49 protein-coding genes and 4 pseudogenes (2 of these 53 running past the window's edge) are annotated in these 57,518 nt (G+C 71.8%); 33 read left to right on the top strand and 20 right to left on the bottom strand.

The window, feature by feature from the left end; genetic code table 11:
* On the bottom strand, nt 1-536 hold the 5' portion of the coding sequence (hrpB, locus tag D6270_RS06945; RefSeq protein ID WP_109166237.1) for an ATP-dependent helicase HrpB. Its footprint begins 2,017 nt before the window's first position; the window shows 536 of its 2,553 coding nt (coding positions 1-536); the start codon lies at nt 534-536; its stop codon lies beyond the left edge, outside the window.
* 61 nt (nt 537-597) lie between these two features.
* Nucleotides 598-1,428, bottom strand: a complete 831-nt coding sequence (locus D6270_RS06940) for a class I SAM-dependent methyltransferase (protein WP_109166238.1) — start codon at nt 1,426-1,428, stop codon at nt 598-600.
* Between the two features lie 437 nt (nt 1,429-1,865).
* Between D6270_RS06940 and rpsA the strand changes: the two genes are divergently transcribed.
* On the top strand, nt 1,866-3,377 hold the full coding sequence (gene rpsA / locus D6270_RS06935; protein WP_018512105.1) for a 30S ribosomal protein S1: 1,512 nt from the start codon (nt 1,866-1,868) through the stop codon (nt 3,375-3,377).
* 131 nt (nt 3,378-3,508) lie between these two features.
* Here rpsA and D6270_RS06930 read toward each other — a convergent pair whose 3' ends face one another.
* Entirely contained in the window at nt 3,509-4,468 is a 960-nt protein-coding gene (locus D6270_RS06930; RefSeq protein ID WP_109166239.1) for a right-handed parallel beta-helix repeat-containing protein, read from the bottom strand.
* Nucleotides 4,469-4,706: 238 nt separating this feature from the next.
* Here D6270_RS06930 and D6270_RS06925 point away from each other — a divergent pair, with 238 nt between their 5' ends.
* The 3 genes from D6270_RS06925 to D6270_RS06915 all read left to right on the top strand — a co-directional run bounded on the left by D6270_RS06925 (nt 4,707) and on the right by D6270_RS06915 (nt 6,744).
* Nucleotides 4,707-5,645, top strand: a complete 939-nt coding sequence (locus tag D6270_RS06925; RefSeq protein WP_109166240.1) for a PAC2 family protein — start codon at nt 4,707-4,709, stop codon at nt 5,643-5,645.
* Between the two features lie 58 nt (nt 5,646-5,703).
* Nucleotides 5,704-6,309: a dephospho-CoA kinase gene (gene coaE / locus D6270_RS06920; protein WP_109166241.1), complete on the top strand. Its 606-nt coding sequence runs from the start codon at nt 5,704-5,706 to the stop codon at nt 6,307-6,309.
* A gap of 66 nt (nt 6,310-6,375) precedes the next feature.
* A complete protein-coding gene (locus D6270_RS06915; RefSeq protein WP_109167563.1) occupies nt 6,376-6,744 on the top strand; it encodes a tetratricopeptide repeat protein in 369 nt (122 codons plus the stop codon).
* Between the two features lie 21 nt (nt 6,745-6,765).
* On the opposite strand, the gene D6270_RS06910 is transcribed toward D6270_RS06915, so the two are convergent.
* Nucleotides 6,766-7,098 carry a DUF6343 family protein gene (locus D6270_RS06910; RefSeq protein ID WP_109166242.1) on the bottom strand — a complete coding sequence of 111 codons (333 nt, stop codon included), beginning with the start codon at nt 7,096-7,098 and terminating at the stop codon, nt 6,766-6,768.
* A gap of 56 nt (nt 7,099-7,154) precedes the next feature.
* Here D6270_RS06910 and D6270_RS06905 point away from each other — a divergent pair.
* Nucleotides 7,155-7,851, top strand: a pseudogene (locus D6270_RS06905) (class I SAM-dependent methyltransferase).
* Nucleotides 7,852-7,883: 32 nt separating this feature from the next.
* On the opposite strand, the gene D6270_RS06900 reads toward D6270_RS06905, so the two are convergent.
* On the bottom strand, nt 7,884-8,240 hold the full coding sequence (locus D6270_RS06900; protein ID WP_109166243.1) for a hypothetical protein: 357 nt from the start codon (nt 8,238-8,240) through the stop codon (nt 7,884-7,886).
* Between the two features lie 348 nt (nt 8,241-8,588).
* Between D6270_RS06900 and D6270_RS06895 the strand changes: the two genes are divergently transcribed.
* The 3 genes from D6270_RS06895 to D6270_RS06885 all read left to right on the top strand — a co-directional run bounded on the left by D6270_RS06895 (nt 8,589) and on the right by D6270_RS06885 (nt 13,775).
* The gene (locus D6270_RS06895) at nt 8,589-11,612 is read left to right on the top strand and encodes an SCO1167/SCO6262 family helicase (RefSeq protein ID WP_204117150.1); all 3,024 of its coding nucleotides are present in this window, start codon (nt 8,589-8,591) and stop codon (nt 11,610-11,612) included.
* Entirely contained in the window at nt 11,609-12,964 is a 1,356-nt protein-coding gene (locus D6270_RS06890) for an SWIM zinc finger family protein (RefSeq protein ID WP_109166244.1), read from the top strand. The genes D6270_RS06895 and D6270_RS06890 overlap by 4 nt, the downstream gene beginning before the upstream one ends.
* Nucleotides 12,965-13,043: 79 nt before the next feature.
* A complete protein-coding gene (locus D6270_RS06885; protein WP_109166245.1) occupies nt 13,044-13,775 on the top strand; it encodes a DUF7873 family protein in 732 nt (243 codons plus the stop codon).
* Nucleotides 13,776-14,299: 524 nt separating this feature from the next.
* Here D6270_RS06885 and D6270_RS06875 read toward each other — a convergent pair.
* The gene (locus D6270_RS06875) at nt 14,300-15,511 is read right to left on the bottom strand and encodes a pyridoxal phosphate-dependent aminotransferase (protein ID WP_109166246.1); all 1,212 of its coding nucleotides are present in this window, start codon (nt 15,509-15,511) and stop codon (nt 14,300-14,302) included.
* Between the two features lie 86 nt (nt 15,512-15,597).
* Here D6270_RS06875 and D6270_RS06870 point away from each other — a divergent pair, with 86 nt between their 5' ends.
* A complete protein-coding gene (locus tag D6270_RS06870; protein WP_225976782.1) occupies nt 15,598-16,275 on the top strand; it encodes a winged helix-turn-helix transcriptional regulator in 678 nt (225 codons plus the stop codon).
* Between the two features lie 39 nt (nt 16,276-16,314).
* Nucleotides 16,315-17,004: a nucleoside/nucleotide kinase family protein gene (locus D6270_RS06865; protein WP_109166248.1), complete on the top strand. Its 690-nt coding sequence runs from the start codon at nt 16,315-16,317 to the stop codon at nt 17,002-17,004.
* Here D6270_RS06865 and D6270_RS06860 read toward each other — a convergent pair.
* Both D6270_RS06860 and D6270_RS06855 read right to left on the bottom strand, forming a co-directional pair.
* Complete coding sequence (locus D6270_RS06860) at nt 17,001-17,918, bottom strand: carbohydrate kinase family protein (RefSeq protein WP_109166249.1); 918 nt, start codon at nt 17,916-17,918, stop codon at nt 17,001-17,003. The genes D6270_RS06865 and D6270_RS06860 overlap by 4 nt on opposite strands.
* A complete protein-coding gene (locus D6270_RS06855) occupies nt 17,915-18,847 on the bottom strand; it encodes a pseudouridine-5'-phosphate glycosidase (RefSeq protein WP_109166250.1) in 933 nt (310 codons plus the stop codon). Before D6270_RS06855 ends, D6270_RS06860 begins: the two co-directional genes overlap by 4 nt.
* Before the next feature lie 105 nt (nt 18,848-18,952).
* On the opposite strand from D6270_RS06855, the gene D6270_RS06850 reads away from it, so the two are divergent.
* The gene (locus D6270_RS06850) at nt 18,953-19,315 is read left to right on the top strand and encodes a cupin domain-containing protein (protein ID WP_109166251.1); all 363 of its coding nucleotides are present in this window, start codon (nt 18,953-18,955) and stop codon (nt 19,313-19,315) included.
* Between the two features lie 48 nt (nt 19,316-19,363).
* Here D6270_RS06850 and D6270_RS06845 read toward each other — a convergent pair whose 3' ends face one another.
* From D6270_RS06845 to D6270_RS06835, 3 genes are all read right to left on the bottom strand, one after another.
* Entirely contained in the window at nt 19,364-20,644 is a 1,281-nt protein-coding gene (locus tag D6270_RS06845) for an MFS transporter (protein ID WP_109166252.1), read from the bottom strand.
* Nucleotides 20,645-20,764: 120 nt separating this feature from the next.
* The gene (locus D6270_RS06840; RefSeq protein WP_109167565.1) at nt 20,765-21,322 is read right to left on the bottom strand and encodes a methylated-DNA--[protein]-cysteine S-methyltransferase; all 558 of its coding nucleotides are present in this window, start codon (nt 21,320-21,322) and stop codon (nt 20,765-20,767) included.
* A gap of 84 nt (nt 21,323-21,406) precedes the next feature.
* Entirely contained in the window at nt 21,407-22,297 is an 891-nt protein-coding gene (locus D6270_RS06835) for a glycerophosphodiester phosphodiesterase family protein (RefSeq protein ID WP_109166253.1), read from the bottom strand.
* A 236-nt stretch (nt 22,298-22,533) separates the two neighbouring features.
* On the opposite strand from D6270_RS06835, the pseudogene D6270_RS06830 reads away from it, so the two are divergent.
* The 5 genes and pseudogenes from D6270_RS06830 to D6270_RS06810 form a co-directional block, all read left to right on the top strand.
* Nucleotides 22,534-23,178, top strand: a pseudogene (locus D6270_RS06830) (MHYT domain-containing protein); the annotation flags it as partial.
* Between the two features lie 91 nt (nt 23,179-23,269).
* The gene (gene uvrB / locus D6270_RS06825) at nt 23,270-25,399 is read left to right on the top strand and encodes an excinuclease ABC subunit UvrB (RefSeq protein WP_109166255.1); all 2,130 of its coding nucleotides are present in this window, start codon (nt 23,270-23,272) and stop codon (nt 25,397-25,399) included.
* A 168-nt stretch (nt 25,400-25,567) separates the two neighbouring features.
* Nucleotides 25,568-26,146, top strand: a complete 579-nt coding sequence (locus D6270_RS06820; RefSeq protein ID WP_109166256.1) for a TerD family protein — start codon at nt 25,568-25,570, stop codon at nt 26,144-26,146.
* 119 nt (nt 26,147-26,265) lie between these two features.
* Nucleotides 26,266-28,308, top strand: coding sequence for a TerD family protein (locus D6270_RS06815; protein ID WP_109166257.1), 2,043 nt, complete (start codon nt 26,266-26,268; stop codon nt 28,306-28,308).
* Between the two features lie 242 nt (nt 28,309-28,550).
* On the top strand, nt 28,551-29,570 hold the full coding sequence (locus D6270_RS06810) for a TerC family protein (RefSeq protein ID WP_109166258.1): 1,020 nt from the start codon (nt 28,551-28,553) through the stop codon (nt 29,568-29,570).
* Nucleotides 29,571-29,780: 210 nt separating this feature from the next.
* Here D6270_RS06810 and D6270_RS06805 read toward each other — a convergent pair.
* Both D6270_RS06805 and D6270_RS06800 read right to left on the bottom strand, forming a co-directional pair.
* Nucleotides 29,781-30,436, bottom strand: a pseudogene (locus tag D6270_RS06805) (MBL fold metallo-hydrolase).
* Nucleotides 30,437-30,513: 77 nt separating this feature from the next.
* Nucleotides 30,514-31,199 (bottom strand): annotated as a pseudogene (locus tag D6270_RS06800) (maleylpyruvate isomerase family mycothiol-dependent enzyme).
* Between the two features lie 182 nt (nt 31,200-31,381).
* Between D6270_RS06800 and uvrA the strand changes: the two are divergent.
* On the top strand, nt 31,382-34,453 hold the full coding sequence (gene uvrA, locus D6270_RS06795; protein ID WP_109166261.1) for an excinuclease ABC subunit UvrA: 3,072 nt from the start codon (nt 31,382-31,384) through the stop codon (nt 34,451-34,453).
* Nucleotides 34,454-34,643: 190 nt separating this feature from the next.
* Nucleotides 34,644-35,072, top strand: coding sequence for a Rieske (2Fe-2S) protein (locus D6270_RS06790; protein WP_109166262.1), 429 nt, complete (start codon nt 34,644-34,646; stop codon nt 35,070-35,072).
* A gap of 60 nt (nt 35,073-35,132) precedes the next feature.
* On the opposite strand, the gene D6270_RS06785 is transcribed toward D6270_RS06790, so the two are convergent.
* Nucleotides 35,133-36,062: a hypothetical protein gene (locus D6270_RS06785; RefSeq protein ID WP_109166263.1), complete on the bottom strand. Its 930-nt coding sequence runs from the start codon at nt 36,060-36,062 to the stop codon at nt 35,133-35,135.
* Between the two features lie 228 nt (nt 36,063-36,290).
* Here D6270_RS06785 and D6270_RS06780 point away from each other — a divergent pair, with 228 nt between their 5' ends.
* The 15 genes from D6270_RS06780 (at nt 36,291) to D6270_RS06710 (ending at nt 52,113) form a co-directional block, all read left to right on the top strand.
* A complete protein-coding gene (locus D6270_RS06780) occupies nt 36,291-36,905 on the top strand; it encodes a papain-like cysteine protease family protein (protein WP_109166264.1) in 615 nt (204 codons plus the stop codon).
* A gap of 4 nt (nt 36,906-36,909) precedes the next feature.
* Complete coding sequence (locus tag D6270_RS06775) at nt 36,910-37,776, top strand: hypothetical protein (RefSeq protein WP_109166265.1); 867 nt, start codon at nt 36,910-36,912, stop codon at nt 37,774-37,776.
* Nucleotides 37,777-37,875: 99 nt separating this feature from the next.
* Nucleotides 37,876-40,011 carry an excinuclease ABC subunit UvrC gene (gene uvrC / locus D6270_RS06770; RefSeq protein WP_109166266.1) on the top strand — a complete coding sequence of 712 codons (2,136 nt, stop codon included), beginning with the start codon at nt 37,876-37,878 and terminating at the stop codon, nt 40,009-40,011.
* Complete coding sequence (rapZ, locus tag D6270_RS06765) at nt 40,008-41,009, top strand: RNase adapter RapZ (protein ID WP_225976781.1); 1,002 nt, start codon at nt 40,008-40,010, stop codon at nt 41,007-41,009. Before uvrC ends, rapZ begins: the two co-directional genes overlap by 4 nt.
* Nucleotides 41,006-42,040, top strand: coding sequence for a gluconeogenesis factor YvcK family protein (locus D6270_RS06760; protein WP_109166267.1), 1,035 nt, complete (start codon nt 41,006-41,008; stop codon nt 42,038-42,040). Before rapZ ends, D6270_RS06760 begins: the two co-directional genes overlap by 4 nt.
* The gene (whiA, locus tag D6270_RS06755; RefSeq protein WP_109166268.1) at nt 42,031-43,020 is read left to right on the top strand and encodes a DNA-binding protein WhiA; all 990 of its coding nucleotides are present in this window, start codon (nt 42,031-42,033) and stop codon (nt 43,018-43,020) included. Before D6270_RS06760 ends, whiA begins: the two co-directional genes overlap by 10 nt.
* 257 nt (nt 43,021-43,277) lie before the next feature.
* Complete coding sequence (gene gap, locus D6270_RS06750; RefSeq protein ID WP_015607849.1) at nt 43,278-44,288, top strand: type I glyceraldehyde-3-phosphate dehydrogenase; 1,011 nt, start codon at nt 43,278-43,280, stop codon at nt 44,286-44,288.
* Nucleotides 44,289-44,401: 113 nt separating this feature from the next.
* A complete protein-coding gene (locus D6270_RS06745; RefSeq protein ID WP_109166269.1) occupies nt 44,402-45,613 on the top strand; it encodes a phosphoglycerate kinase in 1,212 nt (403 codons plus the stop codon).
* 6 nt (nt 45,614-45,619) lie between these two features.
* Nucleotides 45,620-46,396 (top strand): triose-phosphate isomerase, encoded by a 777-nt coding sequence (gene tpiA / locus D6270_RS06740; RefSeq protein WP_109166270.1) that lies wholly within the window; start codon nt 45,620-45,622, stop codon nt 46,394-46,396.
* 120 nt (nt 46,397-46,516) lie between these two features.
* Complete coding sequence (gene secG / locus D6270_RS06735) at nt 46,517-46,747, top strand: preprotein translocase subunit SecG (RefSeq protein WP_018512146.1); 231 nt, start codon at nt 46,517-46,519, stop codon at nt 46,745-46,747.
* Between the two features lie 109 nt (nt 46,748-46,856).
* Nucleotides 46,857-47,192, top strand: a complete 336-nt coding sequence (locus tag D6270_RS06730) for an RNA polymerase-binding protein RbpA (protein ID WP_073217477.1) — start codon at nt 46,857-46,859, stop codon at nt 47,190-47,192.
* A gap of 211 nt (nt 47,193-47,403) precedes the next feature.
* Nucleotides 47,404-49,056 (top strand): glucose-6-phosphate isomerase, encoded by a 1,653-nt coding sequence (gene pgi / locus D6270_RS06725; RefSeq protein WP_109166271.1) that lies wholly within the window; start codon nt 47,404-47,406, stop codon nt 49,054-49,056.
* Nucleotides 49,057-49,060: 4 nt separating this feature from the next.
* Nucleotides 49,061-49,570, top strand: a complete 510-nt coding sequence (locus tag D6270_RS06720) for a PH domain-containing protein (protein ID WP_109166272.1) — start codon at nt 49,061-49,063, stop codon at nt 49,568-49,570.
* Nucleotides 49,567-51,087, top strand: a complete 1,521-nt coding sequence (locus D6270_RS06715) for a PH domain-containing protein (protein WP_151414659.1) — start codon at nt 49,567-49,569, stop codon at nt 51,085-51,087. Before D6270_RS06720 ends, D6270_RS06715 begins: the two co-directional genes overlap by 4 nt.
* A 180-nt stretch (nt 51,088-51,267) precedes the next feature.
* On the top strand, nt 51,268-52,113 hold the full coding sequence (locus D6270_RS06710) for a poly-gamma-glutamate hydrolase family protein (RefSeq protein ID WP_109166273.1): 846 nt from the start codon (nt 51,268-51,270) through the stop codon (nt 52,111-52,113).
* Nucleotides 52,114-52,125: 12 nt separating this feature from the next.
* On the opposite strand, the gene D6270_RS06705 is transcribed toward D6270_RS06710, so the two are convergent.
* The 6 genes from D6270_RS06705 to tkt form a co-directional block, all read right to left on the bottom strand.
* Nucleotides 52,126-52,488, bottom strand: a complete 363-nt coding sequence (locus D6270_RS06705) for a VOC family protein (RefSeq protein WP_109166274.1) — start codon at nt 52,486-52,488, stop codon at nt 52,126-52,128.
* Between the two features lie 69 nt (nt 52,489-52,557).
* Nucleotides 52,558-53,340 (bottom strand): 6-phosphogluconolactonase, encoded by a 783-nt coding sequence (gene pgl / locus D6270_RS06700; protein ID WP_109166275.1) that lies wholly within the window; start codon nt 53,338-53,340, stop codon nt 52,558-52,560.
* Nucleotides 53,337-54,362 carry a glucose-6-phosphate dehydrogenase assembly protein OpcA gene (opcA, locus tag D6270_RS06695; protein WP_109166276.1) on the bottom strand — a complete coding sequence of 342 codons (1,026 nt, stop codon included), beginning with the start codon at nt 54,360-54,362 and terminating at the stop codon, nt 53,337-53,339. Before opcA ends, pgl begins: the two co-directional genes overlap by 4 nt.
* Entirely contained in the window at nt 54,359-55,891 is a 1,533-nt protein-coding gene (gene zwf, locus D6270_RS06690; protein ID WP_109166277.1) for a glucose-6-phosphate dehydrogenase, read from the bottom strand. The genes opcA and zwf overlap by 4 nt, the downstream gene beginning before the upstream one ends.
* Nucleotides 55,892-55,896: 5 nt before the next feature.
* The gene (gene tal / locus D6270_RS06685; protein WP_109166278.1) at nt 55,897-57,015 is read right to left on the bottom strand and encodes a transaldolase; all 1,119 of its coding nucleotides are present in this window, start codon (nt 57,013-57,015) and stop codon (nt 55,897-55,899) included.
* Between the two features lie 34 nt (nt 57,016-57,049).
* Nucleotides 57,050-57,518, bottom strand: partial view of a transketolase gene (tkt, locus tag D6270_RS06680; protein ID WP_109166279.1) — the final stretch only. It continues 1,619 nt past the right edge of the window; 469 of the gene's 2,088 nt are visible here — the last part of the coding sequence; the start codon falls outside the window, past its right edge — the gene reads right to left on this strand; its stop codon occupies nt 57,050-57,052.

The raw sequence follows: 57,518 nt of genomic DNA, 5'->3' as shown, positions 1-57,518 counted from the left end.
GCGTCGCCCAGCAGCCGAGCCCACCCCTCCGCGTCCGTCGTCGCGGACGCGGCCACCAGCCGCAGATCGGGCCGGATCGCCTCGCGTACGTCCAGGAGGAAGGCGGCCACCGTGTCCGCGTCCAGGTGACGTTCGTGGCACTCGTCGATGATCACCACATCGACCCCGGCCAGCTCCTGGTCGCGCTGGAGCCGCTGGAGCAGCACCCCGGTGGTCACGACCTCCACCGCCGTGTCCCGCCCGACCACGCGCTCCCCGCGCACGGTGAAGCCGACCCGGCCGCCCGGCCGCTCGCCCAGCAGCCAGGCCATCCGCCGCGCCGCCGCCCGTGCGGCGATCCGGCGCGGCTCGGCCACCACGACCCGGCGCACCGGCCCGTCCCCGGTCAGCCCGGCCAGGACGAGCGGCACGAGGGTCGTCTTGCCGGTGCCGGGCGGGGCGCAGAGGACGGCGACGCCACGGTCGTCCAGCGCGCGCCGGAGCGCGGGGACGGCGGTGCGGACGGGCAGACGGTCCAGGGCTTCGGTGCGGATCACGGTCCCAGTGTCGTACGCGGTCGGCCTTCGGGAAGACGTCAGCTCCGACCCCAGGAAGCCGTCAGCCCCGCTCGCACACGAAGATCGCCGTCCCCGGGATCAGGTTGCCGCGCAGCGGGGACCAGCCGCCCCACTCCTGGTCGTTCCAGGCGGGCCATTCCGGTTCGACGAGGTCGACCAGCCGGAACCCGCCTGCCACCACGTCCCGCACCCGGTCGCCGAGGGTGCGGTGGTGTTCCACATAGACGGCGTTGCCCCGCTCGTCCTGTTCCACATAGGGGACGCGGTCGAAGTAGGAGGCGGCGACGGAGAGGCCCTCGGGCCCAGGCTCGTCCGGGAACGCCCAGCGGATCGGGTGCGTCACGGAGAAGACCCAGCGCCCGCCCGGCCGCAGCACCCGGCGCACCTCGCGGAAGACCTGTACGGGGTCGGCGACGAAGGGCACCGCCCCGTACGCGGAACAGGCCAGGTCGAAGGAGCCGTCCCGGAACGGCAGCCGGCCCGCGTCCGCCTCGACGAGCGGGATCCCCTCGCCGATGCGCAGGGCGTGCTGGAGCTGGCGGTGGGAGAGGTCGAGGGCCACCGGGCGGGCGCCCTGCCCGGCCAGCCAGCGCGAGCACTGCGCTGCCCCGGCGCCGATCTCCAGGACGTCGAGGCCCTTGAGGGAGGCGGCGGGCCCCAGCAGCGCGGCCTCCGCCTCGTCCAGCCCTTCCGGACCCCAGACGAAGCGGTCGTCCCCCAGGAAGGAGCCGTGGTCGCTCTGGTACTCGTCGGCGTTCCGGTCCCACCATCCGCGGTTGGCCCGGCTGCTCTCGGCCTCGTCCGCCACCCGGCGGGTGGCTTCGGGTTCTGCGGGTTCCTCTGTGTAGGTCCCGTGGATCTCTTGGCTCATCGTGCCCGTCGTTGTAGTTTGCCTTCACTCGCCGCGCGCGGTACGTACCAGGGGTAGGTGCCGGGAGACGGACGCGTGTGTGCGACGCCTTGCCGCACTGCCGTATTGTGTCCGGGTCGAATCGGCCCGAACGCGCCTCGGAGAACAGGAGTTGCTCCGGTACAGGGCCGTTGAGGGGCCGTCGCGTCCCCGGTCCGTGCCTGCGCGCATTGACCCTGTCGGGCTGCCCCCGTATGCTACAAGTTGCGCTGCGAGCCTGCGCGCCTCAGACCTAGCAGGCCGCGCTCGCGTCTGTTGCATGTCCCCTCGGTTGTCGAGAGCGTCTCTCCGGAAACGGATTGCGTGCTTTCCAGGCTGTCCGGCTTCTGCAGAGGCGATACGGGCTTTCGGCGTAGCAGTACCTACGACTCTCTGTCCGTACCGGAGCCCTTTCCCACATGACGAGCAGCACCGAGACCACCGCCACCACGCCGCAGGTTGCGGTCAACGACATCGGCGACGCGGACGCGTTCCTCGCGGCGATCGACGAGACGATCAAGTACTTCAACGACGGCGACATCGTTGACGGTGTCATCGTCAAGGTCGACCGCGACGAGGTTCTCCTCGACATCGGTTACAAGACCGAAGGTGTCATCCCGAGCCGCGAGCTCTCGATCAAGCACGACGTCGACCCCAACGAGGTCGTCAAGGTCGGCGACGAGATCGAGGCCCTGGTTCTCCAGAAGGAGGACAAGGAAGGCCGCCTGATCCTCTCGAAGAAGCGCGCTCAGTACGAGCGTGCCTGGGGCACCATCGAGAAGATCAAGGAAGAGGACGGCATCGTCACCGGTACCGTCATCGAGGTCGTCAAGGGTGGTCTCATCCTCGACATCGGCCTCCGTGGCTTCCTCCCGGCGTCGCTCGTCGAGATGCGTCGTGTCCGCGACCTCCAGCCCTACGTCGGCAAGGAGCTCGAGGCGAAGATCATCGAGCTGGACAAGAACCGCAACAACGTGGTCCTGTCCCGCCGTGCCTGGCTCGAGCAGACCCAGTCCGAGGTTCGCCAGACGTTCCTCACCACCCTCCAGAAGGGTCAGGTCCGCTCCGGCGTCGTCTCCTCGATCGTCAACTTCGGTGCCTTCGTGGACCTGGGTGGCGTCGACGGTCTCGTGCACGTCTCCGAGCTCTCCTGGAAGCACATCGACCACCCCTCCGAGGTTGTCGAGGTCGGCCAGGAAGTCACCGTCGAGGTCCTCGACGTCGACATGGACCGCGAGCGCGTCTCCCTGTCGCTCAAGGCGACGCAGGAAGACCCGTGGCAGCAGTTCGCCCGGACGCACCAGATCGGTCAGGTCGTCCCGGGTAAGGTCACGAAGCTCGTTCCGTTCGGTGCGTTCGTCCGCGTCGACGAGGGCATCGAGGGTCTGGTCCACATCTCCGAGCTGGCCGAGCGCCACGTGGAGATCCCGGAGCAGGTCGTCCAGGTCAACGACGAGATCTTCGTCAAGGTCATCGACATCGACCTCGAGCGCCGCCGCATCAGCCTCTCGCTGAAGCAGGCCAACGAGTCCTTCGGTGGCGACCCGGCCTCGGTCGAGTTCGACCCGACGCTGTACGGCATGGCCGCGTCGTACGACGACCAGGGCAACTACATCTACCCCGAGGGCTTCGACCCCGAGACCAACGACTGGCTCGAGGGCTTCGAGGCGCAGCGCGAGGTCTGGGAGACCCAGTACGCCGAGGCGCAGCAGCGCTTCGAGCAGCACCAGGCCCAGGTCATCAAGTCCCGCGAGGCCGACGAGGCCGCCGCTGCCGAGGGTGCTGCCGCCCCGGCCGGCGCCGCTCCGGCCGCCTCGGGTGGCTCCGGTGGCGGTTCGTACTCCTCGGAGTCGGCGGACAACTCCGGCGCCCTGGCGTCGGACGAGGCCCTCGCCGCCCTGCGCGAGAAGCTGGCGGGTGGCCAGAGCTGACGCTCCGGACCCCGACGGCTCATCGGCTGCGGTGAAGCTGTAGAGCACTGAGTGAGGCCCGTCCCCTTCGGGGGGCGGGCCTCACGCGCGTAGCCGGGCGCTGATCAGGGCGTCACGTGTCCGGGTACGGATCAGGGCGTCACGGTGATGTTGGTCAGCCCTCTCCCTCCGGTGACGGTGTTGCTCGCGTACACCGTGGTGCGGCAGGTGGTGCTGTTGTTGGTGACGTTGACGGCGAGTTGCCGGTCGCCGGTGGCGCCGGACAGGTTCGAGGTGTTGTTCCGGAAGACCGTGCCGCAGCCCCAGCCGCTCTGCTGGGTGTGGGTCTCGTAGCCGTTGTTGGTGGTGCGGGAGCCTCGGTTGCCCTCCACCAGAACGTCGTTGCCCTTCACGTCGACCCAGGAGTCGTCGTAGTTGGCGCCGGTGAGCCCGTTGCCGTCGAAGGTGTTGCCGATGATCCTGGCGCCGGTGGTGCCTTCCTTGATGTCGACGTTCTCGCCGCGCACATCGGGGCCGATCGTGTTGTTGAGGATCTGCGCGTTGTCGCTGCGGTCGGAGAGGTCGTTCGCCGTGCCGACGTACACGCCCTCGCCCATGCCGCGCCCGTTCTGCCCGGTGTCGTAGATGCGGGAGTTCTTCAGTACGCCGTCGCGCGAGGACGTGCGGAAGTGGACGCCCTCCATGTCGAGGTTGTGGACGGTCACCGAGTCGATGACGACGCCGTTCGCCGTGTCGGCCACGATGCCCTTCTGGCCGCCCTTGACCGTGACGCCCTGAACGGTCCAGTACGAGGCGCCGTTCAGGTGCAGCCCGTACCCGCCACCCGCCGTCAGGACGGCTCTGCTGGAGCCGGTGAGGGTGATCCGGGCGCCGGAGGTGCCGGGCCGGGTCGCCTTGAAGTTCCCGGTGTACGTCCCGTCGGCGAGCCGGATCGTGTCGCCGGGGGAGACCGTGGTCAGCGCCGACTTCAGCTGGGCGGCGGTGGACACGTCGATCACGGCCGCCGCGTTGGCGGGAGCCGCGGTCAGGGCGAGACCGCCGGTGGCGAGGACGGCGGCGAACAGGGCGGTGAGGGGCGTGCGGGGACGCATGGGGGGAGGCCTTCCCGTCGGAGGGGGCAGGGGCGCTCCCCGCACATTCCCGTACGTGAATGGGGGATGCATCCCTGAACGTGTTGCCCAGTGACGGTAGGGACGGCCGTCGGGCACGTCAAGGTCTGGACCAATAACTGGCCTGCCGTGAGGCCCCGTTGCCGGAAAGTGCGGTCGCGGGGAATGCTCATGGAGCCGGCCGCGTTCTTGCCAGGGAACACGAGGAGGAGCGGTAACCGTGCCTGATCCGCAGAGTTTGTACGAATGGGAGCCGAAGGGGCTGGCCGTCGTCGACATGGCGCTGGCCCAGGAGTCGGCCGGCCTGGTCATGCTCTACCACTTCGACGGATACATCGACGCGGGCGAGACCGGCGAGCAGATCGTCGACGGCCTGCTCGAAACGCTGCCCCACCAGGTCGTCGCCCGCTTCGACCACGACCGGCTCGTCGACTACCGCGCCCGGCGCCCCCTGCTGACCTTCCGGCGTGACCGCTGGACGTCCTTCGAGGCCCCGACCCTGGAGGTCCGGGTCGTCCAGGACGCCACCGGAGCGCCCTTCCTGCTGCTGTCGGGCCCGGAGCCGGACGTGGAGTGGGAGCGGTTCGCCGCCGCCGTGGAGCAGATCGTCGAGCGCCTCGGCGTCCGCCTCACGGTCAACTTCCACGGCATCCCCATGGGCGTCCCGCACACCCGCCCCGTCGGCATCACCCCGCACGGCAACCGCACCGACCTGATGCCGGGCCACCGCAGCCCCTTCGACGAGGCCCAGGTCCCCGGCTCGGCGGAGTCCCTCGTCGAGTACCGGCTGATGGAGTCCGGCCACGACGTCCTCGGGGTCGCCACCCACGTCCCGCACTACGTCGCCCGGTCCGCCTACCCGGACGCGGCCCTCACCGCGCTGGAGGCGATCACCGCCGCGACCGGCCTGGTCCTGCCCGCCCTCGCGCACTCCCTGCGCACCGAGGCGCACCGCACCCAGACCGAGATCGACCGGCAGATCGGCCAGGGCGACGAGGAGCTGGTCTCGCTCGTCGAGGGCCTTGAGCACCAGTACGACGCGGTCGCCGGCTCCGAGACCCGGGGCAACCTCGTCGCCGAACCGGCCGACCTGCCGTCCGCCGACGAGATCGGCCGCGAGTTCGAGCGCTTCCTCGCCGAGCGGGAGGGCGACGGCTGAGCCGCTGACCGGGAGGGTGACCGCCGGGCCCCCCGGCCCGCCCCGTAGGCTGCCGCCCATGCTGAAAGTAGGCCTGACCGGCGGGATCGGCGCCGGCAAGAGCGAAGTGTCGCGGCGACTCGTCGCGTACGGTGCCGTGCTGATCGACTCCGACCGGATCGCGCGCGAAGTCGTGGAGCCCGGCACCCCCGGGCTGGCCGCCGTCGTCGAGGAGTTCGGGCGGGACGTCCTCGCGGCCGACGGCACCCTGGACCGCCCGGCGCTCGGCGCGATCGTCTTCGCCGACCCGGACCGCCGTGCCGCGCTCAACGCGATCGTCCACCCTCTGGTCGGCGCCCGCGCCGCCGAGCTGGAGCGGGAGGCGGGTGCGGACGCCGTCGTCGTCCACGACGTACCGCTGCTGGCCGAGAACGCTCTCGCCCCCTTCTACGACCTGGTCGTCGTCGTGGACGCGTCCCCCCGCACCCAGCTCCACCGGCTGGTGAACGCCCGTGGCATGACCGAGGCCGACGCCCGCGCCAGGATGGCCGCCCAGGCCACCCGCGAGGAGCGCCTCGCCGTCGCCGATCTGACCGTGGACAACGACGGGCCGCTGGAGGCGCTGGAACCGCAGGTCCGCGGGGTGTGGGAGGAGCTGCTGCGCAGGGCGGCGGCCACCCGCTGAACCGCGCCGGAATACCCGTCCGGAGGTGGACGTTGGAAACGCGGGACCGAAGGGAAGGATGTGACCGTGCCCGAGAGCAACCCGGAAACCCATGTCATCGACTTCCGTGCGGCCGAGCAACTGCTGGACGCCCGGGACCCCCGGGGCGCGGTCAAACTCCTCGACTCGGTGATCGCCGCCCACCCGGAGAACACCGCCGCCCGGCTGCTGCGGGCCCGCGCCTTCTTCGCCTCCGCCCAACTGCGCCCGGCGGAGCTGGAGTTCGAGCTGGTGCTGGAGCGTGAGCCGGACAACGCGTTCGCCCACTACGCCCTGGCCCGCACCTTCGAGCGGGCGGGCCGCCCGGAACAGGCCATGCGCCACTTCCGGCTCGCGGCGGCGCTGGACCCGAAGCCGGAGTACCTGAAGGCGGCCAAGTTCGACGCCGGGGACTGACCGCCGGAGGCCTCCGGCCCCTCACGGCGGTTTCGTACGGTCCCGCGGGTCCGGCCCGCGCCACCGGGGGCGCCCGCCCCGGCCGGGTTCGTACGGCGGCACGTCCCGGCCCGGCTGGAAGCGCGTACCCTGGCGCATCCGGTACGTGACCAGGCAGAGGTCCAGGAGCGTGAGGGCCAGGAGCACCGCGCAGGCCACCGCCCACCCCGGCCGCCCCACCAGCGAGAACACCACCAGGCCGAAGAGCGCCCAGAAGGTCCCCCACAGGCTCAGCCAGAGCCGCATCCGCAGCGGACTGCGGGCGGTCGTGGGCTCACTGCCGGTACGCATGACGATCACCTCACCCTCCAGCATGTACCCGTGAGGGCCGTCGCGGGAACTGCGACCGGAAGGCGGCTCGTTGGTCGTTCATGGGTGAATCACTGGTACGCGAGGGGTACGCGGGGACGGGCCCGGGAGCCATCACCCCGGACGGGTGCGCCGTGGAGCTCTACCGGCGGCTGTCCGTCGGCGAGGAGCCCGATGTGATCGCGTCGGTGGCCCCCGCCGGAGCGAGCATTCTCGAACTGGGCTGCGGGGCGGGCCGGGTGACGCATCCGCTCGTCGACCGGGGCTTCGCCGTGACGGCGGTGGACGAGTCGGCCGAGATGCTGGAGCGGATCGTCGGCGCGCACGGTCCGCAGCCCCATCGAGACGCTGGATCTCGGCGCCGAGCGCTTCGACATCGTGCTGCTCGGCTCGTTCCTGGTCCACGCCGGCGAGGACCGGGTGCGGGACGGCATGCTCCGGGTCTGCCGCAGACAGGTGGAGGACGACGGGATCGTCCTCATCCAGCGCGAGGGCGTCGCCCACCGCTCCGGGCTGCCGTGGGAGCGGGTCGACGCGTCGGGCTGCCGCATCCGTATCGTCTCGGCGGAGCCGGTGGGGGACGGGGTGCGCTCGGTGCGCGCGGAGTACGACTTCGGTGACGCCCGGTGGACGCAGACGTTCCGGTCGCGGGAGCTGTCCGAGGAGCGGCTCGCCGGGCACCTGGCGGCGGCGGGGCTGGCGGTGGACCGCACGCTCACCGACGACGGCACCTGGCTGCTGGCCCGCCCCGCGCCCTGACCGGCGTACGAGCCGCCGCTGTCTCGGCTCGCTCAGTGCACGAAGGTGTAGCTGCGCCACGGCGGGCCGCTCTCGGCGGCCACGTCGGTGAACCGGGTCGCGATGTAGGCCGTCCCCCGGCCGGAGCAGTCCCGGGTGGGGTAGAGGACGATGTCGACCAGCGTGCCGTTCTCGACCTCGCGGGCCCCGGCTGGGGCCAGCCGGTGGCAGCCGCGTACCGACGGGCTGTTCACCTGCACCACCGCCTCACGGTCGGTCTGGTACGTCACCGGGCCCACGGCGGTACGGCCGAGGCCGGAGCAGCCCGAGGCGGTGAGGGCGAGGAGCGAGGCGGCGGCGACGGCGCCGAGACGGCGTCGGCGGCGGGGATCGGGCGCGGTCACGGACATGGGCGGGTCCTCGTCTGCTCGTCCGGTGCTCGTCCGGCTCTCATCGGTACGTCTCCCGGCCCTCGTCGGGGCGCCGGGGGAGACGTGCTGGCGCTGGCCACCCTGCCCGCTCCCCACCGCCCCGGCACGTCGTGCGCGGCCGACCGGGCGAGGAGCGGAACGCCCAGCCGCCTGCTGCCCGTCACCGGGCGTAACCGGTGCCGGACCGGCCCCGAGCGCCCCGCATACCGCTCTGAGCTGCGGTGACGCGACCGGGGGAAGGGTTGTCAGACCTCCCGCCTAGACTCGCAGAGTCAGCATGAACCGTGCTGATCGGATCGGTGAGACAGGTGGGAGGGGGTGGCCGGAATGGCAGCACGAGCGGCACGAGCAGCCCAGGACGCACACGACCCGCGCGGTGGCGCCTCGCACACGGCTGACGTCGGCCGCCTGCTGCGCTGTGCGGCGGTCTTCCTGCCGGGCCCGGTCCCGCGCGAAGGCCGTATCGCCTTCTGGGATCCGCACGCGGGCGCCGGCGCGGCCACGGGGGACGGATCTTCCTTCACCTACGCGGACGACGGGTACGCCGACGACCGGGCCCCGGCCGGCACCGTGCCGTACAGCGCGTCCCAGCTCAGCGTCGTCCGGCGGGACGGAGCCGCGGCCCTCGGAATCCGGAGCGCCCAGGTCCCCGCCGCACTGCTCTCCCTCGCCGACGCGCTCCCCGTCCTCGTCCGCGCCCGGCACCAGGCGTCCGCCCACCCCGCCACCCGCTGCTGGGGCGTGGCCGCGCTGCACGCGCTCCACCTGGTCGCGCGCGGCAGGCTGCTGCCCGGACTCACGGCGGGCGGCCACGACGCCTGGCGGGCGGGCCCCCGGGACGCCGAGGACGTCGCGCATCTGCGGGCCACCGCCGCCGCGATGCCCTTCGAGGGGTACGCGACACCGCTCCCGGATCCGCACCCGCTCCGGCTCCCCGACCCGGAGGCGCTGATCGGGTCCTTCCTGGACGCCGTCGCCGACACCCTCCCGCGCACCCCCGCCGCCGCCTTCGCGATGGGCGCGCCCTTCGCCGCCCGGGAGCCGCAGCACCTGCCCCACGCGGCGGCGTGGGCCGTCGAGGTGGCCTCGGGACTGGACGCGGGCGTGCGGGTCTCGCTCCGCCTCGACCTCTCCGCCTACGAGCTGTTCGACACCGCCGACACCTACGCCGTCACGGCCGCCGGGGAGGACGCCGACCACGACGGTGCGGAGCGCGCGGCCCACCCGGACGACCCGGCGGTCCGCCCCGCCGCCGCGGCCGTCGTCCAGGTGCACAGCCTCGCCGACCCGACGTACGTGGTCGACGCGGCGGCCCTCTGGCACGGCACGGCGGGCGAGCCGTTCGGGCCGCGCGCCCGGGTCGACGCGGTGCTGGCGCTGCGCCGGGCCGCCCGGGTCTGGGCCCCGCTGGAACGGCTGCTGGACCAGCCCGTCCCCGATGTGCTCGCGATCACCGAGGACGAGCTGTACGAGCTGCTGAGCGACGCGGGAGCCCGGCTGGCGGGGGCCGGGGTCGACGTGCACTGGCCGCGCGAGCTGGCCCGTTCGCTCACCGCCGCCGCCGTCGTGCGGCCCGCGCCCGGATCGGCCACCGACGGCACCTCGTTCTTCGACGCCGAGCAGCTCTTCGCCTTCGACTGGCAGGTGTCGCTGGGCGACGAGCGGCTGACCGAGGCCGAGATGGACACCCTCGCCGAGGCCCACCGCCCGGTGGTGCGGCTGCGCGACCAGTGGGTGGTCGTCGACCCCGCCCTCGTACGGAAGGCGCGCAAGCGGGAGCTGGGGCTGCTGGACCCGGTGGACGCGCTGGCCGTCGCCCTCACCGGGAGCGCCGAGGTGGACGGGGAGCGGGTCGAGGCCGTCCCCGCCGGAGCCCTCGCCGCGCTCCGTACGCGGATCCTCGCCGACACCACCACCATCGCACCGCCGCCCGGCCTCGACGCCACCCTGCGCGACTACCAACTGCGCGGCCTGGCCTGGCTGGACCGGATGACCTCGCTCGGGCTCGGCGGCTGCCTCGCCGACGACATGGGACTCGGCAAGACGATCACCCTCATCGCCCTCCACCTGCACCGCGCGCAGCGGGCCCCCACGCTGGTCGTCTGCCCCGCCTCCCTTCTCGGCAACTGGCACCGGGAGATCAACCGCTTCGCCCCCGGCGTCCCGGTCCGCCGCTTCCACGGCACCGACCGGACCCTGGGCGAGCCGGACGGCGGCTTCGTCCTCACCACGTACGGCACGATGCGCTCCAGCGCACCCCGACTCGCCGCGCACACCTGGGGTCTCGTCGTCGCCGACGAGGCCCAGCACGTCAAGAACCCGCACTCCTCCACGGCGAAGGCCCTGCGCACCATCCCCGCCCCGGCCAGGGTCGCCCTGACCGGCACCCCCGTGGAGAACAACCTCTCCGAGCTCTGGGCCCTCCTCGACTGGACGACGCCCGGACTGCTCGGCCCGCTCAAGGCGTTCCGGGCCCGGCACGCCCGGATCGTGGAGAACACCGGCACGGCCGCGGGCCTGGGCAACGAGGAGGCCGTGGAGCGGCTCGCCCGGCTGGTCCGCCCCTTCCTGCTCCGCCGAAAGAAGTCCGACCCCGGCATCGCCCCCGAGCTGCCGCCCAAGACGGAGACCGACCACCCCGTCTCCCTCACCCGGGAGCAGGCGACGCTCTACGAGGCGGCCGTGCGCGAGACGATGGCGCAGATCGAGGCGGCCGAGGGCATCGCCCGCCGGGGCCTGGTCATGAAGCTGCTGGCCGCGCTCAAGCAGATCTGCAACCACCCGGCGCAGTATCTGAAGGAGGAGCCCACCCGGCTCACCGGCCGCTCCGGCAAGCTCGCCCTGCTGGACGAGCTCCTCGACACGATCCTCTCCGAGGACAGCTCGGTCCTGATCTTCACGCAGTACGTGACCCTGGCCAAGCTCCTCTCCGCGCACCTCGCCTCCCGCGCGATCCCGTCCCAACTCCTGCACGGCGGTACGCCGGTGGCCGAGCGGGAACGGATGGTGGACCGCTTCCAGTCCGCCGAGGTCCCCGTCTTCCTGCTCTCCCTCAAGGCCGCCGGGACCGGGCTCAACCTCACCCGGGCCGCCCATGTCATCCACTACGACCGCTGGTGGAACCCGGCCGTGGAGGAGCAGGCCACCGACCGGGCGTACCGCATCGGCCAGACCCAGCCCGTGCAGGTCCACCGCCTCATCGCCGAGGGCACGGTGGAGGACCGGATCGCCGAGCTGCTGGAGTCCAAGCGCGCCCTGGCCGACGCGGTTCTCTCCACCGGTGAGACCGCCCTGACCGAGCTGAGCGACCGCGATCTCGCCGACCTCGTCTCGCTGCGGAGGCCCGCATGAGCCCGCGCCCCACCACCGGACCGGCCGCCCGGAGACCGGCCCCCCGCGCCCGGCCCGGCCCCGACGACCTGCGCCGCACCTTCGAAGCGGTGCCCGCCCGCACCTCCCAGGAGGGCGAGCCGTTCGCCGACAGCTGGTGGGGCCGTGCCTGGGTGGCGGCGCTGGAGTCCCTGTCGATGGACGGGGCCCGGCTCGCCCGCGGCCGCGCGTACGCCGACGAGGGCAAGGTCGCCGCGATCACCGTCACCCCCGGCCGCGTCGTCGCCTATGTGCACGGCAGCCGCGCCCGCCCCTACCGCGCCGAACTGCGCCTGCGCACCTTCACCGACACCGGCTGGGACACCCTCCTCGACGCGGTCGCCGCCCACCCCGGCCACCTCTCCGCGCTGCTGGCCAAGGAGATGCCGCACTCCCTGGCCGACACCGCGCGGGAGGCCGACGTCCGGCTGCTGCCCGGCGGCGACGACCTGGACCCGAGCTGCACGTGCCCCGACCACGGCCGGCCCTGCAAGCATGTCGCCGCCCTCTGTTACCAGACCGCACGACTGCTGGACAGCGACCCGTTCGTCCTGCTGCTGATGCGGGGCCGGGGCGAGCGCGAGCTGCTGGACGAGCTGGGCCGCCGCAACGCCGTCCACACCGCCCGCGAGCGCCCCGCCGTCCCCGCTGTCCCCTCGGTCCCGGCGGCGGAAGCCCTGGCGGACCGGTACCTTCCGCCGCTCCCGGCCCCCCTCCCCGTACCGCCGTATCCGGGGCAGCCGCCGTCCTACCCGGACCTGCCGGGTGCGCGCGATCCGCTGGGCCTGGACCACCTCGCCGCCGACGCCGCCGCCCGCGCCCACGCCCTGCTGACGACGGGCCGCGATCCGCTCGCCGGGCTCACCCCCTGGCAGGACGCCGTCCGGATCGCCGCCTCACGCCCGACCGCCGGGCTCACCGCCACCACCCGCGCGCTCTACCGGGAGCTCGCCCATGCCACCGGCCGCAACACCACCGACCTGGCCCGCGCGGTGGCCGCCTGGCGGCAGGGCGGCGCCGAGGGGCTCACGGTCCTGGAGACGCCCTGGGACCCCCCGGCCGGACCCTTCGACCGGGCCAGGCCCCTGCTGGCCGCCGCCGACTTCCCGCGCTTCACACCCCGGCGCAACCACCTCACCCACCCGGCGGGCACGCTCCAGCTCCGCTTCGGCCACGACGCCCGCTGGTACGGCTACGAGTCCGACCCCGGCGCCGACGACTGGTGGCCCCGCGCCACCCCGGACCCGGACCCGGTCGCCGCGCTCGAAGCCCTGCTGGCCGGTGACACGGACCCGGCGGCCCCCGACGACACCGACCCTTCGTACGTCCGGTGAGATCCGGAGACGCCCGGTGACACCTGCGTACGGTAAAACCCTTGGCCACAGCGCAGTTGACGCTGTTAGCGTCCTCGACGTGGCGAAACTCAATCAGATCATCGCAGTGGAGAAAGGCGTCAAGTCCAAGGCGCACCAGGACCTGACGGCAGCACACCACGGCCTCCAGAAGGCCGGACTGCTGGCCGGTATCTCCCGGACCTACCAGCCCAAGGACGAGGAGGGCGAGCAGCTTCCGCCCGAGTCGACGCTGGTCCAGGTCAAGGCCGAGGACGTGCTGCGGGACACCGCGACCACGCTCACCCGGCTCTTCGATGTGACCGCCACGAAGGACTGGGCGAACTGCTCGGCCCGGGCCGATGTGAAGGTCGACGGCCGGGTGCTGGTGGCCGAGGTGCCGGTGTCGTACCTGCTCTTCCTGGAGAAGCAGCTGACCGACCTCAACACGTTCATCCGCAAGCTGCCGGTGCTGGACGCCGCCGAGGCCTGGGTGCAGGACCCGTCCACCGACTCCTGGAAGACCGAGCCGGTCCGCACCCTCCGTACGAAGAAGGTGCCCCGCAACCACGTGAAGGCGGAGGCCACCGAGAAGCACCCGGCGCAGGTCGAGGTGTACTACGAGGACATCCCGATCGGGTACTGGACGACGGTCAAGTTCTCCGGTGCGCTGCCCGCGCGGCGCGTCAACGAGCTGCTGGACCGGGTCGAGAAGCTCCAGCAGGCCGTGAAGTTCGCCCGCGAGGAGGCCAACGGCGCCGAGGTCACCGACCAGCGGGTGGGTGATGCGGTATTCGGTTACCTCTTCGGGTGACCGACCATGGATTCCCCGGCCGCCGATGACGGTGACCGGGGTGCGCGAGGAGCGCAGGCTGAAACTGAAGCTTGTCGTGAAGGCGCGGTTCCAGTGGAGGTTCGACTCCTCCCTCCGGCACGGGCCGGAGTAGCCCAAGCAGGCAGAGGCAGACCGCCGTCAATCTCAGACTCTTGCTCCAGACTCAGCATTCGCCGCCGATCGCCGGATCGAACGGGCCCGGGCCCGCGCGCGTCGAGATGCCGGTTCAACTCCGGCCCGCAGAGCTCCGATCTGCGGTGGTCCAAAGGCAGGACGCGACGACATCATGACTGACCCGGACCCTTAAACGTGCCGGCGTGCGAGATGGGTGGCACTCCCAGGGCCCGGAGGCCGGCTACGCCTCCGGGCCCGCTCCCGTCTCCGGGACCGGCGGGCCGGTACATCAGGCCAGCGAGACGCCCCGCCCCGCGAAGAAGCGCTCGAACTCCGTCAGTGGCAGGACGGCCGCGCGCGTCCCGGCATCCGTCCCCGACGGGTTGTGGTCACTGGCGGTATCCGTTCAGGAAGCGGCCGATGCGGCTGATCGCCGCGTCGAGGTCGTCGGCGTACGGGAGGGTCAGGATGCGGAAGTGGTCCGGGCGCGGCCAGCTGAAGCCCGTGCCCTGCACCACCTGGATCTTCTCCCGCAACAGCAGGTCGAGTACGAACTTCTCGTCGTCGACGATCGGGTGGACCTTCGGATCGATGCGCGGGAACGCGTACAGCGCGCCCTTCGGCTTCACGCACGAGACCCCGGGGATCTCGTTCAGCCGCTCCCAGGCCCGGTCCCGCTGCTCGTGCAGCCTGCCGCCCGGCGCCACCAGCTCCCGGATGGACTGCCGGCCGCCCAGCGCGGCCTGGATGGCGTACTGGGCGGGGGCGTTGGGGCACAGCCGCATGGAGGCCAGCATGGTGAGGCCCTCCAGATAGTTGCGGGCGTGCTGCCGCGGACCGGAGACCACCATCCAGCCGGAGCGGAACCCGGCCACCCGGTAGGTCTTCGAGAGCCCGCTGAAGGTGAGGCAGACCAGGTCCGGGGCGAGGACGGCGGCGCTGTGGTGCTCGGCCCCGTCGTACAGGATCTGGTCGTAGATCTCGTCGGCGAAGACCATCAGCCCGTGCCGGCGCGCGAGATCGAGGATGCCCTCCAGGATCTCGCGCGGATAGACCGCGCCGGTGGGGTTGTTCGGGTTGATGATCACGACGGCCTTGGTCCGGTCGGTGATCTTCGAGGCCATGTCGGCGAGGTCCGGGTTCCAGTCGGAGCCCTCGTCGCAGATGTAGTGCACGGCCTTGCCGCCCGCGAGCGTGGTCACCGCCGTCCAGAGGGGGAAGTCGGGCGCCGGGATCAGCACTTCGTCGCCGTCCTCCAGCAGCGCCTGCACGGCCATGGAGATCAGCTCGGAGACCCCGTTGCCGAGGAAGATGTCGTCGACGCCGACCTCGGTCAGCCCCATGGCCTGGTAGCGCTGGGCCACCGCCCGCCGCGCGGAGAGGATGCCGCGCGAATCGGTGTAGCCGTGCGCCTGGGGCAGCATCCGGATCATGTCCTGGACGATCTCCTCCGGCGCCTCGAAGCCGAAGAGCGCAGGGTTTCCGGTGTTGAGCCGCAGCACGCTGTGACCCGCCTCCTCCAAGGCGTTGGCGTGCTCGATGACCGGGCCCCGGATCTCGTAACAGACCTCGTTGAGCTTGCTGGACTGCCGGAACTCCATGCGGTGCCTCCCCGAGCCGAACTGCGATACTTGGTTTTACCAAGTGAGAGCTTGGAAAGTCCAACAACATGTCTAGACTGCGTCGCATGCCACGTCAGCAGCCCGCCGCCACACGCCCCGTCAGACGCCGGAGCTACGACCAGTTCTGCGCCTCCGCCCGCGCCCTCGACTCCGTCGGCGACCGGTGGACGCTGCTGATCGTCCGCGAACTGCTCGCCGGACCCCGCCGCTACACCGACCTCCACGCCGACCTGCCGGGCGTCTCCACCGACGTCCTGGCCTCCCGCCTCAAGGACATGGAACAGGGCGGCCTCGCCGTACGGCGTAAACTCCCGCCGCCCGCCGCCGCCTCGGTCTACGAGCTGACCGAGCGCGGCCACGGCCTGCTGCCGGTCCTCACCGCCCTCGCCGAGTGGGGAGCCCCGGCGCTCACCGAACGCCGCCCCACCGACGCCGTACGCGCCCACTGGTTCGCCCTGCCGCTGCTGCGCGCGCTGACGGGGCTGACGCGCGAGGGCGTCCTCGAAGTGCGGCTGGACGAGGGGGAGTTCCATGTCCGTACGGGAGGGGGCGCGGCGGTGGGGTCCGAGGGTGAGCCGTACGGGTTCGGCCCGGCGCCCCGGCCTGACGCCCGTATCACTCTCGACGCCGAACTCTGCCTGGAGCTGGGGCGCGGCGATGTCACCCTCGCGGAGGCGGTCAAGGACGGGCGGATCGAGGTGTCGGGGGAAGGGCCGCTCGCCGCCGAGCTGCGGGGCGAGTGAGGCGGGGGAGCCTCCGGCGGGATGGATGATGATGGAGGCGTGCGACTCGAAGCGATCACCTGGGAACGGCTGGCCGGCGAGCTGGCCCGGCACAGCGACGGCCTGACCGCCGCCGACGGGGCCCCCTGGCTCACCCTCGGCATCGATGGCGCCCCGGCCGCCCGCACCGCTGACCTGGCCGAACGCCTCGCCGATGAGTTGAGGCTGCGCGGCCGGTCGGTGCTCGTGGTCTCCACCGAGGGGTTCCTGCGCCCGGCGAGCCTGCGTTTCGAGTACGGGAAGGAGGACCCGGACTCGTACGCCGACAGCTGGTTCGACACGGGGGCGCTCTGGCGCGAGGTGTTCGGGCCGCTGGAGGCGGGCGGTAGCGGGCGGGTGCTGCCCGACCTGTGGGACCCGGTCACCGACCGGGCCACGCGCACTCCGTACCACCCGCTGCCGGAGGGCGGGGTGGTCATCGTGCACGGGCCGCTGCTGCTGGGCCACTGGTTCCCGTTCGCGCTGAGCGTCCATGTGCGGCTCTCGGAAGGCGCGTTGCGACGGCGCACGCCGGAGGGGGAGCGGTGGACGCTGCCTGCTTTCGCCCGGTACGAGGAGGAGACGGCGCCCGCCGGGCAGGCGGACGTGGTCGTGCGCGCGGACGACCCGCTGCATCCGGCGTGGTCGGGGCTGGGAGGTTCCTGGGGCCGGGCGTCGCGGGGCAGACGGCAGCTCGACGACAGGCCCTAGGGGAGGGGTGGTCGGCCGCCCACCGTGGCCACCGCCTCCGCCCCGGTCCGGCAGCCCTCCGAGGCGGCGGCCTCGTGGTCCGCCCCGGCCAGCAGGGCCGCGAGGTACCCACCGGTGAACGCGTCGCCCGCGCCCGTCGAGTCGACCGGGTGCGGGACCGGCCGGGCACGGACCCGGCCCGTCACCGCACCTCCGGCGGCCAGCAGTGCACCCCGGTCGCCGAGGGTGAGGGCGACCCGGGGGAACGCCCGGCTCAACTCGGCCGCCGCGTCGGCCGGTTCACGCAACCCCGTCAGCAGTCGCGCCTCGTCCGCGTTCGGCAGCAGCAGCCGGGCCCCCTCGGCGTACGCCAGGAACCGCTTCGGCCCCAGCTCCGCCAGGAACCCCGCCGACGCCGGATCCACGCTCACCGGAATGCCGCGTTCCCGGGCGGTCCGCAGGGCGAGCCGGGCCGTGGCGCGGCTGGTCGCGGCGAACAGGAGGTAGCCGGAGAGGTGCAGCCACCCCACGCCGTCCAGCATCGAGGGCGCGAAGTCCTCGGTGGCCAGCCGCAGCGCGGCCCCGCTGTCGGTGAGGAACGTCCGCTCGGCGGCGGCGTCCACCAGGGAGATGACGGTCGCGGTGGCCACCTCCTCGTCCACCGCCAGCAGCGCCCGCACCCCCGCCCGCTCCAGCGCGTCCCGGTGCCATGCGGCGGACTCCGCCCCGGCCCGGGCCAGCAGCGCCGCCTCCCGGCACCCCGAACGCGCCGCCCAGCAAGCGACGTTGGCCCCCGCACCGCCCGGCACGCTGCGGATCCGGGCGGCGGTGTCCGTGCCGTGGACGAGCGGGGAGCCGTGGAGCGCCACCACATCGGTGACCACGTCCCCGACCACGAGGAGCCCGCGCCCGGCCGCCCGGTCGGCGCCGTTCACCGTGCGGCTGCCGCTTTGGCGATCCGGGCCGCGAGCCGCACGTTCCCGCGTACGGCCGCGAGGTTCGCCTCCAGCGACGCGCCCTCGGTCCGCCGCATCAGCTGGTCCAGCAGGAACGGGGTGACGCCCTGCCCGGTGATCCCGCGCTCCCGGCAGGCGTCGAGGGCCTCCGCCAGCACCCGGTCGTGCAGGGCCGGGTCCAACTGATCCTGTTCCGGTACGGGGTTGGCGACGATCAGTGCGGCCTCCGGGCCGCCCAGCGCCTCCTTCGCCCGTACCACCTCCACCACCTCTTCCGGGCTGTGCACGGTCCAGTCGACCGGCAGGCCGGAGCTGTGCAGATAGAAGCCGGGGAAGCGGTCGGTGCCGTAACCGAGGATGCCCACGCCCAGGGTCTCCAGGCGCTGGAGGGTCGCCGGGACGTCGAGGATCGACTTCACACCCGCGCAGACCACCGTGATCCCGGTGCGGGCGAGCAGCCGCAGATCGGCCGACTCGTCCTGGCTGTCGGCCCATTCCCGGTGTACGCCGCCGAGCCCGCCGGTGGCGAAGAAGCGGAGGCCCGCCCGCGCTGCCAGGAACGCCGTCGCGGAGACCGTCGTCGCTCCGCTCGCCCCGAGCGCGAGTGCGGGGGCGAGATCGCGGTGGCCCAGCTTCCGGACCGCCGGATCCCCGGCCACCCGCTCCAACTGGTCCTTCTCCAGACCCACATGGGCCTGCCCGTCCAGGACGGCGATGGTGGCCGGGACCGCGCCGGCGGACCGGACGATCCCTTCCAGCTCGGTGGCCACCCGGAGGTTGCGGGGGCGCGGCAGCCCGTGCGCGATGATCGTCGACTCCAGGGCCACGACGGGCACCCCGCCCGTCAGGGCCGCGCGTACCTCGGTCGACAGGACCGGCTCGTAGGAGGTGTCGGTGTTCTGTGGCATGTCCCCATCCCTGTCGCGGTCAGGGGGGCCGCAAACTTGGGAAGGACGGGTTCCGGCCGGTCCTGGTGACCGGACGGCCGGAAGTGGTCGCTAGGGTGACCGCCCATGACGACACATGACCAGGCCCCCGCCTCCTTCGCCGTGCACATCCCGGACGCCGGCCTCGAACCGGAACCCCTCGATCCGGCCCAGATCGTCTCGGGCGAGCCCGTGGTGACCGGCAAGGTGCTGTGGGAGTCCCCCGACGGCACGCAGGTGCGCGGGATCTGGCAGATCACCCCGGGTGTGGTCACCGACACCGAGGCGAACGAGCTGTTCGTGGTCGTCAGCGGGCGGGCCACCGTGGCGGTGGAGGGCGGCGCGACCCTGGAGATCGGGCCCGGGGACGCCTGCGTACTGCGCGAGGGCGACCGGACGACGTGGACGGTCCACGAGACGCTCCGCAAGGCGTACCACATCAGCCTCTGAGGCCTCTGGCGAACTTCTACGGCCTCTGGGGCTTCCGGGCTCGAGGGCTCAGGCTCCGGCCGCGGAGGGCTTCATGGTCCGCCGCAGCGCCAGCGCGCCCACCGGCAGCAGCAGGGCGGCACCGATCGCGTTCAGTGGGCCGTACCCCCACTGGGCGACGATCACCCCGGCCGTCGCCCCGCCGATGCCCGCCGCCGCGTTCATGGTGAGGTCGGACAGGCCCTGCACGGCCGCCCGGGCGTCCTGCGGTACGGAGTCGGTGAGCAGCGCCGAACCGGCGATCATCCCCGCCGACCAGCCGAGGCCCAGCACGAACAGGCCGAGGGCGGTCTGTCCGTGCCGGGGTCCCGCGGTGCCCGCGAGCAGCGCGGCGCAGCTCAGCAGACCGACCGCGAGGCCGATCACCGAGAGCCGCCCGAAGCGGTCGGCCAGCCACCCCATCACCGGCGAGAACGCGTACATGCCCGCGATGTGCCCGCTGATGACCAGCCCGATCAGCTGGAGACCTGCGCCGTGCCCGCCCAGATGGACGGGGGTCATGACCATGATCGACACCATCGCGGTGTGCGACACGGTGACGGTCCCCAGGGCCAGCCCGGCCATCGGCGACTCCCGTACGGCCGCGACCCCGTCGCGCAGCGACCGTTTCCGCCCGCCCTGGGCGCTCCGCGGGGCCAGGGCACGCGCCGTGAGCAGCGGGTCCGGGCGCAGCAGCACGGCCACGACCACCCCGGCGAGCAGGAAGGCGACCGCGGACCAGAGGTAGGGGCCCGCGGTCTCGGGCACCGGGGTCCCGCGGAACACCCGGCCCGCCGGGGCCGCGATGTTGGGGCCCACCACCGATCCGATCGTGGTGGCCCAGACGACGGTGGAGATCGCCCGGCCCCGCCGCTCCGGCCCGACCAGGTCGGCCGCCGCGAACCGGGCCTGGAGGTTGGCGGAGGACCCGGCGCCGAACGCGGCCATCCCGAGCAGCAGCAGCGGGAAGCTGCGCGCCACCGTGCCCAGGACCACCAGCGCGCCGCCGAGCGCGCCGATCAGATACGCGAGCACCAGACCGGGGCGTCGGCCGCGCGAGGTCATCAGGGCGGCCAGCGGCAGCGACAGCAGCGCCGTACCGGCGACGGACGCGGTCGGGGCCAGCCCGGACAGGGCCTCGGAGCCGGTCACCTCGGTGGCCAGCATCGGGGCCAGGGCGATGCCGATGGCCACACCGAGGCCGCCGAGTATCTGGCTGACGACGAGCACGGCCGACGTCCGGCGCTGGAGCGCGGGCAGCGCGGCAGCCGTGACCGGGGACGCGGCGGAGCGGGGGAGGGATGGTGTCACCGGCGCAGTGTGCCATCACATGAACGGCACGTTGCACCCGTACGAGTGAACCGGCCGCCGAAGCGTCCGGGAACCGCACATGCCGCCGTTCACCCGGCGGACCCCCTGGAGCAGGGCCCGCTAGAACAGCGGCTGCGGAAGCACCCCCTCCAGGGCCAGCAGCTGCCGCTTCGTCTCCAGCCCGCCGCCGAACCCGCCCAGGCCGCCGTCGCTCTCCACCACCCGGTGGCAGGGCACCACCACCGGCAGCGGGTTGGATCCCATCGCCGCCCCCACCGCCTGCGCCCCCTCCGGCCGGCCGACCCGGGCGGCCAGCTCCCCGTACCCGACGACCGTCCCGTACGGCACCCCGGACTCCAGCTCGCGGAGCACCTCGCGGTGGAACCCGGCCGTCAGCGACCAGTCCAGCTCCAGGCCGAAGTCCTGCCGCTCTCCCGCGAAGTACGCCGCGAGCCCGCGTATCGGCTCGGCGAGCCGCGCCGAGCCGGGCGCCTCCACCGGCTCCGCGCCCAGCCGGGCCCGCAGCCGGGCGAGTGCCGCGTCCCGCACGTCGGGCCGGGCGTGGAAGGCCACGCTCACCAGACCGGCGGGGGTCGCGGCGAGCAGCAGCGGTCCGATGGCGCTCTCCACGACGGACCACTCGACGGCCGGCTCTCCACCGGCCCCGCAGCTGTTCATGCCGTCCACGGTACGACCGGCCACTGACAACGCCGGGCCCGTCGGCGGCAACCGACGGGCCCGGCCCTCGCACCCCTCGTCGTGTCAGCGCGTCGCGTCGCGCACCACGTCGGGATAGTTGGTGATGATGCCGTCGACGCCGTACGCGCGGGCCTTCGCCGCGTCGGCCGCGTTGTTCACCGTCCACGTGTTCACCCGCAGCGGCTTGCCGTGCGCCCCCTTGAGCCGCTGCACGGCCGCCACGTAGTCGGCGCCGATCGTGGCGTACGAGGGGTTGATCTGGTCGGTGAACGCCGCGTACGAGGGGAGGTCGGCGACCGCCGGGGTGCCCAGGAAACCGGTGGTGATGTCCGGGCGCAGAGCGTGCACCCGCTTGACGCTGTCGGCGCCGAAGCTCTGGACGACCAGCCGGTCCCGCACGTGCGTCCGGTCCAGCCACCCCGCCTGGCCCAGCACACGCAGGATGTCCCGCTCGATGCCCGGATAGGCCGTCGGGCTCTTGATCTCCAGGAGCAGCTTCTGCCGGTTGCGCTCCAGGCGGTCCACGAACTGGGTGAGCGTCGGCACCCGGGCCCCCGCGAACTGCTTCCCGAACCAGCTGCCCGCGTCCAGCTTCGCCACCTCGGCGGCGGTGAAGTCCTTGACCGCCCACGGCGCACGGCCGGGGAAGACCTCCTCGACGTCGGTCGTGCGCTTCAGGTCGGTGTCGTGCAGCACGACGAGCACGCCGTCCTTGGTGCGCTGGACGTCGTTCTCCACCCAGTCGATGGAGAGCGCCTTCGCGGCATCCACGGCGGCGAGCGTGTTCTCCGGTGCGTAGCCCGACGCACCCCGGTGGGCCACGACGGTGGGGCCCGCCGACCGGTCCGGGGTCCAGGCGGTCGTCTCCTGAGGCTGGGCGGCGGGCAGCAGCAGGGCGCCGGCGCCGAGTACGGCCGCGGCGGCGGTGGAGGCGGTTGCGGTGCGTACGAACACGTGGACTCCTCGTATCGGAGTGTGCGGACACGACGAGACTGGCAGCGGCCCACCAACGCCGGGTGGGGCGGCGATGACCGCGGAATGAACGGAATCCGCGCCACCGGAGTGGCCCGGGATACACGCCAGGGGGCCGGGAGCACCGTCCCATGCCGATAAAATGTGTTTCTTACATATGCCTGTCGGACCCTGGGGGATCCCCCTCGAACCCGGGCTTTCTCGAAGGGCGTGCCGACGTGCAGGGAACGGTTGAGGGATTCACCCATGGCCCGGTGATCCCGGTCCTGGCCTTCCTCGTGGCAGGCCTGGGGGCCGCTCTCGGACTCCGCTCCACCGTCAGGTCTCCCCGCACGGCACGCTCCTTCAGGACCGGCCGGCTGGCGCTCGGTGCGCTGTCCATCGGCTCAGGGATCTGGACCATGCACTACGTGGCGATGACGGGCTTCACCGTCGTGGAGGCACCGCTCTCGCACGACAAGCCCCATGTCATCGCCGGTCTCGCCGTGGCCGTCGTGACGTCCGGCACCGGCCTCTTCATTGTCGGGTACCGGGGCGCGACCCGCATGGCGGTGATCACCGGCGGCGCCCTCACCGGCCTCGGCATCGCCTCCACGCACTACCTGGGGATGGCGGGCATCCGCTTCGGGGGGCACTTCACCTACGACACCCCCCTAGTCGTCCTCTCGGTCCTGATCGCCGCGGCCGCCGCCACGGCCGCGCTCCGGGCCGCCCTCTCCACCCGTGCCTTCCTCTCCGGGCTGGGCGCGGGCGCCATGATGGCCGTCGCGGTGACCGGCATGCACTACACCGGGATGGCCGCGCTCGGCGTGCAGCTGCACCCCTCCGCGCCCGGTGTCACCTCCCACCACCTCCCACCGGACTGATCGCTTCCACAGCCCCGCCCGAGGCCGTCGGACGGCCCGCGTGGCGCGGATCCGGGGCCGTTGTCAGTGGGGGCCGTACGGTGGTTGCATGCGGCCCGTTTCCAAGATCGAACGTTCGGTGGCGCCCTTCGAGGTCGTCAGTCCCTACCAGCCCAGCGGCGACCAGCCGGCGGCCATCGCCGAGCTGGAGCGGCGTATCCGCGCAGGTGAGAAGGATGTCGTCCTGCTCGGCGCGACCGGCACCGGCAAGTCGGCGACCACCGCCTGGATGATCGAGAAGCTGCAGCGCCCCACCCTGGTGATGGCGCCGAACAAGACGCTCGCCGCCCAGCTGGCCAACGAGTTCCGCGAGCTCCTGCCGAACAACGCGGTGGAGTATTTCGTCTCGTACTACGACTACTACCAGCCCGAGGCGTACGTCCCCCAGTCGGACACCTACATCGAGAAGGACTCCTCCATCAACGAGGAGGTGGAGCGGCTGCGCCATTCGGCGACCAACTCGCTGCTCACCCGGCGCGACGTCGTCGTGGTCGCCTCCGTCTCCTGCATCTACGGCCTCGGTACGCCCCAGGAGTACGTGGACCGCATGGTCCAGCTCAAGGTCGGCGAGGAGACCGACCGCGACCAGCTGCTGCGCCGGTTCGTGGAGATGCAGTACACGCGCAACGACCTCGCCTTCACCCGCGGCACCTTCCGGGTCCGGGGCGACACCATCGAGATCTTCCCGGTCTACGAGGAGCTCGCCGTCCGCATCGAGATGTTCGGCGACGAGATCGAGGCCCTCTCCACCCTGCACCCGCTGACCGGCGAGGTGATCAGCGAGGACCAGTCGCTGTACGTCTTCCCCGCCAGCCACTACGTGGCAGGACCCGAGCGGCTGGAGCGGGCCGTCCGGGGCATCGAGGAGGAGCTCCAGGAGCGGCTGGCCGAGCTGGAGAAGCAGGGCAAGATGCTGGAGGCCCAGCGGCTGCGGATGCGCACCACGTACGACATCGAGATGCTCCGCCAGATCGGCAGCTGCTCCGGCGTCGAGAACTACTCGATGCACTTCGACGAGCGCGCACCCGGCACCGCGCCCAACACCCTCCTCGACTACTTCCCCGAGGACTTCCTGCTCGTTCTCGACGAGTCCCATGTCACCGTCCCGCAGATCGGCGCGATGTACGAGGGCGACGCCTCCCGCAAGCGGACCCTCGTCGACCACGGCTTCCGGCTGCCGTCCGCGATGGACAACCGCCCGCTGAAGTGGGAGGAGTTCCTGAAGCGGATCGACCAGACGGTCTACCTCTCCGCCACCCCGGGGAAGTACGAGCTGTCGCGCGGCGACGGCTTCGTGGAGCAGATCATCCGTCCCACCGGCCTGGTCGACCCCGAGATCGTGGTCAAGCCCACCGAGGGCCAGATCGACGACCTGGTGCACGAGATCCGCAAGCGCACCGAGCGGGACGAGCGGGTCCTGGTCACCACGCTCACCAAGAAGATGTCGGAGGACCTCACCGACTACTTCCTGGAGCTGGGCATCCAGGTCAGGTATCTGCACAGCGACGTCGACACCCTGCGCCGCATCGAGTTGCTGCGCGAGCTGCGCTCCGGTGAGTACGACGTCCTGGTCGGCATCAACCTGCTCCGTGAGGGCCTCGACCTTCCCGAGGTCTCCCTCGTGGCCATCCTCGACGCCGACAAGCAGGGCTTCCTGCGCTCGGGCACCTCCCTCATCCAGACCATCGGACGCGCCGCCCGAAACGTCTCCGGCCAGGTCCATATGTACGCGGACAAGGTGACCCCGGCGATGGCGCAGGCCATCGACGAGACCAACCGCCGCCGTGAGAAGCAGATCGCCTACAACACCGAGCGCGGACTCGACCCGCAGCCGCTGCGCAAGAAGATCAACGACATCGTCGCGACCATCGCCCGCGAGGAGATCGACACCGAGGAGCTCCTCGGCACCGGCTACCGCCAGGGCAAGGAGGCCAGGACCCCCGTGCCCACGCTCGGGGTGAAGGCGGCCAAGGGCGGTGCCAAGGGCCGGGGGGCGTCGCCCGGCGCGGTCGTCAGCGACCGACCCGCGACCGAACTGGCCGGAATCATCGAGGAGATGACCGACCGGATGCGGGCCGCCGCCGCCGACCTGCAGTTCGAGGTGGCCGCGCGGCTGCGTGACGAGGTGGGCGAGTTGAAGAAGGAGCTGCGCCAGATGAAGGAGGCGGGCCTCGCCTGATCTCCGGCACACCGGCGTGCGGCGGCCGTCGCGCGCCGGTGTCCGCCCGGTGTGTTGCAAGACCGACACAAAAGAGGACCGACCCTGCTGCCGCGCCGGGGGGAATGCGTAGGGTGCGGGGAAACCGCACACGGACGGTTGCGGGGCAATGCCGAGAGGGGACAGCGCGTGACGGTCAACATGACCAAGGGTCAGGCCATCAGCCTGCAGAAGGACGACGGGGGGACCCTGACCGCGGTACGGATGGGGCTCGGCTGGCAGGCGGCTCCGCGCCGCGGCCTGTTCGGCTCGCGCACCCGCGAGATCGACCTGGACGCCTCGGCGGTCCTCTTCGCCGACAAGCAGCCGGTCGATGTCGTCTTCTTCCGCCACCTCGTCAGCGACGACGGCTCGGTCAAGCACACCGGGGACAACCTGGTCGGCGGCGCAGGCTCGGGCGGCGACGACGAGGCGATCCTCGTCGACCTCCAGCGCGTCCCGGTCCACATCGACCAGATCGTCTTCACGGTGAACTCCTTCACCGGACAGACGTTCCAGGAGGTCCAGAACGCCTTCTGCCGCATCGTCGACGAGACCAACGGCCAGGAGCTCGCCCGGTACACGCTGGACGGCGGCGGCCAGTACACCGCCCAGATCATGGCGAAGGTGCACCGCGCGGGCAGCGGATGGCAGATGACGGCCCTCGGGAACCCGGCCAACGGCCGCACCTTCCAGGATCTGATGCCGTCCATCCTTCCGCACCTGTAGGCGGACCGGACCGGGACCAGGCATTCACCGGCACGCGCGGCTCCCGGAGGCACCCGCCTCCGGGAGCCGCACCGCGCGGGGCCGGACAGCACAGCACACATCGTCGAGGGGGCAGCGCAATGACGGCCGAACTGGTCCGAGGGCAGAACCACGTCCTGCCCCGGACCCGTCTGGAGATCCGGGTGTCGGCGGGATCACCCGTCGTGGCCGGTGCCACCCTCGCCGACGAGAACGGGGTGGTGCGCGGCGCGGAGTGGGTCGCCCACCCCGGCTCGCCGCAGCTCCCCGGCCTCGAAGTCTCCCGCCAGGCCGCGGCCGGCCACCGCCTCGCCATCGACCTGGAGGCCCTGCCCGGGACGGTGCACCGGGTCACCGTGCTGCTCGCCCTCCCGGTGGGTGTCGGCGGCCCGGTCAGGTTCGGCGCCACCGCCGCGCCCTTCGTCGCCGTCACCGGGCCGGACGGCACCGAGATCGCCACCTTCACGCTCACCGGCCTCGACAGCGAGACGGCGGTCAGCGCCCTGGAGCTCTACCGCCGCCAGGGCGCCTGGAAGGTCCGGGCCGTCGGACAGGGGTACGCGGCAGGATTGGCCGAGATGTTCACCGACCAGGGCCTGGCCGGGGCGGCCGAGCTGGCCGTGTCCATCCAGGAGGCGGTCTCCCGGTCCCTGGCCCGCTCGGTGGCCCCGCCGCCGCCCCGGACCCCCGAGGCCGACCGGGTACGGCAGACGTCGGGCCCGCACGCGCCGCTCCCGGCGTCATCCGGCCCCACGACGCCGTCCGGCCCCGGCACGGGCGCCGGCCCCGGAACGGATCCTGCTACAGATCCGGCCACGCCCACCGCAGGCGCTCCCGCCCCGGGCACCCCCGCCACCACACCTGCCCCGGCCACCCCCACCCCTGCCACCGCGGGCGCCACGACCCCCACCGGCCCCATCAACTACGCGCACCCCCGCCGCCGGCCCAGCACACCGCCCGCCCCGCCCGCACCGCCGCCCACCCCGGCGCCCGCGCAGCCCGGGCAGCCGCCGCAGCCGGTCGCCGGTGACGCCACCGGCTGGTCGATGGACGAGCGGCTCTACAACCAGATCTGGGGCATGTTCGAGGACCTGGCCCGAGCCGTCGCGGCCTACCGCAGCGCCGTGGACTTCGCCGCGTCCCGGATGGAGCAGGAGCTGGACCGGTCGCTCTCCGACCCGCGCAACCGGATCGGCGGCGCGGGCGACCGCGCCCGCGAGGAGGCCCGCGCCAAGCGGGACGAGCTGACCGCCCGGGCCCGTGAGGTCCTCGACCGCGACCTCGCCCAGCTGGCCGCCGAAGCCGCCGTGGTCGAACCCGCGCTCCCCGCCGCGTACGCGGGCTGGGACAACCCCGTCTGGCACGCCCACCGCATCCCGATGGAGCTGCCGATGGCCCTGCGCCTCGGCGACCTCCATCTGCCCGAGCGCACCGGCCTGCGTATCCCGCTGCTCGTCCGGCTGCCGCTGGAGCGGGGGATATGGGTCGACAGCGGGCGTACGGGATCCGAGGCCGCCGCCCTCATGGACAGCGACCGGCTGCGCCGCCTCGCGATGGAGACCGCCGTCCTGCACGCCGCCCGGCTGCTCGCGGTCTACCCGCCCGGTGAGTTCTCGGTCCATGTCATCGACCCGGCGGGCGCGGCGGCCGGGCCGCTGGCGCCGCTGGCCGACGCGGGTGTCCTCGCCGGTCCGCCGGCCGCCGGGCCCCAGGGAGTGGCCTCGGTCCTCGCCCATCTCACCCGCCGCGTGGACCTGGTGCAGATGGCGGTGCGCGCCGGCGCGGCCGACTCGCTCCCGCCCGACCTGGACACCGGCGAGCAGCTCCTGGTGGTCAACGACTTCCCGCACGGCTTCGACGACCGGGCCGTCACCCAGCTCCGCTACCTCGCCGACGAGGGCCCGGCGGTCGGTGTGCATCTGCTGATGGTCGCGGACCGCGAGGACGCGCATGCGTACGGACCGGTCCTCGACCCCCTGTGGCGTTCGCTGCTGCGGATCACGCCGGTCGCCGACAGTCACCTCGCCGACCCCTGGGTCGGTCACGCCTGGACATATGAGCCGCCGGTGACACCACCGGGCAGCCGCGTCCTGGAGCAGGTCCTCGCGGCGGTCACGGCCGCCCGGAAAGCAGCCGGCCGCTGAGCTTCGAATCGCCCCTGAGCTGCGCATTTGGCAATCTCTTTACTCTTTTCTTTACCTTTCCTTGGTGATGCCTGTACTGTTCGGTGCACGGAGGGGAGTACTCCTTACGCGACGTTCCCGTCAGTACGGACCGTGACTGGTCCCGGGGCGTCGGCCCGGCGCGCGTCCTGTGCGCCAGGGTGGAAGAGACCTCCGGCAGCGACGACGCTGATCAGTAGCCGTAGCGAACTGCCGGAGGCGCAGTGGACGTTTCATGGACCCTTTGGGCTGTGACCATCATTGGTCTGTCAGCCTTGATCGCCGTCGACTTCTTCATCGGGCGCAAGCCCCATGACGTGTCGACCAAGGAAGCCGGGATCTGGACGGTCGTCTGGATCGCGCTGGCCGTGATCTTCGGACTCGGCCTGCTGGTGTTCGGCAGCAGCCAGGCCTCCGGCGAGTTCTTCGCCGGATTCATCACCGAGAAGTCGCTGAGCGTCGACAACCTCTTCGTCTTCGTCCTGATCATGGCGAAGTTCTCGGTGCCCTCGCACCTCCAGCAGCGGGTGCTGCTCATCGGTGTGCTGATCGCCCTGGTGCTCCGGGCGATCTTCATCGCCGCCGGTGCCGCCGTGATCGCGAACTTCTCGTGGGTGTTCTACATCTTCGGCGCGTTCCTGATCTACACCGCCTGGAAGCTCATCCAGGAGGCGCGGGCCGGCGAGGAGGAAGAGGAGTTCGAGGAGAACCGCCTCCTCAAGTCGATCGAGAAGCGCTTCGGCGTCGCCGACCAGTACCACGGCACGAAGCTCTTCATCCAGCGCAACGGCAAGCGCGTCCTCACCCCGCTGATGGTGGTCATGCTGGCCATCGGCACCACGGACGTCCTGTTCGCGCTGGACTCGATCCCGGCGATCTTCGGTCTCACCCAGGACCCGTACATCGTCTTCACGGCCAACGCCTTCGCGCTGATGGGCCTGCGCCAGCTGTACTTCCTCATCGGTGGTCTGCTGAAGAAGCTGGTCCACCTCAGCTACGGCCTGTCGGTGATCCTCGGCTTCATCGGCGTCAAGCTGGTGCTGCACGCCCTGCACGAGTCCGGGGTGCACGTGCCCGAGATCTCGATCCCGTTCTCGCTCACCGTCATCTGCGGCGTCCTGGTGGTCACCACGGTCACCAGCCTGATCGCCAACAAGAAGCAGGAGGCGGCCGAGGCCGAGGCGGCGGCCAAGGCGAAGAGCGTCGACGCGGCCGACGAGCAGCCGGAGAGCGTCAGCAGCTGACCCCGGGCCGCCCGGAGCGGCACAGGGAACCACCGGCAGCGGCCGGGGCGGAGGGGCGCTAGCCCGTCCACCCCGGCCGCTGTGCGTGTACGCCGTCACAGACTTGCATGTCCTCCGGCCGGAGGGACAGCCCCCACCCGTCCTCCTCCACGGTGAAGGCCGTGCCTGGAGCCTGGCGCCCGGGTCCGACGCCCCGGGCCGACCGTCCGGCTACCAGCCCCGCGCCCGCCACTTTGGCAGGTGGGGGCGCTCGGCGCCGAGGGTGGTGTCGTCGCCGTGGCCCGGGTAGACCCAGGTCTCGTCGGGGAGCCGGTCGAAGAGCTTCGTCTCGACGTCGTCCAGGAGGCTCGCGAAGGCCTCGGGGTCCTGGTGGGTGTTGCCGATCCCCCCGGGGAAGAGGCAGTCCCCGGTGAACAGGTGCGGGGCCCCGTGCGGATCGTCGTAGACCAGGGCGATGGAGCCGGGGTGTGGCCGACCAGGTGGCGGGCGGTCAGCTCCACCCGGCCCACGGTGATCGTGTCGCCGTCCTCCACGGGTACGTCCGTGGCGACCGGGATGCCCTCGGCGTCGTACCGGCCCGCGTACGTACGGGCGCCGGTGGCCGCCACCACCGCGGCCAGCGCCTGCCAGTGGTCGCCGTGCCGGTGGGTGGTGACCACGGAGGCGATGGAGTCGTCACCGATCAGGGAGAGCAGAGTGGAGGGCTCGGCCGCCGCGTCGATCAGGAGCTGCTCGCCGGTGGCCCGGCAGCGCAGCAGATAGGCGTTGTTGTCCATCGCGCCGACGGCGACCTTGGAGATCATCAGATCCGTCAGTTCGTGCACGCTCGCCGGTCCGCCGACCTTCACCGCTCCGCTGTACGTCATACGGCTCACCCTAATCCGTCGCTGCCGGGGCCGGACGCTGTCCAGGGGACCCGGCCCCGGCCCCGGCGGGAATCCGCCTACAGCGCGGGCAGCGCGGGCAGCGCGCCTCCGGTCACGGTCAGGGCCGAGCCGTCGCGGCGGCCGGCCAGCCAGCCGAGGAGGCCGGCCGCGGTGCCCCGTACCGACACGGCCGGACCCTCCGCACCGCCGCCCGTGGTCCAGGTGCGGCCGTCCGGGGCGGTCACCGTGGTGGCGGGAACGTCCGGGTGGCCGGCGAACCGGTCGGTGAGGAAGGCGATCTCCCGCTCGGTGAAGTCCGCCGGCAGGTCCTCCAGCTCGTAGCCGACGTCCAGGTCGACGTGGTGGATCTCCACCTCGATCAGCCGGCGGAAGGGGATCCGGGAGGCGGAATCCGTCACACCGTTGCGCAGGGTGACCGTACGGGACCAGTCCGCCGGTTCGTCGGCCGCCGCCCGCAAGCGGTCCGCGCTCTCCCGGAAGTCGGCCAGCTGCCCGGCCAGGGGCGGGGGGCGCCGCTCTCGATGTCGGCGTCCCTGGTTTCGCTGCTCGCGTACATCGGCAGGCCCCGGAGAACATTTCCGAGCGCGTCGGCGTTACGTGACAAGTGGGTCAGGACATGGCCCCGACTCCATCCGGGCAGCCGTGACGGCTCGGCGAGCGCGGCGTTGTCCCACTTACCCGCTTCGTTCAGCAGCCGGTCGGTCGCTTCGCGTACAGCTTCCAGGTCACGCGCATGATCCATCATGCGGCCGAGCCTAGCTCCGCCACTCATTCGGGTGAAGGTGTCTGAGCGCGACCGTAAATCGAATGTGCGTGCTATACGCTCGGAGGAGACAAAGCTTCCCACATTGCTGTGGCGCCCCCCCATAACCTGGAACCGGGGGCTGAGTTCCCCCGTTTCTCTCTAGAAAGGTGCGGACCGGCGTGGCCGACCGTCTCATCGTCCGTGGCGCGCGCGAGCACAACCTGAAGAACGTCTCGCTCGATCTCCCCCGTGACTCCCTCATCGTCTTCACCGGGCTCTCCGGGTCGGGCAAGTCGTCCCTCGCGTTCGACACGATCTTCGCCGAGGGCCAGCGGCGCTACGTGGAGTCCCTCTCCTCGTACGCCCGGCAGTTCCTCGGCCAGATGGACAAGCCGGACGTCGACTTCATCGAGGGCCTCTCGCCCGCCGTCTCCATCGACCAGAAGTCGACCTCGCGCAACCCGCGCTCCACGGTCGGCACCATCACCGAGGTCTACGACTACCTCCGGCTGCTCTTCGCCCGGATCGGCAAGCCGCACTGCCCCGAGTGCGGCCGCCCCATCGCCCGCCAGTCGCCGCAGGCCATCGTGGACAAGGTCCTCGGCCTGCCCGAGGGCAGCCGGTTCCAGGTGCTCTCGCCGCTGGTGCGCGAGCGCAAGGGCGAGTTCGTCGACCTCTTCGCCGATCTCCAGACCAAGGGGTACAGCCGCGCGAGGGTCGACGGCACCACCATCCAGCTCTCCGAGCCGCCCACGCTCAAGAAGCAGGAGAAGCACACCATCGAGGTGGTCATCGACCGCCTCACCGTCAAGGAGAGCGCCAAGCGCCGGCTCACCGACTCGGTGGAGACCGCCCTCGGCCTCTCCGGCGGCATGGTCGTCCTCGACTTCGTCGACCTCCCCGAGGACGACCCCGAGCGCGAGCGGATGTATTCCGAGCACCTCTACTGCGCGTACGACGACCTCTCCTTCGAGGAGCTGGAGCCGCGCTCGTTCTCCTTCAACTCGCCCTTCGGCGCCTGCCCCGACTGCACGGGTATCGGTACGCGCATGGAGGTCGACCCGGAGCTGATCGTGCCGGACGAGGAGAAGTCCCTCGACGAGGGTGCGATCCACCCCTGGTCCCACGGGCACACCAAGGAGTATTTCGGCCGGCTGATCGGCGCGCTCTCCAAGGCGCTCGGCTTCCGCACCGACATCCCCTGGGCCGGACTGCCGCAGCGCGCCAAGAAGGCCCTGCTGTACGGCCACAAGATCCAGACCGAGGTCCGCTACCGCAACCGGTACGGGCGCGAGCGCGCCTACACCACCCCCGCCTTCGAAGGCGCGGTCCAGTTCGTCAAGCGGCGCCACACCGAGGCCGAGAGCGACTCCAGCCGGGAGCGGTTCGAGGGCTACATGCGCGAGGTGCCCTGCCCCACCTGTGAGGGCACCCGGCTCAAGCCGATCGTCCTCGCGGTGACGGTGATGGAGAAGTCCATCGCCGAGGTCTCCGCGATGTCGATCAGCGAGTGCGCCGAGTTCCTCGGCCGCCTGAAGCTGAACGCCCGCGACAAGAAGATCGCCGAGCGGGTCCTCAAGGAGGTCAACGAGCGGCTGAAGTTCCTGGTCGACGTCGGCCTGGACTACCTCTCGCTGAACCGCGCGGCCGGCACGCTCTCCGGCGGCGAGGCCCAGCGCATCCGGCTCGCCACCCAGATCGGCTCCGGCCTGGTCGGTGTGCTGTACGTCCTGGACGAGCCGTCCATCGGCCTGCACCAGCGCGACAACCACCGCCTGATCGAGACCCTGGTCCGGCTCCGCGACATGGGGAACACGCTCATCGTGGTGGAGCACGACGAGGACACGATCAAGGTGGCCGACTGGGTCGTCGACATCGGCCCCGGCGCGGGTGAGCACGGCGGCAAGGTCGTCCACTCCGGCTCGCTCAAGGAGCTGCTGGCCAACAAGGAGTCGATCACCGGCCAGTATCTGTCCGGCAAGCGGTCCATCCCGACACCGGATGCCCGCCGCCCGGTCGACCCGGCCCGCAGCCTCACGGTGCACGGCGCCCGGGAGAACAACCTCCACGACATCGACGTCTCCTTCCCGCTCGGCGTGCTCACCGCCGTCACCGGCGTCTCCGGGTCCGGGAAGTCGACCCTGGTCAACGACATCCTCTACACCCACCTGGCCCGTGAGCTGAACGGCGCCAAGTCGGTCCCCGGCCGCCACACCCGCGTCGACGGCGACGACCTCGTCGACAAGGTGGTCCACGTCGACCAGTCGCCGATCGGCCGGACCCCCCGGTCCAACCCGGCGACGTACACCGGAGTCTTCGACCATGTCCGCAGGCTCTTCGCCGAGACGATGGAGGCGAAGGTGCGCGGCTATCTGCCGGGCCGCTTCTCCTTCAACGTCAAGGGTGGCCGCTGCGAGAACTGCTCCGGCGACGGCACGATCAAGATCGAGATGAACTTCCTGCCCGATGTGTACGTCCCGTGCGAGGTCTGCCACGGTGCGCGCTACAACCGGGAGACCCTGGAGGTCCACTACAAGGGCAAGTCCATCGCCGAGGTGCTGGACATGCCGATCGAGGAGGGCCTGGAGTTCTTCGAGGCCGTCCCGACGATCGCCCGCCACCTCCGTACGCTCAACGAGGTGGGCCTCGGCTACGTCCGGCTCGGGCAGTCCGCGCCGACCCTCTCCGGCGGTGAGGCGCAGCGCGTCAAGCTGGCGAGCGAGCTCCAGAAGCGCTCCACCGGCCGCACGGTGTACGTCCTGGACGAGCCGACCACCGGTCTCCACTTCGAGGACATCAGCAAGCTGATCACGGTCCTCTCCGGCCTGGTCGACAAGGGCAACTCGGTGATCGTCATCGAGCACAACCTGGACGTCATCAAGACCGCCGACTGGGTCATCGACATGGGCCCCGAAGGCGGCAACGGCGGCGGTCTGGTGGTCGCCGAGGGGACGCCCGAGCAGGTCGCCTCGGTCCCCGCCAGCCACACCGGGAAGTTCCTCCAGGGGATCCTGGACGCGGACCGGATCAGCGAGGCCGCGGTGCCTACGGGCCGCGGGACGGCCCGTAGGCCGGCCGCGAAGAAGACCACGGCGGCCGCCAGGAAGAAGGCCACGGCGACGGCTGCCACCAAGAAGGCGACCGCCACCAAGGCCACGGCGTCCAAGGCGACGGCGTCCAAGGCCGCGGCCAAGAAGGCGTCGGCCACGAAGACCACCGCCAAGAAGGCGACGCGCGCCCGCAAGGCGTGAGCCGACGACTGTGGCCCCCTCCCGTCCGGGAGGGGGCCACAGCCATGACCGGGCCCGGCCGCAGGCCGTCCGTTCCCCGCCGGTATCGTCGGTTCCGTCACCTGCGGGAGACAGACGGCCGCCCCCTTCGCCGCCTCCCCGCCCGCCCGGCGACACCGCCCCACCCCGAACAACGATCCGTGGAGTCCGCATGCCCGGCCTGCCCGCCGCCCGCCGTACCGTGCTGAAGGGCGCCGCGCTCGCCGGTGCCGCCGGGCTGGGAGCGGCCGCCTGCTCCACCGAGTCCAAGCTCGGCCACGCCAAGACGCCCACCCCCACCGCCCCCGTCGCCCTCGGCGAGGCCTCCGATGTGCCCGTCGGCGGCGCCAAGCTCTACCGCGAGCAGCGCCTCGTCGTGAGCTGCCCGGCGAAGGGCGAGTACAAGGCGTTCAGCGCCCAGTGCACCCATGGCGGCTGCGTCCTGACCAAGATCGAGGGCACCGAGGGCCACTGCGCCTGCCACGGCAGTCGCTTCGACACGACCACCGGCGAGGTCGTCCAGGGCCCGGCCACCGTGCCGCTGCCCGCCGTCCCCGTCACCGCCGAGGGCGGGCAGCTCGTCGCGGGCCCGGACGCCTGACACCCCTCACCGCCCGGACGGCTGGGGCCACCCCGTAACGCCGGAGCCGTGCGCCGACGCTCACTCCCAGTCCCAGTCGATGCCGACGAGCCCCGGCCGCACCCCCTCCTCCACCACGTGCACGGTCCGGTGCAGGCCGGTCAGCGTGAGGTCGCGGCGGGCCGCGCGCGCCGCCCCGGCCGATGACTGCTCGAACCGGCGGCACCGCACCGGCAGCGCCCCCGCGTCGAAGCCCACCTGGAGCACGTACTGCCCGCCGCCGAAGGTGAAGCCGCGTACGTACTCGTCGCTGGGGCCGCCCGTACCGTCCTCGAAGCCGTAGCCGAAGACGTACGTCTCGCCCGACCGCAGCCGGGTGTCGAAGAGCAGCTCCGCCACCAGCACCCCCGCGTCCGCGTCCCAGCGCACCCGGCCGGTCCGGCAGTTCTCGCCGGCCCGCACCCCGATCCGCGCCGGGGCGCACCCCCGATCGCCGCGGTGGATCGCCAGATAGCGGTCGACCCCGTCGCGGTGCGCCCGTACGACATGGAGCGAGGTGCGGCCCGCCAGCTCACGGCGTGCCCCGATCCGTACCCGCTCCTGGTGGTCCACCGTGTGCAGCCCGCCGTCCACCGGTGACTCCATCGCCGCCAGCAGCCGCTCCACCGCCCCCGAGGACTCCAGCAGCGAGCGGTACGAGCGTGCCGCCGGGCGTTCCCCGTCCGAGCCACCGGGACCGTCGCCCCGCAGCAGCCGCAGCAGCGAGTCGTCCGGCAGCGCGAGCACGTCCTCCAGCGCGCGGACGGCCCGCAGCGACTCCGGGCGGCGGGGACGGCGCACGCCCTGCTGCCAGTAACTCAGGCTGGTCACCCCGAGCTTGACGCCCCGGTGCGCCAAGTGGTGCTGCACCCGGTGCAGCGGCAGCCCGCGCACCGAGAGGGCGGTGCGCAGGGCGAGATGAAAGGGGCCGGTGTGCAGGACTTGCGTCAGTTCGGTCTCGGTCTGCCGCATGGCGGGCCTCCGGTGAACGTTCACGTGGGGGAGAGGGGACACCGCCCCCGGGGGATGCGGGGGAGCAGGTGAAGGGGCTGCGCCGTTCACACGTGCGTCGCGCCGTTCACACCGTGATGTCACTCCGCATTGAAGCGTGTTGACCTGCTCCGGACAACGGTCGATGCTCCTCATCAGCGTCCGGACGCGCTCCTCCGATCCCCACCCCCCCGCCTTGGGAGGAACGCCATGCGCAACCGAAGAATCCGGCCCCGAAGGCTCTCGTTCACGGCCCTTCTGGCCGCCGCCCTCCTCGCTGTCCCCGCGGCCACCGCCACCGCCACGGCGGCGGAGCCCGCGTCCCGGGACGGTGCCTCCGTCGCCGCCGCCCAGCGGCTCGACATCACCATGCAGGCCCAGCAGAAGACCAACTGGTGCTGGGCGGCCGGCGGCAACACCATCGCCGCCTGGTTCGGCCGCAGCTACTCGCAGAACCAGTTCTGCAACGCCGCCTTCAACCGCTCCCAGAACACCGAGTGCCCCAACTCGCAGGCCACCCTCGGCAACGTCCAGACCGGTCTGTCCTGGACCGGCGTCCGGCCCGGCAGCTACGTCACCGGCTGGCTGCGCTACCCGACCGTCCAGAGCGAGATAGCCGCCCAGCGGCCGATCGAGACCCGCATCCAGTGGTCCTCCGGCGGCGGCCACATGCACGTCATCTACGGCTACGACGACGCCAACAGCTGGGTCTACTGGGGCGACCCGTGGCCCTCCAGCGACCGCTACAACTGGGCCTCGCACTCCTGGTACGTCAACAACAACCAGTTCTCCTGGACCCACTCGCTCTACCGGATCGGGGCGTGAGGACATGACCGCGACCACCCGGCGCCTCGCCGTCGCCACCGCTCTCGCCGCCACCGCCCTGCTCGCCGCCGCGCCCCTGGCCACCGCCGACGAGGGCCCGGCCGCAGCGCCGAAGCTGACCGCCGCCACGCTGGAAGCCGCCCACGAGGCCGCCTCCGCACCGGCGACCCTGGACACCCTGTCCCGGTTCTTCGCCCGGGAGGGAGCGGTGGCGCGCACGGCCGCCGCCCCGCGCATCGCGGCGGAGACCGTCCCCGTACGCACGCTCTCGGCCGCGTTCGTCGCCGGGAGGCCGGGGGCCGCGCCGAGCACCCTCGACTACCTCGCCGCCACCGCCGTCTCCTCCGACGGCCGGAAGGCCTCCCTGTGGACCGTCCCCGGCGCCGGCGCGCGGTGGCAGGTGGTGAACATAGCCACCGGCGACGACGAGGCCCGCTACACCGCGCTGGGTGCCCGCAAGCTCCCCGGCGGCACGGTGTTCCGGGAACCGCAGATCGACGCCTGGTACGTCCACGACGCCTCCCGGGTGCTCCCGCTGGACGAGGACGCGACGGCGGCCGTGGGAGCCAAGGGCACGACCCTGGACGCCTACCGGACCCGGGTGAAGGAGGCTTACGGCGACAAGCTGCCCGGCTCCGGCTACGCGAAGTCCGGCAAGGCGGGGGGTTACGGCCCCGAGGCCGCGCCCGGCACCGGAGCGGCACCCGGCCCCGCGCTCGCCGACGCGGCGGCCACCGGCACCCCGGACACCGCCCTGACCACCGTCTCCACGATGGCCGGCGCCGGGGCCCTGCTCGCCCTGGCCCTCGGCGGCGCCACCGCCGTACGCCACCGGATCCGCACCCGGCGGCACCCCGCGCCGGACGCCTGAGCGGAGCGCTCCGGGGCCGCCGGCACCCCCGGCACCCCGGAGCGCACCGGTCGCCCGGAGGACGACGTACTGTCACACCCCGCAAGTAGGGTGGGAGACATGGCAGACCCCTCCAGCTACCGCCCCAGCCCGGGGCAGATCCCCGACTCCCCGGGGGTCTACAAGTTCCGCGACGAGCACCGCCGGGTGATCTACGTCGGGAAGGCCAAGAACCTCCGCCAGCGCGTGGCCAACTACTTCCAGGACCTGGCCAATCTCCATCCGCGCACGCGATCGATGGTCACCACCGCCGCCTCCGTGGAGTGGACGGTCGTCTCCACCGAGGTCGAGGCGCTCCAGCTGGAGTACACCTGGATCAAGGAGTTCGACCCCCGGTTCAACGTCAAGTACCGGGACGACAAGAGCTATCCCTACCTCGCCGTCACGCTGAACGAGGAGTTCCCCCGGGTCCAGGTGATGCGCGGCGCCAAGAAGAAGGGCGTGCGCTACTTCGGTCCGTACGGGCATGCCTGGGCGATCCGCGAGACGGTCGACCTGATGCTCCGCGTCTTCCCCGTCCGCACCTGCTCCGCCGGGGTCTTCAAGAACGCCGCCCGCACCGGCCGCCCCTGCCTGCTGGGGTACATCGACAAGTGCTCGGCCCCCTGCGTCGGCCGGGTCACCCCCGAGGAACACCGGGAGCTGGCCGAGGACTTCTGCGACTTCATGGCCGGGCGCACGGGCACCTACATCCGCCGCCTGGAGAAGGACATGATGCAGGCGGCCGAGGAGATGGAGTACGAGCGCGCCGCCCGCCTCCGGGACGACGCGGGGGCCCTGAAGCGGGCCATGGAGAAGAGCGCGGTCGTCCTCGCCGACGCCACCGACGCCGACCTCATCGCTGTCGCCGAGGACGAGCTGGAGGCCGCCCTCCAGATCTTCCACGTGCGCGGCGGCCGGGTCCGGGGCCAGCGCGGCTGGGTCACGGACAAGGTCGAGGCGGTCGACACCTCCGGCCTCGTCGAGCACGCCCTCCAGCAGCTGTACGGGGAGGAGCGCGGCGACGCCGTCCCCAAGGAGGTCCTCGTCCCCGCCCTGCCCGAGGACACCGAAGCGGTCTCCCAGTGGCTCGCCGAGCGCCGGGGCTCCCAGGTCAGCCTGCGCATCCCGCAGCGCGGCGACAAGAAGGACCTCATGGCGACGGTCCAGCGCAACGCCCAGCAGGCGCTCGGCCTGCACAAGACCAAGCGCGCCTCCGACCTGACCACCCGCTCCCGTGCCCTGGAGGAGATCGCGGAGGCGCTCGGCCTGGACACCGCCCCGCTGCGGATCGAGTGCTACGACATCTCCCACCTCCAGGGGGACGACGTGGTGGCCTCCATGGTGGTCTTCGAGGACGGCCTGGCCCGCAAGAGCGAGTACCGCCGCTTCCAGATCAAGGGCTTCGAGGGCCAGGACGACGTCCGGTCGATGCACGAGGTGATCGGCCGCCGCTTCAAGCGCTACCTCCAGGAGAAGGAGCGCACGGGGGAGTGGGAGCAGACGCCGCAGGCCACCGGGGAGACGCCGGAGGCCGCCGCAGCCCTCCCGGTAGCCGGCTCCGCGCCCACCGGCCCGGCCCCCACCGACCCCACCCTGGGGATCACCGGCCCCGCACCCACCGGCCCCGTACCGGCCCCCGCCCTCCCCGCCGCCTCCCCGGCCGACGAGATCGACCCCCGCGAGGACGACGGACGGCCCAAGCGGTTCGCCTACCCGCCGCAGCTCGTCGTCGTCGACGGCGGGCAGCCCCAGGTCGCCGCCGCCCAGCGCGCCCTGGACGAGCTGGGCATCGACGACATCGCCGTCTGCGGCCTGGCCAAGCGGCTGGAGGAGGTCTGGCTCCCCGATGACGACGAACCCGTCGTCCTGCCCCGCTCCAGCGAGGGCCTCTACCTCCTCCAGCGCGTCCGGGACGAGGCCCACCGCTTCGCCATCACCTACCAGCGCGCCAAGCGGGCCAAGCGCATCCGCTCCAGCCCCCTGGACGACGTGACGGGCCTGGGCGAGACCCGCAAGCAGGCCCTGATCAAGCATTTCGGCTCCGTGAAGAAGCTCCGGCAGGCGACAATCGAAGAGATCTGCGAGGTCCCCGGGATAGGGCGCCGGACGGCCGAAGCGGTGGCGGCCGCCCTCGCCTCGGCCGCTCCCGCGACCCCTGCCGTGAACACGGCCACAGGAGAGATCATGGATGAGGACGACGGGGGCACGTCATGACCGAGCACACCGGCCGGGCCGCCCGCCAGGGCCTCGGCGCCCGCCCCGGCGACCAGCAGCACCACCGAACAGACCGAGCAGACGGAGCAGACGTGAGTACGAACACCACGAACGAGACGGGCGAGGCAGTGGCGCCGGCCATCCCCGAGCTGGTGATCATCTCCGGCATGTCCGGCGCCGGACGCAGCACCGCCGCCAAGTGTCTGGAGGACCTCGGCTGGTTCGTCGTCGACAACCTGCCGCCCGCGCTGATCCCCACCATGGTGGAGCTGGGCGCCCGCTCCCAGGGCAACGTGGCGCGGATCGCCGTCGTCGTCGACGTGCGCGGCCGGCGCTTCTTCGACAACCTCCGCGAATCCCTCGCCGACCTGGAGGCCAAGCACGTCACCCGGCGGATCGTCTTCCTGGAGTCCTCCGACGACGCCCTGGTGCGCCGCTTCGAGTCCGTCCGCCGCCCGCACCCCCTCCAGGGCGACGGCCGCATCGTCGACGGCATCGCCGCCGAGCGCGACCTGCTGCGCGAGCTGCGCGGCGACGCCGACCTGGTCATCGACACCTCCAGCCTCAACGTGCACGAGCTGCGGGCCAAGATGGACGCCCAGTTCGCGGGCGAGTCGGAGCCGGAGCTGCGCGCCACGGTGATGTCCTTCGGCTACAAGTACGGCCTGCCCGTCGACGCCGACCTGGTCGTCGACTGCCGCTTCCTGCCCAACCCGCACTGGGTCCCGGAGCTGCGCCCCTTCACCGGCCTCAACGAGGAGGTCTCCGGTTACGTCTTCGACCAGCCGGGGGCCAAGGAGTTCCTCAACCAGTACACGGAGCTGCTCCAGCTGATCGCCGCCGGCTACCGCCGCGAGGGCAAGCGGTACGTGACCATCGCCGTGGGCTGCACGGGCGGCAAGCACCGCTCCGTCGCCATGTCGGAGAAGCTCTCGGCCCGCCTCGCCGCCGAAGGCATCGAGACCGTGCTCGTCCACCGGGACATGGGGCGAGAGTGACCGGTCGCAATCTGCGGATGCGGCGGCTGAGCCGTGCCACATCGGCGCTCTCCGGCCGCAAACGCGGTGCACAGCCCAAGGTCGTCGCCCTCGGCGGCGGCATGGGCCTCTCGGCGTCCCTGGCGGCGCTGCGCCGGATCACCGGCGACCTCACGGCCGTGGTCACCGTCGCCGACGACGGCGGCTCCAGCGGCCGGCTCCGCGAGGAGCTGGGTGTCCTGCCGCCCGGGGACCTGCGCAAGGCCCTCGCCGCGCTCTGCGGGGACGACGACTGGGGCCGTACCTGGTCCCGGGTCGTCCAGCACCGCTTCGAGTCCAAGGGCGACCTGCACGGACACGCGGTCGGCAATCTGCTGATCGTGGCCCTGTGGGAGCAGCTCGGCGACCATGTCCAGGCCCTCGACCTGGTCGGCAAGCTGCTCGGGGCGAACGGACGGGTGCTGCCCATGTCCGCCGTGCCGCTGGAGCTCCAGGCGCTGGTCAAGGGCCACGACCCCCAGCTGCCCGACGCGATCGTCACCGTCCGGGGCCAGGCCACCGTCGCGCTCACCCCGGGCGAGGTCCAGTCCGTGCATGTCGTCCCGCCCGACCCGCCGGCCGTCCCGGAGGCCGTCGAGGCGGTCCTGGACGCGGACTGGGTGGTGCTCGGCCCGGGCTCCTGGTTCTCCTCGGTGATCCCGCATCTGCTGGTGCCCGAACTCCTCGACGCACTCGTCACCACGAAGGCCCGCAAGGTCCTGTCGTTGAATCTCGCACCACAGCCCGGTGAAACAGAGGGGTTCTCACCGCAGCGTCATTTGGAGGTTTTGGGACGACACGCCCCTAAACTCGCTTTGGACGTGGTGCTGGCCGACGAGGCAGCCGTGCCCGACCGCGAATCCCTCGCCGATGCCGCACAACGGCTCGGAGCCGCGGTCGAGCTGGCGCCGGTGGCATCGCCCGACGGCGTTCCGGTCCATGATCAGGAGCTGTTGGCCGCCGCGTACGACCGTATTTTTCGGATGCATGGAAGGATCGGCCCATGGCGATGACGCCAGCGGTGAAGGACGAAATCTCTCGGCTTCCCGTCACCCGGACCTGCTGCAGGAAGGCAGAGGTCTCGGCGATTCTTCGGTTCGCGGGCGGGCTGCACCTGGTGAGCGGCCGGATTGTGATCGAGGCGGAGCTGGACACCGCGATGGCGGCGCGCCGGCTCAAGCGCGACATCCTCGAGATCTTCGGGCACAGCTCGGAGCTGATCGTGATGGCCCCCGGCGGGCTGCGGCGCGGCTCGCGCTATGTCGTACGGGTGGTGGCGGGCGGCGACCAGCTGGCCCGCCAGACCGGGCTGGTGGACGGCCGCGGCCGCCCCATCCGCGGGCTGCCCCCGCAGGTGGTCTCGGGGGCCACCTGCGACGCCGAGGCCGCCTGGCGGGGGGCGTTCCTCGCGCACGGCTCGCTCACCGAGCCCGGCCGCTCCTCCTCGCTGGAGGTCACCTGCCCGGGCCCGGAGGCGGCCCTCGCCCTGGTCGGGGCGGCCCGCCGGCTCTCCATCGCCGCCAAGGCCCGCGAGGTCCGCGGCGTGGACCGGGTCGTCGTCCGCGACGGTGACGCCATCGGCGCCCTGCTCACCCGGCTCGGCGCCCATGAATCGGTGCTGGCCTGGGAGGAGCGCCGGATGCGGCGCGAGGTCCGCGCCACGGCCAACCGGCTCGCCAACTTCGACGACGCGAACCTGCGCCGCTCGGCCCGCGCGGCGGTCGCCGCCGGGGCCCGGGTGGGGCGCGCGCTGGAGATCCTCGCCGACGAGGTCCCCGAGCACCTCGCGGCGGCCGGCCGGCTGCGCATGGAGCACAAGCAGGCCTCGCTGGAGGAGCTGGGAGCGCTCGCCGACCCGCCGCTGACCAAGGACGCCGTCGCCGGCCGGATCCGCCGCCTGCTGGCCATGGCCGACAAGCGCGCCCAGGATCTCGGTATCCCCGGCACGGAGGCCACGCTCAGCGAGGAGCTGGCGGACGGCCTGGTCGGCTGAGCCGAGCCGGCCCGCCGACTCGGCTCAGAACACAGGACGTTGGTCCCCGGCCGCAGGGACCAACGTCCTGAAGCGTGGAGGGAGGCCCGTGACCCTACTGGGGAGTACGGACCTCCCCGCGTATTCCGGTGGCGCGTACGGCCCCTCTCGATGTCACCCCGGAGCCCTTGGAGGGGTAGGGTCGGAGGCGGTCGGGGACATCCCTATACAACTCGCCGGCGTCGAAAACCGGCGTACCTATACGAGGAGATCGGTTCGTGACGATCCGCGTAGGCATCAACGGCTTTGGCCGCATCGGTCGTAACTACTTCCGCGCGCTGCTGGAGCAGGGTGCGGACATCGAGATCGTGGCTGTCAACGACCTGGGTGACACCGCGACCACGGCTCACCTGCTGAAGTACGACACCATCCTGGGTCGTCTCAAGGCAGAGGTCAGCCACACCGCCGACACCATCACGGTCGACGGCCACACCATCAAGGTGCTCTCCGAGCGCAACCCGGCCGACATCCCCTGGGGTGAGCTGGGCGTCGACATCGTCATCGAGTCGACCGGCATCTTCACCAAGAAGGCCGACGCGGAGAAGCACATCGCCGGTGGCGCCAAGAAGGTCCTCATCTCGGCTCCGGCCAAGGACGAGGACATCACCATCGTGATGGGCGTCAACCAGGACAAGTACGACGCGGCCAACCACCACGTCATCTCCAACGCCTCCTGCACCACCAACTGTGTGGCGCCGATGGCCAAGGTTCTCGACGAGAACTTCGGCATCGTCAAGGGCCTGATGACGACGGTCCACGCGTACACCAACGACCAGCGCATCCTGGACTTCCCGCACTCGGACCTGCGCCGCGCCCGCGCCGCCGCCGAGAACATCATCCCGACCACGACCGGTGCCGCCAAGGCCACCGCTCTGGTCCTCCCGCAGCTCAAGGGCAAGCTCGACGGCATCGCGATGCGCGTCCCGGTCCCGACCGGCTCCGCCACCGACCTCGTCGTCACCCTGGACCGCGAGGTCACCAAGGACGAGGTCAACGCCGCGTTCAAGAAGGCCTCCGACGACGGCGACCTCAAGGGCTTCCTGACGTACACCGAGGACCCGATCGTCTCCTCGGACATCGTCGGCGACCCGTCGTCCTGCACCTTCGACTCCTCCCTGACCATGGTCCAGGAGGGGAACACGGTGAAGATCCTCGGCTGGTACGACAACGAGTGGGGCTACTCCAACCGCCTCGTCGACCTCACGGTCTTCGTCGGCGAGCAGCTCTGACCCTCGGGTCGGCGGCACCACGATGTGACTGAGGGGCTCGACCGGCGCAATGAAGCGCCGGTCGGGCCTCTTAGCATGTTCATCCGTCCCTGCAAGGAGTAACGGAAGACCAGATGAAGACGATCGACGAACTTCTCACCGAAGGGGTCGCCGGCAGGCGGGTATTCGTCCGCGCCGACCTCAACGTGCCGCTGGACGGCACCACCATCACCGACGACGGCCGTATCCGCGCCGTCCTGCCGACGGTCGCCAAGCTCGCCGAAGCCGGCGCGCGCGTCGTCGTGGCCTCGCACCTGGGCCGCCCCAAGGGGGCCCCGGACCCGGCGTTCTCGCTGGCGCCCGCCGCCGCCCGCCTCGGTGAACTCCTCGGTGCCGACGTCGCCTTCGCGACCGACACCGTCGGCGAGTCGGCCCGGGCCACCGTCGCCGGTCTCGAGGACGGCCAGGTCGCCGTCGTCGAGAACCTCCGCTTCAACGCCGGGGAGACCTCCAAGGACGACGCCGAGCGCGGCGCCTTCGCCGACCGGCTGGCCGAGCTCGCCGACGTGTACGTGGGCGACGGCTTCGGTGCCGTACACCGCAAGCACGCCTCGGTCTTCGACCTCCCGGCCCGGCTGCCGCACTACGCGGGCTACCTCATCGCCACCGAGGTCGGTGTGCTGAAGAAGCTCACCACCGACGTCAAGCGCCCGTACGCCGTCGTCCTCGGCGGTGCCAAGGTCTCCGACAAGCTCGGCGTCATCGACCACCTGCTGGAGCGGGCCGACCGCATCCTGATCGGCGGCGGCATGGCGTACACCTTCCTCAAGGCCCAGGGCCACGAGGTCGGCAGCTCGCTGCTCCAGGAGGACCAGATCCCCGCCGTACAGGAGTATCTGCGGCGCGCGGAGGAGAAGGGCGTGGAGTTCGTCCTCCCGGTCGACGTCGTCGTCGCCCCCGCCTTCCCCGACCTGAAGACCAAGGCCCCGGCCGACGCCTCCACCGTCGCCGCCGACGCCATTCCGGCCGGTCAGATGGGTCTGGACAACGGGCCGGAGACCAACAAGCTCTACGCATCGAAGCTCGCCGACGCGGCCACCGTCTTCTGGAACGGCCCGATGGGCGTCTTCGAGCACCCCGACTTCGCCGACGGCACCCGCGCGGTCGCCCAGGCGCTCGTCGACTCCCCGGCCTTCAGCGTCGTCGGCGGTGGCGACTCCGCCGCGGCCGTCCGCATCCTGGGCTTCGACGAGAACGCTTTCGGACATATTTCGACCGGTGGCGGCGCCAGCCTCGAATACCTCGAGGGCAAGACGCTTCCCGGCCTCGCCGCACTGGAGGACTGAACCTCAATGACCACCCGCACCCCGCTGATGGCGGGCAACTGGAAGATGAACCTCAACCACCTTGAGGCCATCGCCCACGTCCAGAAGCTCTCCTTCGCCCTGACCGACAAGGACTACGACGCCGTCGAGGTCGCCGTCCTGCCGCCCTTCACCGACCTGCGCTCCGTGCAGACCCTGGTGGACGGCGACAAGCTGAAGATCAAGTACGGCGCCCAGGACATCTCGGCGCACGAGTCCGGTGCCTACACCGGTGAGATCTCCGGCGCCATGCTCGCCAAGCTGCGTTGCACCTACGTGGCCGTCGGCCACAGCGAGCGCCGCCAGTACCACGGCGAGAGCGACGAGCTCTGCAACGCCAAGGTGAAGGCCGCCTACCAGCACGGCCTGACCCCGATCCTCTGCGTTGGCGAGGGCCTGGACATCCGCAAGGCCGGTGACCAGGTCTCCTACACGCTCGCGCAGCTGGACGGCGGCCTGAAGGACATCCCGGCCGAGCAGGCCGAGTCCATCGTCATCGCCTACGAGCCGGTCTGGGCCATCGGGACCGGCGAGGTCGCCACCCCCGAGGACGCCCAGGAGGTCTGCGGCGCGATCCGCCGCCGGCTGGCCGAGCTGTACTCGCAGGAGCTGGCCGACGCCGTCCGCATCCAGTACGGCGGCTCGGTGAAGTCCGGCAACGTGGCGGCCATCATGGCGCAGCCCGACGTGGACGGCGCCCTGATCGGCGGCGCCGCGCTGGATGCCGACGAGTTCGTCAAGATCGTCCGCTTCCGCGACCAGTGAGTATGCGGTAGCGCGGATCCGTCGTACCCTTGCGGGGGCCGTGAGGGTCACCACCCTCCGGCCCCCGCTGTACGTACAGGCAGTAGTCGAGAATTCTGAAAGTAGGGACCAGCCGTGGTTATGGCGTTCCAGATCGCTCTGATCGTCTTCAGCCTGCTGCTGATGCTGCTGGTGCTCATGCACAAGGGCAAGGGCGGCGGCCTCTCCGACATGTTCGGTGGCGGAATGCAGTCCTCCGTCGGTGGCTCCTCCGTCGCCGAACGTAACCTCGACCGCATCACGGTCGTGGTCGGTCTGGTCTGGTTCGCGTGCGTCGTGGTGCTCGGCCTGCTGGTCAAGCTGGGTGACTGACCCGTCGTCCGCGATTGCCGGTGAGGGTGTAACTCCTTTCACTGGACGCGCGTTGGGCCTTACGTAGACTGGGGCATCTTCGAGCACCATCACGCAGGGAGTTACGACCGTGGCAAGTGGCAACGCGATCCGGGGAAGCCGGGTCGGAGCGGGGCCGATGGGTGAGGCCGAGCGGGGCGAGTCCGCGCCGCGCCTCCGCATCTCCTTCTGGTGCTCGAACGGGCACGAGACGCAGCCGAGCTTCGCCCATGACGCGCAGGTGCCGGACACCTGGGACTGCCCGCGCTGCGGCTTCCCGGCCGGCCAGGACAAGGACAGCCCCCCGGACCCGCCCCGCACCGAGCCGTACAAGACGCACCTCGCGTACGTACGTGAGCGGCGCAGCGACGAGGACGGCGAGGCCATCCTCGCCGAGGCCCTGGCCAAGCTGCGCGGCGAGATCTAGCCCCCGGTCCGTACGGCCGTCCAGCCGCTCCCCGGTCCCTACAGCTCCACGCACCACCCCTGTCGTTCACCGGCCGGACACCCCACGGGTGTCCGGCCGGACTGCTTTGCCCCGTCCTGGCTCGCGTCCGCGCCGCCCGCGTCCTCGATCAATTAGGTTGGAGGGGCAGCGGGGATGCTGACGTACAAGAAGAAGTGGGCTGATATCCGGGATGAACGCAGCAAGCCGAACCAAGCTCAACCAGACCCCCGAGTGGACGGCTCTCGCCAAGCACCGTGAGGGGTTCGGCGCGACCCAGTTGCGCGAACTCTTCGCGCAGCAGCCGGACCGGGGCACCGCCTACACCCTCCGGGTCGGCGACCTCCACCTCGACTACTCCAAGCACCTGGTCACCGACGAGACGCTGCGCCTGCTGCGCGAGCTCGCCGCCGCGACCGGGGTCGCCGATCTGCGGGACGCGATGTTCCGCGGCGAGAAGATCAACACCACCGAGGACCGGGCCGTCCTGCACACCGCGCTGCGCGCCCCGCGCGGAGCCGTGATCGAGGTCGACGGCGAGAACGTCGTGCCCGCCGTGCACGCCGTCCTGGACAGGATGGCCGCCTTCGCCAACAAGGTCAGGGCCGGTGAGTGGACCGGCCACACCGGCAAGCCCATCAAGAACGTCGTGAACATCGGCATCGGCGGCTCCGACCTCGGCCCCGCCATGGCGTACGAGGTGCTGCGCTCCTTCACGGACCGCTCGCTCACCGTCCGGTTCGTCTCCAACGTCGACGGCGCCGACCTCCATGAGGCGGTCCGCGACCTGGACCCGGCCGAGACGCTGTTCATCGTCGCCTCGAAGACGTTCACCACGATCGAGACGATCACCAACGCCACCTCCGCCCGGGACTGGCTCCTCACCGAGCTGCGGGCCGGTCAGGACGCCGTCGCGCAGCACTTCGTGGCGCTGTCGACCAACGCGGAGAAGGTCGAAGAGTTCGGCATCGACACGGCCAACATGTTCGAGTTCTGGGACTGGGTCGGCGGTCGCTACTCCTACGACTCCGCGATCGGCCTGTCGCTGATGATCGCCATCGGCCCGGACCGGTTCCGCGAGATGCTGGACGGCTTCCACCTGGTCGACGAGCACTTCCGCACAGCGCCCGCCGAGGAGAACGCCCCGCTCCTGCTCGGCCTGCTCGGCGTCTGGTACGGCAACTTCTTCGACGCCCAGTCGCACGCGGTGCTGCCCTACAGCCACTACCTGTCCAAGTTCACCGCTTACCTCCAGCAGCTGGACATGGAGTCCAACGGCAAGTCCGTCGACCGCCAGGGCGACCGCGTCGACTGGCAGACCGGCCCGGTCGTCTGGGGCACGCCCGGCACCAACGGGCAGCACGCGTACTACCAGTTGATCCACCAGGGCACCAAGATGATCCCTGCGGACTTCATCGGTTTCGCCGCCCCGGTCCACGACCTGCTGCCGGGTCTGATCGCCCAGCACGACCTGCTGATGGCCAACTTCTTCGCCCAGACCCAGGCGCTCGCCTTCGGCAAGACGCCCGACGAGGTCCGCGCGGAGGGCGTGCCCGAGGAGCTCGTCCCGCACAAGACGTTCCGGGGCAACCACCCGACGACGACGATCCTCGCCGACAAGCTGACCCCCTCGGTCCTCGGCCAGCTCATCGCGCTCTACGAGCACAAGGTCTTCGTCCAGGGCGCCATCTGGGACATCGACTCCTTCGACCAGTGGGGCGTCGAACTCGGCAAGGTCCTCGCCAAGAAGATCGAGCCCGTGCTGACCGGCGAGGCCTCCACCGGGGAACTCGACAGCTCCACCGCCGCCCTGGTCGCCGCCTACCGCACCCTGCGGGGGCGCTGAGCCCATGCCGGTGAGGGAGGGGACGGCGGAGATACGGCTGCGACCGCCGCGCAACACGCTGAACGAGCGGGTCGTGGGCTGGTGGCGGGTCCAGTGGCTGCTGATGACCGCCGTGCCCGTCGTGCCGTCGGCCGTCCTGGGCGCGCTGATCGAGCCCGCCCGCTTCTGGCTCCTGCTGTCCGCCGCGGTGTTCGCCGCGGCGGGCGGTGGGGCCGCCGTCCTCCTCCCGCTCTGGTGGTTCCGCACCCACCGCTGGGAGGTCACCGAGGACGCCGTCTACGTACGCACCGGGTTCTTCTGGCAGGAGTCGCGGATCGCGCCCATGTCGCGCATCCAGACCGTGGACACCGTGCGCGGCCCGCTGGAACAGCTCTGCCGGCTCGCCACGGTCACGGTCACCACCGCCTCCTCCAAGGGCGCGGTACGGATCGAGGGCCTGGACCACGAGGTCGCCGCCGAACTGGCCGAACGGCTCACCCGCATCACCCGCGACACCCCCGGCGACGCCACGTGAGCACCCCGCGGACCCCGTACGACGACTGGCGCCGCCTCGACCCCCGTACGGTCTGGGTCACCGCCCTCGTCGTCGCGGGCGTCGTCGCCGGTGCCGCCCTCCCGGCCACCCTCGGGCTCGCCAACTGGCTCGGGCTCCCCGGCGCGGTCCTCTGGGTGCTCGCGGCCGCCGTGCTGGTCACCGGGGTCGCGGCGGGTGCCGACCGGGTCCGCTGGCACCGCACCCGCTACCGCATCGGCGAGGAGCGCGTCGACCTCCACACCGGCCTCCTCCTCGTCAAACGCCGCTCCCTGGCCCGTGAGCGCGTCCGCACCGTCGACCTCACCGCCAACCTGCTGCTGCGCCTCCTCGGCCTCGTCACCGTCAGGATCGGCACCGGCGAGCAGGGCGGCGACTCCACCCTGGAGCTGGACCCGGTCACCCGCGCCGAGGGCGAACGGCTCCGCCGCCTCCTGCTGGAACGCGCCACCGTCACACCCCCCGGCTCCCACCGCGACGGCGAGCTGGCCTCCCTCGACCCGCGCTGGATCCGCTACGCACCGGTCTCCTTCCTCGCCCCCATGCTCGGCGGCGCGGCCGTCGGGGCCGTCATGCAGATCAGCGAGTGGGTGGGGGCGCAGGGCGAGGTCATCGCCTGGGTCGGCGACCGCTTCCGGGAGACCCCGCTCCTCTGGGTGATCGTCGTCCTCGTCGGGGCCGCCCTGGCCGCAGGTGTGGTCGGGGCGCTCGGCCTCTGGACCGAGATGTGGTGGAACTACCGCCTGGAGCGCGAGCCCGGCGGCACCATCCGGGTCCGGCGCGGGCTGTTCACCTCCCGGTCCATCTCCGTCGAGGAGGCCCGGCTGCGCGGCGTGGACCTCGTCGAACCCCTCGGCGTACGGCTGCTCGGCGCCGCCCGGCTGGACGCCATCACCACCGGCCTCGCCCAGGACGACGAGTCCCGGAACGCCGACCACAACACGGTCCTCCCGGCCGTGCCGCGCCCGCTGGCCGACTCCGTCGCCGCCGCGATACTCCGCGAGGAGGCCACGCCGACCGGCGCCCCGCTGACCCGCCATCCCCCGGCCGCCCGCGGCCGCCGACTGCGCTGGTCGCTCGCCGCCGCCCTCGCCCCGCTCCTGCTGCTCACCGTCCTCGGGGCGCTCCTCACCCCCGTACTCCTGTGGCTCGCGCTCGGCTGCGCGGCGGTGTCCCTGCCGCTCGCGGTGGCGCTCGCCCTGGACGCGTACCGCAACCTCGGCCACGCGCTCTCCGGCCGCTACCTGGTGACCCGCTCCGGCACGCTCCGCCGTTCCACCGCCGCTCTGGAGCGGGCCGGGGTGATCGGCTGGACCGTCAAGCAGTCGTACTTCCAGCGGCGGGCGGGGCTGATCAGCGTCACGGCCACGACGGCCGCCGGAGCGGGTGCGTACACGGCGTACGACACCGGCACGTCCGAGGGCCTCGCCTTCGCAGCCGAGGCCGTCCCCGGGCTGCTGGAGCCCTTCCTGGAGCGTGACGTGCGCCCCGGCGGGTGAGAGGGACGGCCCTGGAGCGGGACGTGCGCCCCGGCGGGTGAGAGGGACGGCCCTGGAACACGAGTGCGCCCTGGCGCGTGACGTAGGGCTTCGGAGCACGATGTGCGCCCCGGCCGCCCGTGACGTACGGCACGACCTACCTCCTGGGTAGCCGGACCGCTGTCGGCGACGATAGCGATCATGACCTTCACCCACCGTCGTACGGTGCTCACCGCCCTGGCCACCGCCGCCGTCAGCGGCCCGCTGCTCGGCTCGCTCACCGCGACCCCCGCCCACGCCCACGCCACCGACGATCTGGACATCTACACCTCCAACACCGACCTCTACAAGAAGCTCGCCGGGCAGGAGGGCGTCGAGTTCGCCCGCCGCTACAAGAGACACGAGTACGTCGACCACTCGACACCGCAGAGATACCCGTACCACCGGACCACCGTCATGGCCCTGCACGGGGGCGGCATCGAGACCGGCACCTCCGAACTCTGCCTCGCCGTAGCCGGCTACCACCCGGCCACCCTCGCCCCGCTCCAGGACGGCCACGGGGTGCACGACTACTGGATGTTCGAGGGGCTGCGCGCCTCGGGCAACCGCGACCTGCACGTCACCGCCAAGAACTGCGACGACCATGTCGCCCTCTCCATGGCGGCCGGCAGCCTCAACGTCCTGAGCCTGCACGGCTGTACGGCGGCACAGGCGGGCACCGTCCCGCAGGCCGTGGTGGTCGGCGGGCTCAACACCCGCTTCAAGACCCTGCTCAAGGCGGAGTTCGACACGGTGGGCATCGCCTGGCGGGACGGGAACGAGACACCCGACCTGGCCGGGGTCAACCCCACCAACCCCGTCAACCGCACCATGCTGTCCCGGGGCGGTCAGCTGGAGCTCACCACGGAGCTGCGCGCCGCCATGTTCACGGTCAACACCCGGGCGGGCCGGGCCGGCAGTACGACCGCGGTCTTCGACCGGTTCGTGGGTGCTTGCCGGGCCGCGATCACCCAGCTGGAGCAGGGCACGGACCAGGTCATCCTCTGATGTACGGGCTTCTCAGCCGCCGTGCGTCGTGTCGATGACGCAGAAGCGGTTGCCCTCGGTGTCGGCGAGGACCACGAAGTCCGGGTCCGGCGGGTAGAGCTCCCACGCGACCCGCTCGGCGCCCAGCGCGATCAGCCGTTCCACCTCGGCCTCCTGCGCGGCGGAGTAGAGGTCGAGGTGGACCCGGGGGACCTCCTGCACGGGCGAGGTGGAACGGCCCAGCGACAGCCCGACGCCGGGCCCCTCGACCGGGACCAGCACCACCCAGTCGTCCGTTCCCGGTTCGCGCTCGGTGTAGGTGAGCGCGGCCTTCCAGAAGGCGGCGGCGCGTCGTACGTCGCTCGCGCCCATCACCACGGTTCCGATATGCACCATGGGGCGAGCCTTTCACGCACCAGGCCCGGCCCGCCGGGAAGGGCGGGCCGGGCCTGGTCATGCGTACGGTCAGGCGGACGCCGGCGGATACAGCGCGCGCGGCAGCTGCGAGGCCGCCGCCGCGTCCAGCAGCCAGAGCGTCCGGCTGCGGCCGTACGCGCCCGCCGCGGGGGCCTGGATCTCCCCGGCCCCGGACAGGGCGATGGCCGCCGCCTCCGCCTTGTCCTCGCCCGCCGCCAGCAGCCACACCTCACGCGCCGCGCGGATCGCGGGGAGCGTGAGCGAGACCCGCACCGGCGGCGGCTTGGGGGCCCCGTGCACACCGACGACGGTGCGCTCGGTCTCCCGTACCGCGGGCAGCTCCGGGAAGAGCGAGGCGACATGCGTGTCCGGGCCGACGCCCAGCATCAGCACGTCGAACGACGGCACCGAGCCGTGGTCCTCCGGCCCCGCGGCGGCGGCGAGTTCGGCCGCGTACGCCGCCGCCGCCTCGTCCACGTCCTTGCCGTACGGGCCGTCGGACGCGGGCATCGCGTGCACCCGGGCCGGGTCGAGGGGCACCGCGTCCAGGAGCGCCTCACGGGCCTGGGTGACGTTCCGCTCGGGGTCGCCCTCGGGCAGGAACCGCTCATCGCCCCACCACAGGTCCAGCCGTGCCCAGTCGACCGCGTCCCGGGCGGGCGCGGCGGCGAGCGCGGCCAGCAGGCCGTTGCCGTTGCGCCCGCCGGTCAGCACCACCGAGGCATGGCCCCGGGCGGCCTGGGCGTCCACGACCTTCGTGATCAGCCGGGCCGCGGCCGCCTGCGCCATCAGCTCCTTGTCGCGGTGCACGACCAGCTGGGGAGGCGTCACTTGGCGGCCGCCTTCTTCGCCGGGGCCTTCTTCGCGGCGGGCGCCTTCTGCTCGCCCTCGGCGGGCTTCTCCGCCGACGCGGCCTTCACCTCACCGCCCGTGTGGAGCTTCTCCACCCCGAACTTCACCGCGGACTCGTAGGTGTTGTCCGGGTCCAGCCGGCGCAGCTCCTCCGCCAGCAGCTCGGCGGTCTCGCGGCGCTTGAGCGCCACCGCGCGGTCCGGCTGGCCCTGCATGGAGAGCGTGGCCAGCGAGCCGTCGGCCCGGTCCAGGACGATGACGCCGTTCTTCGTCTCCATCCGGACGGCGGTCAGCCCCGGCCCCTCGGAGTACGTGCGCTCCACCGGGACGCCCAGCCGGTCCGCGAGCCACATCGCGAGCAGTTCGCAGCTCGGGTTGTCGCTCTCGCCCTCGACGGTCGCCCCGATGACCTGCGCGGGCTGCTGGTCCAGGGCCGCGGCCAGCATGGAGCGCCAGGGGGTGATCCGGGTCCAGGCCAGGTCGGTGTCGCCGGGGCTGTACGTCGCCGCCCGCACCGCCAGCTCGTCCAGCGGGCGCTCGGCGGAGTAGCCGTCGGTGATCCGCCGCTGGGCGAGCGCGCCCAGCGGGTCCTTCGCCGCGTCGGCGGGCGCGTCCTCGGGCCACCACACCACGACCGGGGCGTCGGGGAGCAGCAGCGGGAGCACCACCGACTGGGCGTGGTTGGCCAGTTCGCCGTGGAGGCGCAGCACCACGGTCTCGCCGGTGCCCGCGTCGGAGCCGACCCGGACCTCCGCGTCGAGGCGTGCGTCGCGCCGGGCGCGCGGCGAGCGGCTGACCCGCTTGATCACCGCGATGATCCGCGAGGGGTGCTCGCGGGAGGCGTCACCGGCGGACTTGAGCGCGTCGTACGCGTTCTCCTCGTCGGTGACGATGACCAGCGTGAGCACCATGCCGATGGCGGGGGTGCCGATCGCCCGGCGGGCCGAGACCAGCGCCTGGTTGATCTTGCTGGATGTGGTTTCCGTGAGATCGATCTTCATGGCCGCCTCCAGCTCCGTCCGTCACGTGCGAGCATCTCGTCGGCCTCGGCCGGACCCCAGGTGCCGGCCGCGTACTTGGCGGGCTTGCCGTGCTGGTCCCAGTACGCCTCGATCGGGTCGAGGATGGTCCAGGAGAGCTCGACCTCCTGGTGGCGCGGGAACAGGTTGGCGTCGCCGAGCAGCACGTCCAGCAGGAGCCGCTCGTACGCCTCCGGGCTGGACTCCGTGAAGGACTCGCCGTACGCGAAGTCCATCGTGACGTCCCGGACCTCCATCGAGGTGCCGGGGACCTTGGAGCCGAAGCGCACGGTGACGCCCTCGTCCGGCTGGACCCGGATGACCAGGGCGTTGCCGCCGAGCTCCTCCGTGGCGCCGGACTCGAACGGCAGGTAGGGGGCGCGCTTGAAGACGACCGCGATCTCCGTGACCCGGCGGCCGAGCCGCTTTCCGGTACGGAGGTAGAACGGCACGCCGGCCCAGCGGCGGTTGTTGATCGTCAGCTTGATCGCCGCGTAGGTGTCGGTCGTCGACTTGGGGTCGATGCCCTCCTCCTCGCAGTAGCCGAGGACCTCCTGACCGCCCTGCCAGGCGTGCTCGTACTGGGCGCGCACCGTGTGCAGACCGAGGTCCTCCGGCAGCTCCACGGCGGTGAGCACCTTGAGCTTCTCGGCGACCAGGGCCTTGGGGTGGAAGGAGCCGGGCTCCTCCATCGCGGTCAGCGCCAGCAGCTGGAGCAGGTGGTTCTGGATGACGTCACGGGCGGCGCCGATGCCGTCGTAGTAGCCGGCCCGGCCGCCGATGCCGATGTCCTCGGCCATCGTGATCTGTACGTGGTCGACGTAGGACCGGTTCCAGATCGGCTCCCACATCGTGTTGGCGAACCGCAGCGCCAGGATGTTCTGGACCGTCTCCTTCCCCAGGTAGTGGTCGATCCGGAAGACCTCGTTGGGCGGGAAGACGTCGTGCACGAGCTGGTTGAGCTCCTGCGCGCTGGCCAGGTCGTGGCCGAAGGGCTTCTCGATGACGGCACGCCGCCAGGAGCCCTCCTTCTGGTCGGCCAGGCCGTGCTTCTTGAGCTGCTGGACGACCTTGGGGAAGAACTTCGGCGGCACGGAGAGGTAGAAGGCGAAGTTGCCTCCGGTGCCCTGTGCCTTGTCGAGGTCCTGGATGGTCGACTTCAGCGTCTCGAAGGCCTCGTCGTCGTCGAAGTTGCCCTGGACGAAGCGCATCCCCTGGATGAGCTGCTGCCAGACCTCCTCGCGGAACGGCGTACGGGCGTGCTCCTTGACGGCGTCGTGGACGACCTGCGCGAAGTCCTCGTCCTCCCAGTCGCGGCGCGCGAAGCCGATGAGCGAGAAGCCCGGTGGCAGCAGGCCGCGGTTGGCGAGGTCGTAGACAGCAGGCATCAGCTTTTTACGGGACAAATCGCCCGTGACGCCAAAGATGACCAGGCCCGACGGCCCCGCGATACGCGGGAGCCGTCGGTCCTGTGCGTCACGGAGCGGGTTGGCTCCGGGAACAGCAGACAAAGTGGTCAGCCCTCCGAGGGGGCGAGGCGCGAAAGCTCCGCCTCGGTCGACTTGAGCAGGTCGTTCCAGGACGCCTCGAACTTCTCGACGCCCTCGTCCTCCAGCACCTGTACGACCTCGTCGTACGAGATGCCGAGCTTCTTGATCGCGTCGAGGTCGGCGCGTGCCTGGTCGTAACCGCCGGCGACGGTGTTGCCGGTGATCTCGCCGTGGTCGGCCACGGCCTCCAGGGTCGCCTCCGGCATGGTGTTCACCGTGTTGGGGGCGACCAGGTCGTCGACGTACAGGGTGTCCTTGAGGGACGGGTCCTTGACGCCGGTCGATGCCCACAGCGGACGCTGCCTGTTGGCCCGCGCCTTGTCCAGGGCGCTCCAGCGGTCGGAGGAGAAGACCTCCTCGTACGCCTCGTAGGCCAGGCGCGCGTTGGCCAGCGCCGACTTGCCCTTGGCGGCCTTCGCCTCGTCGGAGCCGATGGCGTCCAGGCGCTTGTCGATCTCGGTGTCCACGCGGGACACGAAGAAGGACGCCACCGAGTGGATCTTGGAGAGGTCCAGGCCCGCGGCCTTCGCCTTCTCCAGCCCCGCCAGGTAGGCGTCCATGACCGCGCGGTAGCGCTCCAGCGAGAAGATCAGCGTCACGTTGACGCTGATGCCCCGGCCGATGGTCTCGGTGATCGCCGGGAGGCCGGCCTTGGTCGCCGGGATCTTGATGAGCGTGTTCGGCCGGTCGACCAGCCACGCCAGCTGCTTGGCCTCGGCGACGGTGGCCGTGGTGTTGTGCGCCAGGCGCGGGTCGACCTCGATGGAGACCCGGCCGTCCTGGCCGCCGGTCGCGTCGAAGACCGGACGCAGGATGTCGGCGGCGTCGCGGACGTCCGCCGTCGTGATCATGCGGAGCGCTTCCTCGACGGTGACCTTGCGGGCGGCGAGGTCGGTGAGCTGCTGCTCGTAACCGTCGCCCGAGGAGATCGCCTTCTGGAAGATCGACGGGTTGGTGGTCACGCCGACGACATGGCTCTGGTCGATCAGCTCGGCCAGGTTGCCGGACGTGATCCGCTTGCGCGACAGGTCGTCGAGCCAGATCGCCACGCCCTCGTCGGAGAGGCGCTTGAGTGCGTCTGTCATGGGTTGCATCTCCTACTAGTCGTGTATACCGGCGTCAGCGTGTGGCGGCGGCGAGAGATTCCCGCGCGGCGGAGGCCACGTTCTCGGCGGTGAAGCCGAACTCCCGGAACAGCACCTTCGCGTCGGCCGAGGCGCCGAAGTGCTCCAGCGAGACGATCCGGCCGGCGTCGCCGACGTACCGGTACCAGGTCAGACCGATGCCCGCCTCCACGGCGACCCGCGCCCTGACCGACGGCGGGAGCACGCTCTCCTTGTAACCCTGGTCCTGCTCCTCGAACCACTCGACCGACGGCATCGAGACCACCCGGGTCGGCACCCCGGCCGCCTGGAGCTGCTCGCGCGCCTCGACGGCGACATGGACCTCGGAACCGGTCGCGATGAGCAGCACCTGCGGCTCGCCGCCCTCGGCCTCGAAGAGCACGTAACCGCCCTTGGCCGCGTCCTCGTTCGCCTCGTACGTCGGCACGCCCTGGCGGGTCAGCGCCAGACCGTGCGGGGCGCCC

The organism is Streptomyces griseus subsp. griseus (genome assembly GCF_003610995.1).
GTDB lineage: Bacteria > Actinomycetota > Actinomycetes > Streptomycetales > Streptomycetaceae > Streptomyces.
Note: the sequence above shows the minus strand (reverse complement) of the source record. Positions and strands in the feature narration are given on the sequence as shown.

What these genes read in the sequence shown, in the direction of transcription:
- D6270_RS06940 (WP_109166238.1), bottom strand. Translation starts at nt 1,428, where the DNA reads ATGAGCCAAGAGATCCACGGGACCTACACAGAGGAACCCGCAGAACCC.
- rpsA (WP_018512105.1), top strand. Translation starts at nt 1,866, where the DNA reads ATGACGAGCAGCACCGAGACCACCGCCACCACGCCGCAGGTTGCGGTC.
- D6270_RS06930 (WP_109166239.1), bottom strand. Translation starts at nt 4,468, where the DNA reads ATGCGTCCCCGCACGCCCCTCACCGCCCTGTTCGCCGCCGTCCTCGCC.
- coaE (WP_109166241.1), top strand. Translation starts at nt 5,704, where the DNA reads ATGCTGAAAGTAGGCCTGACCGGCGGGATCGGCGCCGGCAAGAGCGAA.
- D6270_RS06910 (WP_109166242.1), bottom strand. Translation starts at nt 7,098, where the DNA reads ATGCTGGAGGGTGAGGTGATCGTCATGCGTACCGGCAGTGAGCCCACG.
- D6270_RS06900 (WP_109166243.1), bottom strand. Translation starts at nt 8,240, where the DNA reads ATGTCCGTGACCGCGCCCGATCCCCGCCGCCGACGCCGTCTCGGCGCC.
- D6270_RS06895 (WP_204117150.1), top strand. Translation starts at nt 8,589, where the DNA reads ATGGCAGCACGAGCGGCACGAGCAGCCCAGGACGCACACGACCCGCGC.
- D6270_RS06890 (WP_109166244.1), top strand. Translation starts at nt 11,609, where the DNA reads ATGAGCCCGCGCCCCACCACCGGACCGGCCGCCCGGAGACCGGCCCCC.
- D6270_RS06875 (WP_109166246.1), bottom strand. Translation starts at nt 15,511, where the DNA reads ATGGAGTTCCGGCAGTCCAGCAAGCTCAACGAGGTCTGTTACGAGATC.
- D6270_RS06870 (WP_225976782.1), top strand. Translation starts at nt 15,598, where the DNA reads ATGCCACGTCAGCAGCCCGCCGCCACACGCCCCGTCAGACGCCGGAGC.
- D6270_RS06855 (WP_109166250.1), bottom strand. Translation starts at nt 18,847, where the DNA reads ATGCCACAGAACACCGACACCTCCTACGAGCCGGTCCTGTCGACCGAG.
- D6270_RS06850 (WP_109166251.1), top strand. Translation starts at nt 18,953, where the DNA reads ATGACGACACATGACCAGGCCCCCGCCTCCTTCGCCGTGCACATCCCG.
- D6270_RS06840 (WP_109167565.1), bottom strand. Translation starts at nt 21,322, where the DNA reads ATGAACAGCTGCGGGGCCGGTGGAGAGCCGGCCGTCGAGTGGTCCGTC.
- uvrB (WP_109166255.1), top strand. Translation starts at nt 23,270, where the DNA reads ATGCGGCCCGTTTCCAAGATCGAACGTTCGGTGGCGCCCTTCGAGGTC.
- D6270_RS06815 (WP_109166257.1), top strand. Translation starts at nt 26,266, where the DNA reads ATGACGGCCGAACTGGTCCGAGGGCAGAACCACGTCCTGCCCCGGACC.
- D6270_RS06790 (WP_109166262.1), top strand. Translation starts at nt 34,644, where the DNA reads ATGCCCGGCCTGCCCGCCGCCCGCCGTACCGTGCTGAAGGGCGCCGCG.
- D6270_RS06785 (WP_109166263.1), bottom strand. Translation starts at nt 36,062, where the DNA reads ATGCGGCAGACCGAGACCGAACTGACGCAAGTCCTGCACACCGGCCCC.
- D6270_RS06780 (WP_109166264.1), top strand. Translation starts at nt 36,291, where the DNA reads ATGCGCAACCGAAGAATCCGGCCCCGAAGGCTCTCGTTCACGGCCCTT.
- D6270_RS06775 (WP_109166265.1), top strand. Translation starts at nt 36,910, where the DNA reads ATGACCGCGACCACCCGGCGCCTCGCCGTCGCCACCGCTCTCGCCGCC.
- uvrC (WP_109166266.1), top strand. Translation starts at nt 37,876, where the DNA reads ATGGCAGACCCCTCCAGCTACCGCCCCAGCCCGGGGCAGATCCCCGAC.
- rapZ (WP_225976781.1), top strand. Translation starts at nt 40,008, where the DNA reads ATGACCGAGCACACCGGCCGGGCCGCCCGCCAGGGCCTCGGCGCCCGC.
- whiA (WP_109166268.1), top strand. Translation starts at nt 42,031, where the DNA reads ATGGCGATGACGCCAGCGGTGAAGGACGAAATCTCTCGGCTTCCCGTC.
- D6270_RS06745 (WP_109166269.1), top strand. Translation starts at nt 44,402, where the DNA reads ATGAAGACGATCGACGAACTTCTCACCGAAGGGGTCGCCGGCAGGCGG.
- tpiA (WP_109166270.1), top strand. Translation starts at nt 45,620, where the DNA reads ATGACCACCCGCACCCCGCTGATGGCGGGCAACTGGAAGATGAACCTC.
- secG (WP_018512146.1), top strand. Translation starts at nt 46,517, where the DNA reads ATGGCGTTCCAGATCGCTCTGATCGTCTTCAGCCTGCTGCTGATGCTG.
- pgi (WP_109166271.1), top strand. Translation starts at nt 47,404, where the DNA reads ATGAACGCAGCAAGCCGAACCAAGCTCAACCAGACCCCCGAGTGGACG.
- D6270_RS06720 (WP_109166272.1), top strand. Translation starts at nt 49,061, where the DNA reads ATGCCGGTGAGGGAGGGGACGGCGGAGATACGGCTGCGACCGCCGCGC.
- D6270_RS06710 (WP_109166273.1), top strand. Translation starts at nt 51,268, where the DNA reads ATGACCTTCACCCACCGTCGTACGGTGCTCACCGCCCTGGCCACCGCC.
- D6270_RS06705 (WP_109166274.1), bottom strand. Translation starts at nt 52,488, where the DNA reads ATGGTGCATATCGGAACCGTGGTGATGGGCGCGAGCGACGTACGACGC.
- opcA (WP_109166276.1), bottom strand. Translation starts at nt 54,362, where the DNA reads ATGAAGATCGATCTCACGGAAACCACATCCAGCAAGATCAACCAGGCG.
- tal (WP_109166278.1), bottom strand. Translation starts at nt 57,015, where the DNA reads ATGACAGACGCACTCAAGCGCCTCTCCGACGAGGGCGTGGCGATCTGG.